55 protein-coding genes and 1 tRNA gene (2 of these 56 cut by a window edge) are annotated in these 56,100 nt (G+C 63.2%); 29 read left to right on the forward strand and 27 right to left on the reverse strand.

Going from position 1 to position 56,100, the window contains the following annotated elements:
• A protein-coding gene (gene dapD / locus EJ079_RS05945) for a 2,3,4,5-tetrahydropyridine-2,6-dicarboxylate N-succinyltransferase (protein WP_127269742.1) crosses the window boundary here: on the reverse strand, nt 1–736 show its 5' portion. Its footprint begins 119 nt before the window's first position; only the first 736 of its 855 coding nucleotides appear in the window; its start codon is at nt 734–736; its stop codon lies beyond the left edge, outside the window.
• A 227-nt stretch (nt 737–963) separates the two neighbouring features.
• On the opposite strand from dapD, the gene EJ079_RS05950 reads away from it, so the two are divergent.
• Complete coding sequence (locus EJ079_RS05950; RefSeq protein WP_023810769.1) at nt 964–1,809, forward strand: LOG family protein; 846 nt, start codon at nt 964–966, stop codon at nt 1,807–1,809.
• An 89-nt stretch (nt 1,810–1,898) separates the two neighbouring features.
• Here EJ079_RS05950 and EJ079_RS05955 read toward each other — a convergent pair whose 3' ends face one another.
• On the reverse strand, nt 1,899–2,615 hold the full coding sequence (locus EJ079_RS05955) for a pyrimidine 5'-nucleotidase (protein ID WP_127808367.1): 717 nt from the start codon (nt 2,613–2,615) through the stop codon (nt 1,899–1,901).
• A 160-nt stretch (nt 2,616–2,775) separates the two neighbouring features.
• Here EJ079_RS05955 and EJ079_RS05960 point away from each other — a divergent pair, with 160 nt between their 5' ends.
• The 3 genes from EJ079_RS05960 to EJ079_RS05970 all read left to right on the forward strand — a co-directional run bounded on the left by EJ079_RS05960 (nt 2,776) and on the right by EJ079_RS05970 (nt 5,344).
• On the forward strand, nt 2,776–3,537 hold the full coding sequence (locus EJ079_RS05960; RefSeq protein WP_127808368.1) for a GGDEF domain-containing protein: 762 nt from the start codon (nt 2,776–2,778) through the stop codon (nt 3,535–3,537).
• Between the two features lie 194 nt (nt 3,538–3,731).
• A complete protein-coding gene (locus tag EJ079_RS05965) occupies nt 3,732–3,908 on the forward strand; it encodes a hypothetical protein (RefSeq protein ID WP_081738956.1) in 177 nt (58 codons plus the stop codon).
• Entirely contained in the window at nt 3,905–5,344 is a 1,440-nt protein-coding gene (locus EJ079_RS05970; protein ID WP_127808369.1) for a GMC family oxidoreductase, read from the forward strand. Before EJ079_RS05965 ends, EJ079_RS05970 begins: the two co-directional genes overlap by 4 nt.
• Nucleotides 5,345–5,354: 10 nt before the next feature.
• Here EJ079_RS05970 and phhA read toward each other — a convergent pair whose 3' ends face one another.
• A complete protein-coding gene (phhA, locus tag EJ079_RS05975) occupies nt 5,355–6,191 on the reverse strand; it encodes a phenylalanine 4-monooxygenase (RefSeq protein WP_127808370.1) in 837 nt (278 codons plus the stop codon).
• A gap of 139 nt (nt 6,192–6,330) precedes the next feature.
• On the opposite strand from phhA, the gene EJ079_RS05980 reads away from it, so the two are divergent.
• Both EJ079_RS05980 and bchE read left to right on the forward strand, forming a co-directional pair.
• Nucleotides 6,331–6,807: an Lrp/AsnC family transcriptional regulator gene (locus tag EJ079_RS05980; RefSeq protein WP_127808371.1), complete on the forward strand. Its 477-nt coding sequence runs from the start codon at nt 6,331–6,333 to the stop codon at nt 6,805–6,807.
• 116 nt (nt 6,808–6,923) lie between these two features.
• Entirely contained in the window at nt 6,924–8,471 is a 1,548-nt protein-coding gene (gene bchE / locus EJ079_RS05985) for a magnesium-protoporphyrin IX monomethyl ester anaerobic oxidative cyclase (protein ID WP_127808372.1), read from the forward strand.
• A 162-nt stretch (nt 8,472–8,633) separates the two neighbouring features.
• Here bchE and argB read toward each other — a convergent pair whose 3' ends face one another.
• On the reverse strand, nt 8,634–9,527 hold the full coding sequence (gene argB / locus EJ079_RS05990; protein WP_013528489.1) for an acetylglutamate kinase: 894 nt from the start codon (nt 9,525–9,527) through the stop codon (nt 8,634–8,636).
• A 159-nt stretch (nt 9,528–9,686) separates the two neighbouring features.
• Entirely contained in the window at nt 9,687–11,186 is a 1,500-nt protein-coding gene (locus EJ079_RS05995) for an amidase (protein WP_127808373.1), read from the reverse strand.
• 153 nt (nt 11,187–11,339) lie between these two features.
• Between EJ079_RS05995 and EJ079_RS06000 the strand changes: the two genes are divergently transcribed.
• The 4 genes from EJ079_RS06000 (at nt 11,340) to msrB (ending at nt 14,102) form a co-directional block, all read left to right on the forward strand.
• Complete coding sequence (locus tag EJ079_RS06000; RefSeq protein ID WP_127267227.1) at nt 11,340–11,879, forward strand: sigma-70 family RNA polymerase sigma factor; 540 nt, start codon at nt 11,340–11,342, stop codon at nt 11,877–11,879.
• Nucleotides 11,876–12,604 (forward strand): anti-sigma factor, encoded by a 729-nt coding sequence (locus tag EJ079_RS06005; RefSeq protein WP_127808374.1) that lies wholly within the window; start codon nt 11,876–11,878, stop codon nt 12,602–12,604. Before EJ079_RS06000 ends, EJ079_RS06005 begins: the two co-directional genes overlap by 4 nt.
• Before the next feature lie 224 nt (nt 12,605–12,828).
• On the forward strand, nt 12,829–13,386 hold the full coding sequence (locus tag EJ079_RS06010; protein ID WP_027040113.1) for a fasciclin domain-containing protein: 558 nt from the start codon (nt 12,829–12,831) through the stop codon (nt 13,384–13,386).
• 212 nt (nt 13,387–13,598) lie between these two features.
• Complete coding sequence (msrB, locus tag EJ079_RS06015) at nt 13,599–14,102, forward strand: peptide-methionine (R)-S-oxide reductase MsrB (RefSeq protein ID WP_127808375.1); 504 nt, start codon at nt 13,599–13,601, stop codon at nt 14,100–14,102.
• A 200-nt stretch (nt 14,103–14,302) separates the two neighbouring features.
• On the opposite strand, the gene EJ079_RS06020 is transcribed toward msrB, so the two are convergent.
• Entirely contained in the window at nt 14,303–15,901 is a 1,599-nt protein-coding gene (locus tag EJ079_RS06020) for a DHA2 family efflux MFS transporter permease subunit (RefSeq protein WP_127808376.1), read from the reverse strand.
• A gap of 22 nt (nt 15,902–15,923) precedes the next feature.
• On the reverse strand, nt 15,924–17,123 hold the full coding sequence (locus EJ079_RS06025; RefSeq protein ID WP_127808377.1) for an HlyD family secretion protein: 1,200 nt from the start codon (nt 17,121–17,123) through the stop codon (nt 15,924–15,926).
• A gap of 132 nt (nt 17,124–17,255) precedes the next feature.
• Here EJ079_RS06025 and EJ079_RS06030 point away from each other — a divergent pair, with 132 nt between their 5' ends.
• Nucleotides 17,256–17,990 carry a TetR/AcrR family transcriptional regulator gene (locus EJ079_RS06030; RefSeq protein ID WP_127380942.1) on the forward strand — a complete coding sequence of 245 codons (735 nt, stop codon included), beginning with the start codon at nt 17,256–17,258 and terminating at the stop codon, nt 17,988–17,990.
• 23 nt (nt 17,991–18,013) lie between these two features.
• Here the strand turns inward: EJ079_RS06030 and yihA are convergent, their stop codons facing one another.
• The 3 genes from yihA to EJ079_RS06045 all read right to left on the reverse strand — a co-directional run bounded on the left by yihA (nt 18,014) and on the right by EJ079_RS06045 (nt 19,747).
• Nucleotides 18,014–18,673, reverse strand: a complete 660-nt coding sequence (gene yihA / locus EJ079_RS06035) for a ribosome biogenesis GTP-binding protein YihA/YsxC (protein ID WP_024502094.1) — start codon at nt 18,671–18,673, stop codon at nt 18,014–18,016.
• Entirely contained in the window at nt 18,670–19,308 is a 639-nt protein-coding gene (locus EJ079_RS06040) for a CatB-related O-acetyltransferase (RefSeq protein WP_164873738.1), read from the reverse strand. Before EJ079_RS06040 ends, yihA begins: the two co-directional genes overlap by 4 nt.
• Nucleotides 19,309–19,432: 124 nt before the next feature.
• Entirely contained in the window at nt 19,433–19,747 is a 315-nt protein-coding gene (locus EJ079_RS06045) for a hypothetical protein (protein WP_127318876.1), read from the reverse strand.
• 179 nt (nt 19,748–19,926) lie between these two features.
• On the opposite strand from EJ079_RS06045, the gene EJ079_RS06050 reads away from it, so the two are divergent.
• Genes EJ079_RS06050 through EJ079_RS06060 form a run of 3 tightly spaced genes read left to right on the forward strand, consistent with a single transcriptional unit; the run spans nt 19,927 to nt 23,214 of the window.
• On the forward strand, nt 19,927–20,391 hold the full coding sequence (locus EJ079_RS06050; protein ID WP_127808379.1) for a MarR family transcriptional regulator: 465 nt from the start codon (nt 19,927–19,929) through the stop codon (nt 20,389–20,391).
• Nucleotides 20,384–21,676: an HlyD family secretion protein gene (locus EJ079_RS06055; protein ID WP_127808380.1), complete on the forward strand. Its 1,293-nt coding sequence runs from the start codon at nt 20,384–20,386 to the stop codon at nt 21,674–21,676. The genes EJ079_RS06050 and EJ079_RS06055 overlap by 8 nt, the downstream gene beginning before the upstream one ends.
• Nucleotides 21,673–23,214, forward strand: a complete 1,542-nt coding sequence (locus EJ079_RS06060; RefSeq protein ID WP_127808381.1) for a DHA2 family efflux MFS transporter permease subunit — start codon at nt 21,673–21,675, stop codon at nt 23,212–23,214. Before EJ079_RS06055 ends, EJ079_RS06060 begins: the two co-directional genes overlap by 4 nt.
• A gap of 108 nt (nt 23,215–23,322) precedes the next feature.
• Here EJ079_RS06060 and EJ079_RS06065 read toward each other — a convergent pair whose 3' ends face one another.
• The 5 genes from EJ079_RS06065 to rpmH form a co-directional block, all read right to left on the reverse strand.
• The gene (locus EJ079_RS06065) at nt 23,323–23,880 is read right to left on the reverse strand and encodes a hypothetical protein (RefSeq protein ID WP_127271419.1); all 558 of its coding nucleotides are present in this window, start codon (nt 23,878–23,880) and stop codon (nt 23,323–23,325) included.
• Between the two features lie 366 nt (nt 23,881–24,246).
• Entirely contained in the window at nt 24,247–24,807 is a 561-nt protein-coding gene (locus EJ079_RS06070; protein ID WP_127271417.1) for a fasciclin domain-containing protein, read from the reverse strand.
• Nucleotides 24,808–24,984: 177 nt separating this feature from the next.
• On the reverse strand, nt 24,985–26,796 hold the full coding sequence (gene yidC, locus EJ079_RS06075; RefSeq protein WP_127808382.1) for a membrane protein insertase YidC: 1,812 nt from the start codon (nt 26,794–26,796) through the stop codon (nt 24,985–24,987).
• A 14-nt stretch (nt 26,797–26,810) separates the two neighbouring features.
• Nucleotides 26,811–27,164: a ribonuclease P protein component gene (gene rnpA / locus EJ079_RS06080; protein WP_027040126.1), complete on the reverse strand. Its 354-nt coding sequence runs from the start codon at nt 27,162–27,164 to the stop codon at nt 26,811–26,813.
• A gap of 16 nt (nt 27,165–27,180) precedes the next feature.
• Nucleotides 27,181–27,315, reverse strand: coding sequence for a 50S ribosomal protein L34 (gene rpmH, locus EJ079_RS06085; RefSeq protein WP_008833937.1), 135 nt, complete (start codon nt 27,313–27,315; stop codon nt 27,181–27,183).
• 278 nt (nt 27,316–27,593) lie between these two features.
• On the opposite strand from rpmH, the gene EJ079_RS06095 reads away from it, so the two are divergent.
• Together EJ079_RS06095 and EJ079_RS06100 are read left to right on the forward strand one after the other, a co-directional pair.
• Complete coding sequence (locus EJ079_RS06095; RefSeq protein ID WP_127397631.1) at nt 27,594–29,096, forward strand: HAMP domain-containing sensor histidine kinase; 1,503 nt, start codon at nt 27,594–27,596, stop codon at nt 29,094–29,096.
• A 251-nt stretch (nt 29,097–29,347) separates the two neighbouring features.
• Nucleotides 29,348–29,424 (forward strand) — tRNA-Arg (locus EJ079_RS06100).
• A 381-nt stretch (nt 29,425–29,805) separates the two neighbouring features.
• Here the strand turns inward: EJ079_RS06100 and EJ079_RS06105 are convergent.
• Together EJ079_RS06105 and EJ079_RS06110 are read right to left on the reverse strand one after the other, a co-directional pair.
• A complete protein-coding gene (locus EJ079_RS06105) occupies nt 29,806–30,546 on the reverse strand; it encodes a hypothetical protein (RefSeq protein WP_174800304.1) in 741 nt (246 codons plus the stop codon).
• A 142-nt stretch (nt 30,547–30,688) separates the two neighbouring features.
• Nucleotides 30,689–30,955, reverse strand: coding sequence for a hypothetical protein (locus EJ079_RS06110; protein ID WP_127808383.1), 267 nt, complete (start codon nt 30,953–30,955; stop codon nt 30,689–30,691).
• 261 nt (nt 30,956–31,216) lie between these two features.
• Between EJ079_RS06110 and EJ079_RS06115 the strand changes: the two genes are divergently transcribed.
• From EJ079_RS06115 to EJ079_RS06130, 4 genes are all read left to right on the forward strand, one after another.
• A complete protein-coding gene (locus tag EJ079_RS06115) occupies nt 31,217–32,632 on the forward strand; it encodes a LuxR C-terminal-related transcriptional regulator (protein ID WP_127808384.1) in 1,416 nt (471 codons plus the stop codon).
• A gap of 292 nt (nt 32,633–32,924) precedes the next feature.
• The gene (locus EJ079_RS06120; protein ID WP_245481818.1) at nt 32,925–33,689 is read left to right on the forward strand and encodes an SDR family NAD(P)-dependent oxidoreductase; all 765 of its coding nucleotides are present in this window, start codon (nt 32,925–32,927) and stop codon (nt 33,687–33,689) included.
• Nucleotides 33,690–33,885: 196 nt separating this feature from the next.
• Nucleotides 33,886–35,394 carry a multicopper oxidase family protein gene (locus EJ079_RS06125; protein WP_127808385.1) on the forward strand — a complete coding sequence of 503 codons (1,509 nt, stop codon included), beginning with the start codon at nt 33,886–33,888 and terminating at the stop codon, nt 35,392–35,394.
• Nucleotides 35,395–35,420: 26 nt separating this feature from the next.
• Nucleotides 35,421–35,957, forward strand: coding sequence for a cytochrome c (locus EJ079_RS06130; RefSeq protein WP_245481819.1), 537 nt, complete (start codon nt 35,421–35,423; stop codon nt 35,955–35,957).
• 71 nt (nt 35,958–36,028) lie between these two features.
• Here EJ079_RS06130 and EJ079_RS06135 read toward each other — a convergent pair whose 3' ends face one another.
• Nucleotides 36,029–36,730: a GntR family transcriptional regulator gene (locus EJ079_RS06135; protein WP_127268040.1), complete on the reverse strand. Its 702-nt coding sequence runs from the start codon at nt 36,728–36,730 to the stop codon at nt 36,029–36,031.
• 238 nt (nt 36,731–36,968) lie between these two features.
• On the opposite strand from EJ079_RS06135, the gene EJ079_RS06140 reads away from it, so the two are divergent.
• The 9 genes from EJ079_RS06140 (at nt 36,969) to EJ079_RS06180 (ending at nt 45,945) form a co-directional block, all read left to right on the forward strand.
• Nucleotides 36,969–38,009 (forward strand): ABC transporter substrate-binding protein, encoded by a 1,041-nt coding sequence (locus EJ079_RS06140; protein ID WP_127328099.1) that lies wholly within the window; start codon nt 36,969–36,971, stop codon nt 38,007–38,009.
• Nucleotides 38,010–38,088: 79 nt separating this feature from the next.
• Entirely contained in the window at nt 38,089–39,174 is a 1,086-nt protein-coding gene (locus tag EJ079_RS06145) for an ABC transporter ATP-binding protein (RefSeq protein ID WP_127808386.1), read from the forward strand.
• Nucleotides 39,171–40,097 (forward strand): ABC transporter permease, encoded by a 927-nt coding sequence (locus tag EJ079_RS06150; protein WP_127808387.1) that lies wholly within the window; start codon nt 39,171–39,173, stop codon nt 40,095–40,097. The genes EJ079_RS06145 and EJ079_RS06150 overlap by 4 nt, the downstream gene beginning before the upstream one ends.
• A complete protein-coding gene (locus EJ079_RS06155) occupies nt 40,094–40,894 on the forward strand; it encodes an ABC transporter permease (protein WP_127328093.1) in 801 nt (266 codons plus the stop codon). Before EJ079_RS06150 ends, EJ079_RS06155 begins: the two co-directional genes overlap by 4 nt.
• A 47-nt stretch (nt 40,895–40,941) precedes the next feature.
• Complete coding sequence (gene ggt / locus EJ079_RS06160; protein ID WP_127396946.1) at nt 40,942–42,528, forward strand: gamma-glutamyltransferase; 1,587 nt, start codon at nt 40,942–40,944, stop codon at nt 42,526–42,528.
• A 90-nt stretch (nt 42,529–42,618) separates the two neighbouring features.
• Nucleotides 42,619–44,145 carry an acyl--CoA ligase gene (locus EJ079_RS06165; RefSeq protein ID WP_127808388.1) on the forward strand — a complete coding sequence of 509 codons (1,527 nt, stop codon included), beginning with the start codon at nt 42,619–42,621 and terminating at the stop codon, nt 44,143–44,145.
• A 2-nt stretch (nt 44,146–44,147) separates the two neighbouring features.
• Nucleotides 44,148–45,128, forward strand: coding sequence for a 2-dehydropantoate 2-reductase (locus EJ079_RS06170; RefSeq protein ID WP_127808389.1), 981 nt, complete (start codon nt 44,148–44,150; stop codon nt 45,126–45,128).
• A gap of 95 nt (nt 45,129–45,223) precedes the next feature.
• Nucleotides 45,224–45,607: a VOC family protein gene (locus tag EJ079_RS06175; protein ID WP_127328086.1), complete on the forward strand. Its 384-nt coding sequence runs from the start codon at nt 45,224–45,226 to the stop codon at nt 45,605–45,607.
• Between the two features lie 104 nt (nt 45,608–45,711).
• Nucleotides 45,712–45,945, forward strand: a complete 234-nt coding sequence (locus tag EJ079_RS06180; protein ID WP_127267610.1) for a hypothetical protein — start codon at nt 45,712–45,714, stop codon at nt 45,943–45,945.
• Nucleotides 45,946–46,030: 85 nt separating this feature from the next.
• Here the strand turns inward: EJ079_RS06180 and EJ079_RS06185 are convergent, their stop codons facing one another.
• The 9 genes from EJ079_RS06185 to EJ079_RS06230 form a co-directional block, all read right to left on the reverse strand.
• A complete protein-coding gene (locus EJ079_RS06185) occupies nt 46,031–47,089 on the reverse strand; it encodes an aminopeptidase (RefSeq protein ID WP_127811286.1) in 1,059 nt (352 codons plus the stop codon).
• Nucleotides 47,090–47,266: 177 nt separating this feature from the next.
• Complete coding sequence (locus tag EJ079_RS06190) at nt 47,267–48,238, reverse strand: branched-chain amino acid ABC transporter permease (RefSeq protein ID WP_127808390.1); 972 nt, start codon at nt 48,236–48,238, stop codon at nt 47,267–47,269.
• Between the two features lie 22 nt (nt 48,239–48,260).
• Nucleotides 48,261–49,148 carry a branched-chain amino acid ABC transporter permease gene (locus tag EJ079_RS06195; protein ID WP_127808391.1) on the reverse strand — a complete coding sequence of 296 codons (888 nt, stop codon included), beginning with the start codon at nt 49,146–49,148 and terminating at the stop codon, nt 48,261–48,263.
• 7 nt (nt 49,149–49,155) lie between these two features.
• Nucleotides 49,156–49,866 carry an ABC transporter ATP-binding protein gene (locus tag EJ079_RS06200; RefSeq protein ID WP_127808392.1) on the reverse strand — a complete coding sequence of 237 codons (711 nt, stop codon included), beginning with the start codon at nt 49,864–49,866 and terminating at the stop codon, nt 49,156–49,158.
• Nucleotides 49,859–50,638: an ABC transporter ATP-binding protein gene (locus EJ079_RS06205; RefSeq protein WP_127267607.1), complete on the reverse strand. Its 780-nt coding sequence runs from the start codon at nt 50,636–50,638 to the stop codon at nt 49,859–49,861. The genes EJ079_RS06200 and EJ079_RS06205 overlap by 8 nt, the downstream gene beginning before the upstream one ends.
• A 12-nt stretch (nt 50,639–50,650) precedes the next feature.
• The gene (locus EJ079_RS06210; RefSeq protein WP_027040146.1) at nt 50,651–51,859 is read right to left on the reverse strand and encodes an ABC transporter substrate-binding protein; all 1,209 of its coding nucleotides are present in this window, start codon (nt 51,857–51,859) and stop codon (nt 50,651–50,653) included.
• A 205-nt stretch (nt 51,860–52,064) separates the two neighbouring features.
• Nucleotides 52,065–53,828, reverse strand: a complete 1,764-nt coding sequence (locus EJ079_RS06215) for an ABC transporter ATP-binding protein (protein WP_127808393.1) — start codon at nt 53,826–53,828, stop codon at nt 52,065–52,067.
• A 211-nt stretch (nt 53,829–54,039) separates the two neighbouring features.
• Nucleotides 54,040–54,984 (reverse strand): acetamidase/formamidase family protein, encoded by a 945-nt coding sequence (locus EJ079_RS06225; RefSeq protein WP_127808394.1) that lies wholly within the window; start codon nt 54,982–54,984, stop codon nt 54,040–54,042.
• A protein-coding gene (locus tag EJ079_RS06230) for an ABC transporter substrate-binding protein (protein WP_127395846.1) crosses the window boundary here: on the reverse strand, nt 54,974–56,100 show its 3' portion. Its footprint extends 517 nt past the window's final position; only the last 1,127 of its 1,644 coding nucleotides appear in the window; its start codon lies off the right edge, out of view; its stop codon occupies nt 54,974–54,976. The genes EJ079_RS06225 and EJ079_RS06230 overlap by 11 nt, the downstream gene beginning before the upstream one ends.

Below are 56,100 nucleotides of genomic sequence, written 5' to 3' on the forward strand. Positions count from 1 at the left end.
GCATCGTTCCGGCGACGACGACGGAATTCGGCGGCACTTCGCCATAGAAGATCTCGCCGGTGGCGCGGTCGACGATCTTGGTCGACTGGCCGATGAAGACGCCCATGCCGAGCACCGAGCCTTCGCGCACGATGCAGCCCTCGACCACCTCCGAACGCGCGCCGATAAAACAATTGTCCTCGATGATGGTCGGGCCGGCCTGCATCGGCTCCAGCACGCCGCCGATGCCGACGCCGCCGGACAGATGCACGTTCTTACCGATCTGGGCGCAGGAGCCGACCGAGGCCCAGGTGTCGACCATGGTGCCGCTGTCGACATACGCGCCGACATTGACGAAGGACGGCATCAGCACGGCGCCCGGTGCGACATAGGCCGAACGGCGCACGACCGACGACGGCACGGCTCGGAAGCCCGCCTTTTCGAAATCGACGGCACTCCAGCCGTCGAACTTCGACGGCACCTTGTCCCACCACACCGCCTCGCCGGGTCCCCCCTTGATGATCTCCATCGGGTTGAGCCGGAACGACAACAGCACGGCCTTCTTCAGCCACTGGTTGACATGCCACTTGCCGTCGGCCTGCCGCTCGGCGACGCGGACGGCGCCGCGGTCGAGCAGATCGAGCGCCGACTGGATGGCGTCGCGCGTTTCGCCGCGCGTTGCTGTCGAAATCGCGTCGCGTTCCTCGAAGGCCTTCTCGATGGTCTTTTCGAGGCTCGCCAGATCGGGCTTCGACATGAATTCGCTCCATTACCAAGCTGTTAAGGGGCAACGCCTTAACCTGTTTTGAAAGTCGCGCGGACCCCTTGGCAGGCTTTGCCTGCCTGGATCTTCGCATGTAGCAGGTTCTTGTCACAAAACCGCGGGACACTTTTGCGGAACCTGCTTATGTGAAGCCTTGGTGAGGGTCAATCGCGGCTGCGTCATGGGGCGGCGCAAGTGAAGAATTTGGACGGGTAGAGCATATGACACCTATGGAAAAGGCGGGCTGGACGCCACTGCCGCATTCGGACGAGGATCTGGAGCGGTCGAAGAGTGTGCCGGATACGCCGCAGACGCGTGCCGAAACCTACCGGCTCGCCTGGAACGATCCCGACTTCATGACGCGGCGCGAGTTGCGCGCGGTCCGGCTGCAGCTTGAATTGCTGAAACCGGAAATGATCCTGGCCGAACGCGGCATCCGTTCGACGGTGATCCTGTTCGGCGGCGCGCGCCTGCCGGAACCCGGCGGCGAGGCCTGGGCGGCCAAGAACGAGACGCAGAAGAAGAACCTCGAGGAGAACAGCAAATACTACGAGGAAGCGCGCAAATTCGCCCGCCTCTGCTCGCAGCAGTCGGCTACCTCCTATTACCGCGAATATGTCGTGGTGACCGGTGGCGGGCCCGGCGTGATGGAAGCGGGAAACCGCGGCGCCGACGATGTCGGCGCGCCGTCGATCGGCCTCAACATCGTCCTGCCGCACGAGCAGGCGCCGAACATCTATGTGACGCCGGAGCTCTGCTTCAACTTCCATTATTTTGCTATCCGCAAGATGCATTTCGTCATGCGCGCCAAGGCGGTCGCGGTGTTTCCGGGCGGCTTCGGCACGATGGATGAATTCTTCGAGACGCTGACCCTGATCCAGACAGGGCGCATGGAGCGCGTGCCGGTGATCCTGTTCGGCAAATCCTTCTGGAAGCGGGCGATCAATCTCGATTTTCTCGCCGAGCAGGGCACGATCAGCCCCGGCGATCAGGACATCATCGACTTCGTCGACACCGCCGACGAAGCCTGGGGGATCATCAGCCGGTTCTACAAGTTAGGGGAGTAGGGGAGTGGGGAATTGAAGAACTGGGGAACTGGGGGAATTGATCCGTAGAGACCGTCCTTCATTCTTCAATTCTTCAATTCTTCAATTCTTCAATTCCCCTCTTCCTCCCCCTCCACAATCGCCGTCAGAAACCCCGCCAGATCGTCGGTGACGAAATCGACATCATCCTCATTGGCCGGGTCGCGCTCCCAGATCTCGGAAAAGGTCGGCTCGAAATTGCGCGGCACGATAAGCACCGTGGTCATGCCGAGCGACTTCGGCACCGACAGGTTACGGGCAAGGTCTTCGAACATCACCGCATTGTGGCCGGTGACGGCGTGGAGTTCGGCGAACTTCTCGTAGGTCTGGCGCGCCGGCTTGGGATTGAGCCCGGCGGCGACGATGTCGAAGATGTCGTCGAAATGGTCGAGGATGCCGAGTTGGCGCGCGGTGCGCTCGGCGTGCCTGCGGTCGCCATTGGTGAAGATGAACTTGCGGCCCGGAAGCTGGCGGATGGCGGTGCCGAGAACGGGGTCTGGCACCAGCCATGAATAGTCGATGTCGTGGACCTTCTCGAGGAAATCATCGGGGTCGATGCCATGACGTGTCATCAGGCCGTTCAGCGTCGTGCCATATTCGCGGTAGAGTTCCTTCTGCAACTTGCGCGCATCGTCGCGCGGCAATGCCAGCAGCTCGCCGACATAGGCGGTCATCTTGACGTCGATCTGCGAGAACAGATTCGAATGATGCGGATAGAGCGTGTTGTCGAGATCGAAAACCCAGTCGGTGACATGGGCGAAGCGGGCGGGGTCAGGGAGCGTGGTCATGGGCTCCTTATGGCATGAAACGCGCATTCCGGAAGCGACTTTATCCACAACTTCTGCTCGTTGAGGTTGCGTAAATCGCCTCACGATTCAAATTTTAGGCATCTGGGAAAGGTGGCCTTTAGGGCTTGCTGGCAGAGAGGCAGTCTTGTGGGAGCAAGCGATGAACAGCATAATTCTGAGATCCGCCGCCGTTGCTTTCGCCTCAGTCGCGGCCTCTCTCCTGCTGACCCTGATCATCGTTCCGGCCATGGGATTTCCGGTCAACCGCACGATCTGGCTGACCTCCACCCTCTGTCCGCTGGTGCTGGCGTGGGCTGCCAGCGCAAGCACTTTCTGGCAAAGCGACAGGCTGAAAAACGCGCATCGCGATCTCGCCCGAGCCCATGCCCAGCTCGCCGCCGCGCATCGCCGCCTGGCGGAAAAGGCGAGCCGCGACGACATGACCGGCATGCTCAACCGGGAAAGTTTCTTTGCCGCGCTCGACGGTTCGCGCCGCAAGTCCGATCGCGGCGCGCTGCTGATCATCGATGCCGACCACTTCAAGACCATCAACGACAATTTTGGCCACCTGACAGGTGATGACGCGCTGCTTTTGATCGCCAGCGCGATCCAGCGCGGCGTGCGCAGCGGCGATGTGCTCGGCCGCATCGGCGGCGAGGAGTTCGGCGCCTTCCTGACCGGCGCCACCGAGCAGGAGGCCAAGCGCGTCGCCGAGCGCATTCGCCGCGAAGTGGAGCTGATCCGCTTCCGGCCCGTCGACGAGCGGACCATTCCGCTCACGGTCAGCATCGGCGGTACTGTCTGCGGCGAGGAAGCCAGTGTGTCGGAGCTGATGCGCGCCGCCGACCGGCGCCTCTACCAGGCAAAGCACCAGGGCCGTAACCTGACGATCATCGACACCGGCATTTCCGAGGCGGCGTGATCCGATCTGCCGCAACCGGCCTGTTAAGAAAATTCTAACCCTGTTTGCACTCGGTTGTACCGCTTAGCCGGGTTTTCACTGCTTTGCGGCCAGACTTGGCACGATACTGGCTTCCACGGTGATGCATGTGTCGTTCCGGGAATTGCCGTTCTGGGAACGCCATGCAGTGCCGAAGCCCAGCCGAGAGACCAGCCATGAGTTTCATCATCAAGAGAATGTCACGCCGCGCGCTCGTGCAGGCGTTGATCGCATTGCCTGCCCTGTCTTTGTTCCGCAAGCTGCCTGATGCCGATGCCGCCGGTCCAAAGCCCGACCCGAACGAGATCGTCGAGGTCAATGGCTGGATCCTCAAACGGAGCGACCTGGCATGATCTTCGACAGCTACGAGGCGTATCGCGCCGCGAACTTCACTCCAAAAGTCTGCATTCTCGGCTCCGGCCCGGCCGGTATGACCATTGCGCGCAAGCTTGGTGCGGCCGGCATTCCGGTGGTGGTGATGGAGGCCGGTCCGCGCGAATTCAGCGACGAGTCGCAGGACTTTTACCGTGGCAGCACGGTCGGGGATTTTTATTTCGATCTCGACATAACCCGGCTGCGGTTGATGGGCGGCAGTTCCAACCACTGGGCCGGCTGGTGCCGCGTGCTCGACAAGCAGGATTTCGAGCCGAAGGCCTGGGTACCCGATACGGGCTGGCCGATCCGCCGCACCGACATCGAACCCTATCTGCCGGAAGTGCGCGACATTCTCGACCTTCCGGCCCTCCGGCCCGATATGCCGATCTCGGACGACATTCGCTGGGTGCAGCTGATCAAGAGCCCGGCCGTGCGCTTCGCCGAGAAGTTCGGCGATGAACTCGACAAGGCCAAGAACATCGCGGTGGTGCTCAACACTTGTGCCACCGAACTTTCCGGCGACGGCAAACGTGTGACGGGCGCCAGACTGTGGTCGAACGGGCAGGATGCCGGCTCCTTCAGTGCCGACTATTTCATCGTCTGCACCGGCGGGCTGGAGAATTCGCGGCTGCTTCTGTGGTCGAACCAGCGTTCGAACGGCGGCGTCGTGCCGAATGCGACGGCGCTTGGCCGCTACTGGATGGAGCATCCGACCTTCGAGGGCGGCAACGCGATCCTGGCCGACTACAACGCGTTCGAGGTCGACGCCGTCAATGAGGCCTTCTTCTCGCCGACCCTTGCCGCCATGGAGCGGCTGCAGATCATGAATTTCGGCATCCGGCTGATCGAGACGCCGTATCCCGGCGTCAAGAGCCTTATCGCCGACCTCGCCTGCACGGCACCCGACATGGCCGAGTGGATGTCCTCCAAGCTCAGTCAGAGACTGCGCTGCGCCGCCCAGCTCTACGTCGCCTGGGAACAGGCGCCGCTGGCCTCCAACCAGATCGAGTTGTCGAAGACCGATGTCGACCATGCCGGCGTGCCACGCATCGAATTGCACTGGAAGAAATCGGAAATGGAGCGCCGCACCCTGCTCGAAGGGCTCAGACTGTTCGGCAAGACGCTGATCGAGAAGAATCTCGGCCGCGTGCGTATTGCCGACTGGATCAGCAATGGTCAGGATTATCCGACCAACGACGAGACGGCGGGCCATCATCACATGGGCGGCACGCGCATGGGCACCGACGTCAGCAAGAGCGTGGTCGACGCCAACTGCAAGGTGCACGGCATGGACAATCTCTATGTCGGCGGCTCCTCGGTGTTCTGCACGTCGGGCCAATGCAACCCGACGACGACGATCACCGCGCTGGCCTGCCGGCTGGGCGACCATCTGAGCAAGGTGGTCACCGCCTGACGGTTCTGCGCTATAACGTCGCCGGATCGAGGGCCGGCTGGTCCTTGCGGCGGGCGACGATCGCCGCGAAATCGGCGGTCTGGAAGGCATCGCGCAAGGCGTCGAAGGACGGCAGCACGAAATAGGCGCGCTGGAACTTGTCGATCTCGTAGCCGGTGCGCATCACCGTTTCCAGGTCGAAGGGCACGTGGTGGGCGTCCTTGCCTTCGACCGCGAACTGCAGCTCGGTAAACGACGACATCAGGCCGGCGCCAAAGGCCTTTAGCGGCTGGCCGGCCTCCTGCATCAAGCCGTATTCGGCCGTGTACCAGTAGAGCCTGGAAATCATCTCGTCGCCGCCCAGCGCGATGATGTCGCCGGCCTTCTCGCCATACATCTGCATGAAGTCGGCGAACACCGGTTGCGACAGCGCCGGCACGTGGCCGAAGAAATCATGGAACATGTCGGGCTCGACAATGTAGTCGAGCTCCTGCCTGGTCCGCAGCCAGTTGGTGACCGGGAAGCGGCGATCGGCGAGATGATCGAAAAACGGGGCCGCGGGAATGAGACCGGGCACCGCGACGATCTCCCAGCCGGTCAATTTGCGCAGCTTGGCGCTGACCTCGTCGAAATCGGGAATACGGTCGAGCAGGCCAAGTTTTTTGACGCCGTCGAGATAGGAATGGTGGGCGAGCCTGCGCGTCAATTTGGTCTGGCGGTCGCACAGCGTGCGCCACACCGCCTGCTCTTCTTCGCTGTAATCGTAACCCTGGGACACGGTGAAATCGGCGCGGCAGACCGAATAGTCACCGCGCAATCCTTGCGCCGCGCAGTCGCGGGCATATTCGGCAACGCTCATCGTCGTCATGGTTTTCCTCCTCGCAAATCATGAATGGCTGACGTGCCGAAAGGCTAACCGGATTTGCCGAGGCAAATCGGTTTTGATGATGGCTCGAACGGAATATTTGGGATAACATCCACTCACAAAACCCTCTATCGGAGTGAAAATGCCTCAATTCGACGATTTCGAGATCAAGATGCTCGATGTCCTGCAGCGCGACGGGCGCAAGCCGGTTTCCGAACTGGCGCAAGAGATCGGCCTGTCGACGACGCCGTGCGCGCGGCGCTTCGAGGCGCTGCAGGAGGCCGGCATCATCAAGGGATTTGCCGCGGTGATCAGCCGCCGCGCGGTCGGCCTGATGGTCGAGGTGTTCATCCAGGTGCGCCTGGTCAGCCACAGCGACGGCTCGCCCGAAAGCTTCATCGCCGCCGTGCAGCGCATGAACGAGGTGTCCTCGTGCTGGACGATGACTGGCGACCATGACTTTCTACTGCATGTCATGGTGCCGTCGGTCGACGAACTCAACGCCTTCGTTATGCACCGGCTGATGCGGCTCGACGGCGTGCGCGACGTCCACACGCAGTTGGTGCTGCAGAACATCAAGGGGCCGGGCCATGTGCCGCTCGGGCATCTCAGGCGATGACAATGCCTCTCTTCGCACTCCTTGGGGAAAAGCTGCACGCAAACTGCTGAAACGGGCCAATCGCGTGTCCACATCGCCGGCCAGCTTGCGCGGACCAACTGCCCAAGAGGTCCGCCATGAAAATCGTCCTGATCAATCCGCCGCACACCGCCATCGGCAGCCGCGTGCCTGACGATCATTTGCCGCCGCTCGGTCTGCTGGCGATCGGCGGACCGCTGATCGATGCCGGCCATCAGGTGCGGCTCGTCGACGCCGAGTTTGGGCCGATGCCGCTCGATGACGTCGTACGCAACGCACTGGAGGACCACCCCGACTTCGTCCTGATCGGCCATTCCGGCTCGACCTCGGCGCACCCGACCGCCTTGCTGATCGCTGAGCAGATCAAGCAGCGGGAGCCGGCGACCATCATCGTCTATGGCGGCGTTTTCTCGACCTATCATTGGCGCGACATCCTGGCCGCTACCGATGCTTTCGACTTCATCGTGCGCGGCGAGGGCGAGGCGACCGTCGTGGCGCTGGTCGAGGCGCTGGAAATGCGCCAGCCGCCGGCGAGCGTGGCCGGCATTGCCTGTCGCGACGATCTCGGCCGTCCCGTCGCCACACAGGCCGCCATGACCATTGCCGACCTCGACGCCTACCGCGTCGGCTGGGAGTTGATTGAGCACTCGCGGTACAGTTACTGGGGCGGCAAGCGGGCCGTGGTCATGCAGTTTTCGCGCGGCTGTCCGCATCTGTGCAACTATTGCGGCCAGCGCGGCTTCTGGACCCGCTGGCGGCATCGCGACCCGGTGAAATTCGCCAGGGAGATCGCCTGGCTGCACCGCGAGCACGGCGTCGAGCTGATCAATCTCGCCGACGAGAATCCGACGGTCTCGAAGAAGGCCTGGCGTGCCTTCCTCGACGCCCTTATCGCCGAGAACGTGCCGGTGCTGATCGTCGGTTCGACCCGTGCCGACGACATCGTGCGCGATGCCGACACCCTGCATCTCTACCGCAAGGCCGGCGTCATCCGCTGGCTGCTCGGCATGGAAAACACCGACGAGCAGACGCTTCAATTGATCCGCAAGGGCGGCAGCACATCATCCGACCGCGAGGCGATAAGGCTGCTGCGCCTCAACGGCATCCTGTCGATGGCGACCTGGGTGGCCGGCTTCGAGGACGAAGGGTTCCGCGATCTGTGGCGCGGCTTTCGCCAGCTCATCGCCTACGACCCCGACCAGATCCAGGCGCTCTATGTGACGCCGCATCGCTGGACGCCGTTCTTCCGCATCGCGCGGGATCGCAAGGTGATCCAGCAGGATGCGCGCCTGTGGGACTACAAGCACCAGGTGCTGCAGATGACGCGGCTGAAACCCTGGATGCTGTTCTTCAGTGTCAAGCTGATCGAGCTGGCTGTGCAGTCGCGGCCGAAGGCGCTGGCCCGCATCCTGTTCCACAAGGATCCCGAGCAGCGCCATTCGATGCGCTGGTACACGCAGATGGGCCGCCGCGTGTGGTTCCGCGAGGTCTGGGGCTTTCTGATCCGCGACATCAGGGTGAAAGACGGCCCGACGCTGGCCGAATTCTGGGGCGCGCCGCAGGACGCCGAGGAGGAATCGATGTCCGTTCGACGCCCGGTACGCAAGCTGGCACCGCCCGAGGTCACGATTTTGCCGAGTGCCTGACTGTTGCTGTGCCCTGGTTAAGGGGTGTTGAGATTCAGGTCAGGCCGAGCCGAAAACGGTGGCTTTCGAGAACCGGAGCGCAGCGGACGTTCGGGTCCGTGAGCACCGGAAGCGGAGAAAGTCGCCGTTTGCAGGCCGGCATCACCTGAATATCAATGCCCATCAAGGCACGATCAGCGTGCCGGCACCGTGCTCGGTGAACAGTTCCAACAGCACCGCATGCGGCGTCTTGCCGTTGAGGATGACGACGCCTTCGACACCGCGTTCGATCGCTTCGATGCAGGTCTCGACCTTGGGGATCATGCCGCCCGAGACCGTGCCGTCCTTGATCAGCGCCTTGGCCTCGGCCACGGTCAGTTCGTCGATCAGCTTCTTGTTCTTGTCGAGCACACCAGGCACGTCGGTGAGGAACAGCAGGCGCGTCGCCTGGCAGGCGCCGGCAATGGCGCCGGCGAAGGTGTCGGCATTGATGTTGTAGGTGTGGCCGTCGCGGCCTGGCGCCACCGGCGCCAGCACCGGGATCATTTCGGAGCGTGCCAGAAGATCGAGCAAGGTGCGGTCGACCTCGACCGGCTCGCCGACGAAGCCGAGATCGAGCACGCGCTCGATGTTGGAGTCCGGATCGATCATGGTCTTGCGGGCCTTTTCGGCGAACACCATGTTGCCGTCCTTGCCGCACAGGCCGATCGCCCATTCGCCCTCGGCGTTGATCAGCGCGACGATCTCCTTGTTGATCGAACCGGCCAGCACCATTTCGACGATCTCGACCGTCTTCTGGTCGGTGACGCGCAGGCCGCCCTCGAACTTGGATTCGATGCCCATCTTGGCCAGCATGGCGCCGATCTGCGGGCCACCGCCATGGACGACGATCGGGTTGACGCCGGACTGCTTGAGCAGCGCGATGTCGCGCGCGAAGGCCTTGCCGAGCTCGATGTCGCCCATGGCATGGCCGCCATATTTCACCACGACCGTCTTGTGCTCGTAGCGCTGCATGTAGGGCAGCGCCCGCGACAACAGGGCTGCCTGCATTTCGGCGGTGGCGGTTATTTCCGTCATCGGCTTGGTTCCCGGCTTTTTATTTTAAGCACGTCGTTGTCCCAAAACCCCTGGACCCTTTTGGACGACATGCATCAGGTAAGGACGGCGGCGTCTTAGCGGGAATTGGCGCCGCCCGCAAATGGCTTTGCTGCCATATTCAAGCGCTTCACGACCTCGTCATCGTGTCGGCACCATCAGCGGCGCCCTGCGGTCCAGCCAACCCGAGATCTTCTCCATCTGCGCGGCGAGCGACAAAAGCGTCTCCTCGTCGCCCGGACGGCCGGCCGCCTGGACGCCGAGCGGCAGGCCGGCGTCAGTGACATGGACCGGCAGCGCGATCGACGGCTGGCCGCTGACATTCTGGATCGCCGGCCAATGGGTGAACCAGAGGCTCTTATCCATCAGCTGGCCGAAGAACGGCTTCAGCTTCAGCAAGGGAGTGAGGTGAAGCTTGTCGAGCAGGTTTTCGATGAACTCGTCGGCGCCTTTCGGATCCATGGCGCCGCAGGCGAGCGGCGGGTGGGCAATGACCGGCATCAGCACGGCGTCGTACTGCACGGTCTCCGAAATCAGCTGCCGCGAGGCGGCATGCAGCCGCTGCAGGTCGGCATAGGTCTCGCCGGCCGACACCATTTCGCCGAAGCGGGCGAGCACCCGCGTCGCCCGCTCGATGTCGCCGGTAACGGAACGGCCGACACGCAGCGCTTCGGCCCGCATCGTGCCGGCGACTGCGGAGGCAACCGTCCTGCAGAAATCGGCGAAGAACTCGCGGCCGATAAAGGGTAGGTCGATCTCCTTGACCGTGTGGCCGCCCTCGCGGGCAAGCGCCATCGCCGTGTCGAGCGCCTTGAGCGTCTCGTCCGAGATCGGCAGGCCAAGCGGGGATTTGCGGTACACGGCCAGGCTGAGCTTGCCGGGATCGCGTGCGGCAGCGGCCGCGAACGTGCCCTTCGGCGGCGGCGCGGCATAGGGCGACAGAGGATCGGACCCATGGGTGAGGTCGAGCAGCAGCGCGCAATCACGCACCGAACGGGTGAGCGCATGGTCGACGACCATGCCGTACCAGCTTTCGCTCACCAGCGGCGTCAGCGGGGTGCGGCCGCGCGACGTCTTCAGGCCGACAAGCCCGGTGCAGGCGGCAGGCACGCGGATCGAGCCGCCGCCATCGGAGGCATGCGCCACCGGCACGACGCCAGCTGCGACCAAGGCTGCCGAACCGCCCGAAGAGCCGCCGCTGGTATGGCCGGTGTTCCACGGATTGCGGGTGATGCCAAAGGCCCTGGATTCGGTCATCAATCGAAGCCCGTGCTCCGGCGATGTCGAGGTGACGATCGGGATAAGCCCGGCGGCGAGATAGCGGTCGGTCAGCACCGAATTGACATCGGCCAGCCATGCCGGAATGCGGCTGCCGCCATGCGTCGGCACGCCCCTGATGGCGATGCCGAGATCCTTGATGGCGAAGGGAACGCCGGCCAGCGGCAGCGAGCGGTCGACGGTCTTCGCACGGGCGCGGGCGGCATCGTAGAGCGGTTCGGCCGTGGCATTGATGTCGGGACGGGTGGCCTCGGCGCGGGCGATCGCGGCGTCGGTCAGCTCGACGGCCGAAACCTCGCCCTTGCGGACCAGATCGGCGAGGCCCGCGGCATCTTCTTCCCAAAGGATCCGTTCGACCGACATGCGCGCTCCCCCCATCACTGAGGGCAAGCTAGCCAGTGGCGATTCCATTGGCAATCGGTCGACGGACCCGGGCTGGCGACACATAAAAGCCTAGGCGTGCACAAGGTTATTTCCGCCGTTGCAAATACATTGCAATCGCCTAACTTGCCGCAGATGACGCCGCAGGACATCACCAAGCTGATCGTCCGGACTTCGATGAAGGATCGGGCCGCGTTCGATCTGCTTTACCGGCAGACCAGCGCGAAACTTTTTGGCGTCTGTCTTCGTGTATTGAACGACCGGGGAGATGCGGAAGAAGCGCTACAGGAAGTCTTCGTCAAGATATGGACGAAGGCGGATCGTTTTGCCGTCTCCGATCTAAGCCCGATCTCCTGGCTGGTTGCAATTGCGCGCAATCATGCGATCGATCGCATACGAGCGCGGCGCAGGCCTGCCGCCGACATCGATGCCGCGCTCGACGTGGCCGATCCGGCGCCGGGGCCTGAAGCGATGGCGGTGGCGGGCGACGAATCCGAACGTATCCACCATTGTCTCGATGAGTTGGAGAAGGACCGGGCAGCCGCCGTCCGGGGCGCCTATCTCAAGGGCGAGAGCTATGCCGAACTGGCGGAGCGCCATGGCGTGCCGCTGAACACGATGCGGACATGGCTGCGCCGCAGCCTGTTGAAACTCAGAGAATGTCTGGAAAGATGACGCTGGCAGAAGACACCGGACCGGAACGTGGAGGCGACGACCTGCTCGCCGCCGAATACGTTCTCGGCGTGCTCGATGCCGACGAACGCCAGATCGTCGCCCGCCGCATCGATGCGGATACGGTTTTTGCTCGTCTTGTCGAGGGATGGGAGGTCCGTCTCTCACCGCTGGCCGCCGCCTACCCGGAAATCGAGCCGCCGGTTTCGGTGAAGACCGCGGTCGACCGCCGGCTGTTCGCGAACGCTGCCGCCGTGACCACGCCCGCCGAATCGCGCGGCGGCCTGTGGTCCAGCCTCGCTTTCTGGCGCGGCCTTGCCGCGGCTGCGGTTGCGGCACTGGCGATTTACATTGCCGTGCCAGTCCTCAACCGGCCGGTCGAGGAGCCGCAGGCGCGCCTCGTCGCTTCGCTGGCCGCCGAAGGCAGCGACGTCAGATATCTTGCCGTCTACGACGCCGCGCATCACGAAGTCGGCCTGTCGCATGTCTCCGGTGAGCGTGCTTCCGGCAAGGACTTCGAGCTGTGGATGATCGAGGGCAAGAACCCGCCGGTCTCGATGGGCGTCATTCCGACCGGTGCTACGGCACATATCGTCGTCTCACCGGCGGCCCAGCAGAAGCTTGCCCAGGGCGCGGTGCTTGCCGTCAGCCTCGAGCCGTCAGGCGGTTCGCCGACCGGACAGCCGACCGGACCGGTGGTCGCCGCCGGCGACCTGAAGAGCATCTGACCGGCTCTTGGCGTCGCCAGACTCAAAATAGAGTACCTGAAGTGTATCTCCCACCTTCCACGTCCGTAGACAGCATGGTAGCCGGCAAGCCGTTGCGTGGCAAAATCTCTTCGGCATCCCGGGCAAAATAAAAAATAAGAATATTTCTGAAACTCCCGCACTTCTGTTCCGTATCTCCTCGCGTCCCCAAAAATGGGAAGAGAAAACCCGAGGAGTTTGACATCATGCGCAGATACGCCACCCTTTTGCTCGCCGGTACGATCGCCGTTTCGGCCCTTGCCACCGCCGCCTATGCCGAAAACCCGATGGTTGGCGGCGCCGCGATGTATGCTAACAAAAACATCGTCGAGAACGCCGTGAACTCGAAGGACCACACCACGCTGGTCGCCGCCGTGAAGGCCGCCGGCCTTGTCGAAACGCTGCAGGGCGCCGGTCCGTTCACCGTGTTCGCTCCGACCAACGAAGCCTTCGCGGCTCTTCCGGCCGGGACGGTCGAGACGCTGCTCAAGCCTGAAAACAAGGACAAGCTCACCAAGATCCTGACCTGCCATGTCATCGGCGCCAAGGCGATGGGGGCGGATGTCGCCGCGATGGCCAAGGCTGACGGCGGCGCCCACAAGGTCAAGACGGTCGGCGGCTGCGAGCTGTCGCTCAAGGCCGACGGCGGCAAGGTCACCGTCACCGACGAGAACGGCAATGTCGCCAATGTGACGATCGCCGATGTCGAACAGTCCAATGGCGTCATCCACGTCATCGACAAGGTTCTTTTGCCGAAGATGTAACAAGGGGATTGCTGCCGGCGAACTGGCAGCAAGGGCCCTCCGTCGATTGCACGATCCCGCTCCCGTGATCCGCAATTGACCCGCGCACTCCGCGCCGCCCATATTCGGATGTGGGAGGGCGCGGAGTGTTCGTTCGAGGGGGCTACCGTCACCGGCTTTTGATTTCCGCGCGGCGGTATAGTTTGGCAAAAGGACATCAGGAGGAACCGGTCATGAACCGTCGCGACTTTCTTTTGAGCGGTGCCGCCGCCATCGGCGTCGTCGGGGCCGCAGCAACGATGCTGCGCATGGGCGATCCGCAGGCAGCACAGGCCGCCGAAAAATTCGAAGTCACCAAGACCGACGCCGAGTGGAAAGCCATCCTGTCGCCGGCCGCCTTCGACGTGCTGCGCAAGGAAGGCACGGAGTATCCCGGCACCAGCCCGCTGCTCAACGAACACCGTAAGGGCATCTTCGCCTGTGCCGGCTGCGACCTGCCGGTCTATTCGTCGGAGACGAAATTCGATTCCGGCACCGGGTGGCCGAGCTTCTGGCAAGAGATCCCCAAGGCTATCGGCACGACCGTGGACCGCTCGCTCGGCATGACGCGCACCGAGGCGCATTGCCGCCGCTGCGGCGGCCATCTCGGCCACGTCTTCGACGACGGTCCGGCGCCGACCGGCCTGCGCCACTGCATCAACGGCGTCGCGCTGACCTTCGAGCCCACCACAGCCTGACAAATTCCAACTGGATATGAAAAACTCCGGGCTTGCGGCCCGGAGTTTTTTGCGCGGTCAGAGCTTTTTCGGGCGTGGACTGGAGGAGCTTCCCGAAACAGCTGCCCACGTATCTCTGTCTTGTCGCAATTCCTAAGGGAAAGCGCTGCGCGCTTTTCCCGGGAAAACCGCCTTACACTTTTCCTGGAATTGCTCCGGTATCAGTGGCCGCCGCCACCACCTCCACCCGCCGCCGCGGCCGGCTTGCGGATCAACATGGTGAACAGGCCAAGCGTCGCAAACAGCACCGTCAGCATGAAGAACACATCCATGAAGGACAGCAGCGCCGCCTGCTGCTGGACCATGCCCGACAGCTTGGAGATGGCGGCACTTGTCGCGTCCAGGCCGGGGGTTTGCTCGAAATTGAGCGTCATGTTCTGCAGCTTGGTCTGCGCGGCTTCACTGCCCCATTGCACATGCTCGGAGAGCCTTGCGTAGTGGAAGGCATTGCGGTCGATCAGCACGGTGTTGATCAGTGCGAGGCCAACCGCACCGCCAAGGTTGCGGGTGAGATTGAACAGGCCGGACGCATTCTTCAGCCGCTCGGGCGGCAAGGTGCCGAGCGCGATGTTGTTGATCGGCACCATGCACAGCATCATCGAACAGCCGCGCAGGATCTGCGGGATGAGCAACTCGTAGAAATCCCAGTCGGCGGTCAGATGCGTCATCCACCAGGTGCCGGTGGCGAAGCCGAAGAAGCCGATCATCATCATCAGCCGCGGGTCCATCTTGTTCGACAGGATGCCCGAGATCGGCGCGGTGAAGAACATGGCCAGGCCGCTGACGAACAGCGCCTCGCCGATCATCATCGAATCGTAGCCACGGATGCGCCCGAGATACACCGGGTAGAGATAGGTCAGGCCGTAAAGGCCGATGCCGATGACGAAGGAGAACAGCGAGCCGAAGGCGAAGTTGATGTTGGTGAAGGCCTTCAGGTCGACGATCGGCTCCTCGGCGGTGAACACCCGCCAGAAGAACAGCACCGCGCCGATGGTCATGACGATGGCGCAGATGAAGACGCCCTGGTCCTGCAGCCAGTCATTGTTGGGGCCTTCCTCGAGCACATATTCCATGCAGCCCAGGAAAGCCGCCATGCCGGCGAGGCCCCACCAGTCGAACTTGCTGAACAGCTTGAGGTTGGGCTTGTCGAAGTCGATCAGCGTCCAGGCCGCCGCTGTCACCAGGATGCCGGGCACGACATTGACCAGGAACAGCCAGTGCCAGGACATGGCATGGCTGATATAGCCGCCGACAGTCGGGCCGATGGTCGGCGCCAACGTCGCCACCAGGCCGATCATCGGCGAGACGAAGGCGCGGCGCGAGGGCGGGAAGATGGTGAAGGCAGCGGCGAAGACGCTCGGTATCATGCCGCCGCCGATGAAGCCCTGGACGGCGCGGTAGACAATCATCTGGTCGATGTTGGTGGCAGTCGCCGCCAGCGCACTGGCCGCGGTGAAGCCCGCCGCCGAGATCGTGAACAGCACGCGCGTCGACAGCATCCGGCTGAGGAAGCCCGACAGCGGGATCATCACCACTTCGGCGATCAGATAGGCGGTCTGCACCCACGGGATTTCGTCGGAGCTGGCGCTCAGGCCGGCCTGGATTTCCGACAGCGAGGCGGAGACGATCTGAATGTCCAGGATGGCCATGAACATGCCGAACACCATCGCCAGGAAAGCGATGACGCGCCGCGTCGAAATGGTGTCAGGCACAGCCGGCCTCGCCGGCGGTGCTCCTGCTGTCAGGGTTGCGGTTGCCATGGCATTGCTCCCCGGCAGCCGCTCAGTTCGACGCTGCCGCTGATGCCGACCCGGATGGGGCGGTACGGCTGTCGACGGCGACGATGACGCTCAGGCCGGCGCGCAGTTTGCCGCTCTTCAGGACATCTGCCGGCACATCGATACGGACCGGAACGCGCTGCACGACCTTGGTGAAGTTGCCGGTGGCGTTTTCGGGCGGCAGCAGCGAGAACACGGCACCCGAAGCCGGCGCCAGCGACGAGACGGTTCCCTCGAAGTCCTGGCCGTCGGTCGCATCGACCGAGATCTTCACCTTCTCTCCGGGCACCAGCCGGGCAAGCTGCGTCTCCTTGAAGTTGGCGACGATGTAGAGCTTGTCCATCGGCACGATGACGGCGAGCTTCTGGCCGGGGCTGACAAGGTCGCCCTGTTCGACCGAGCGGTTGCCGACGATGCCGTCATAAGGCGCCTTGAGCACGGTGAAGGAAAGATCGCGCAGCGCCTTGTCATGGCTGAGCTGCAGGGACGCCAGCGTGCTCGCCGATTCCGCGCGTTGCGCCTGCAGCACGCCGATATTGGCCTGCGCGGCGGCGATCGTCGCGTCGGCGCCGACAAGGGCGGCATCGGCCTGCTGGACCGCCGTCTGGGCGTCGTCCAGCTGCGCCTGCGTGCCGACATGGGTCTTGAGCAGTTGCGAGGCGCGCGCCGCGACCTTGGCCGCATTGTCGGCGGCGGCCTGATCGGCGACCTTCTGCGCCTGCGCCTGCTGCAGCGAGGCGCGCGCTGCTTCAGTCTGGGCGTCGATACGGTCGAGCGTCTTGCTCAAGGTGGCGATCTGCGCCTCGGCCTGGGCGACGGCAATCTTGTAATCGCCGTCATCGACGACGAGCAGCGGATCGCCGGCCTTGACCTGCTGGTTCTCGCTGACCTTGACCTGATCGACATAGCCGGAAATCTTGGGCGAGATGAACGCCATGTCGGCCTGGACATAGGCATCGTCCGTGGAGATCATGAAGCGGCCCGTTGTCCAGTAGTCATAACCATACCAGGCGCCGGCGCCCAGCAAAGCGGCGCCGATGACCGGCAGCAGGAAGGAACGCACCGAACGCTTCTTCTTGGCCGGAGCCTCTGCCGGTGGCGACGAGACAGGCTGGACAGGCACTTCCGGGGCTTCCGTCGCCGGCGCAACCTTGGCGTTGGGAAAGGGACGGACTTCGGCAGTGGTCGGCGCGTTCGAGGACATGACATCTCTCTAAAGTTATAATATAATACTGAACCGTTCGGTTCGATCCGGCCGTTGACATAGCGCGTAAAGAGGACCATATCAAGGGCAATCGAACCGCTTGGTTCGAATTATTTTCGAGGTGTGACTTTCATGGCCGAGACCCCGCCCAATGTTGAAAACGAGTCGTGCGACGACCTGTTGGAAAGCTTGCGTCGTGGCCGCCCGGCCGCGGGGCAGGATCCGGTCAAGCGCAGCCAGATCATCGACGGCGCCCGTCGTGTCTTCATCGACAAGGGCTTCGAAGCCGCCTCGATGAACGACATCACCCGCGAGGCCGGTGTCTCCAAGGGTACGATCTACGTCTATTTCGCCAACAAGGAAGAGCTGTTCGAAGCGCTGATCGAGGAAGAGCGCGGCACCATCTTCAAGAACATGTATGACGTGCTGGACAATGCCGACAACCTGCGCGAGACGCTGGTGAAGTTCGGCAAGGTGCTGGCCCTCAAGATCACGTCGGCCAAGGTGATCCAGGCGCAGCGCACGGTGATCGGTGCATCCGACCGGATACCCGACATGGGCGCGCGGTTTTACGAGCGCGGTCCCAAGCGTGGCCACGACAAGGTCGCGGCCTTTCTCAATGCCGCCATCGAGCGCGACCTGCTGCGCATCGACGATGTCGATCTTGCCGCCTATCAGTTCACCGAACTGTGCCTGGCCGGTCTGTTCCGCCAGTGCATCTTCGCCTACCGCACCAAAGCCCCGAGCCAGGACGAGATCGACCGCATCGTCAGGTCAGGCGTCAGCATGTTCCTCAAGGCATACGGCACCGAAAGGCTTGTGGCGGAAGAAGGCCACCAGACGATTGCTATCGAGGCCAAGCCGTAGGCCATGCTCTAAGCTGTGGATGCTTAGCCGCCATTGGCGGCAAGCACGATGGCCGCCTGCAATTCCTGGAGGCCCTCGGCTTTTTCCGAAGACGTCGCCAGAACGAACGGGAACGCCGCCGGCCGCTTCTTGATCTTTGCCAGCGTCTCCTCGATCAGCCTCGGCACGCCGGCAGTCTTGATCTTGTCGGTCTTGGTCAGCACGATCTGGTAGGACACCGCCGCCTTGTCGAGCAGCGACAGCACTTCGTCGTCCTTGGCCTTGATGCCGTGGCGGGCGTCGATCAGCACATAGACGCGCTTCAGCGTGACGCGGCCCTTGAGATAGTCGAAGACCAGCTTGGTCCACTCGTCGACCTTCTCCTTCGGCGCGGTGGCATAGCCATAGCCGGGCATGTCGACCAGCGCCAAGGGCGGCAGGTCGGCGCCCTCACCCGAAAATCCGTCCGGCACGAAATAGTTGAGCTCCTGCGTGCGCCCCGGCGTGTTGGAGGTGCGCGCCAGCCCCTTCTGGTTGACCAGCGCGTTGATCAGCGACGACTTGCCGACATTCGAGCGGCCGGCAAAGGCGATTTCCGGCGGCCCTTCAGGCGGCAGGAATTTCATGGCCGGCACGCCGCGGATGAAGATCCACCCTCGCGTAAACAGTTCGGTGCCGATTATGCTGCTGTTCAGAGCGTTCAAGCTGCTGCCTCCAGAAGAGAGATATCGGCGCCCCGGATAGCATCGAGGTTGCGACTGACCTTGTCCACCGGCCAGTCCCACCACGCCACCGCCAGCAGCCGCCTGATTGTCCGGTCGTCGAAACGCATCTTCACCACCTTGGCCGCATTGCCGGCGACGATCGCATAGGGCGGCACGTCGTGCGTCACCACCGATTTCGCGGCGATGATGGCGCCGTGGCCGATTTCCACCCCGGGCAAGATCACCGCCTCCATGCCGATCCAGACGTCGCTGCCGACAATGGTGTCGCCGCGCACTTCCTTCGACCACGTCGCCGGGTCAAAACCCTTTTCCCAGCCATGGCCAAAGATATTGAACGGATAGGTCGAAAAGCCGGACATAGCATGGTTGGCGCCGTTCATCATGAAGCGCGCGCCCTCGGCGATGGCGCAGAACCGACCGATGATCAGCTTGTCGCCGATGAAGGGATAGTGGTGCAGGACGCATTTTTCGGCGAATTTGTCGGGGCCGTCCGGATCGTCATAGTAGGTGAAGTCGCCGATCTCGATGTTCGGCGCATTCACCAGCCCCTTGAGGAAGCCGACGCGGGTATGCATCGGGATCGGGTGCTTGATGTCTGGGTTGGGTCCGTCCATGTCGAAATCCGTCAGAGAAATGGCAGCCAGGCACATCCGAAACTCGAATGCGCCCGTTCAAAATAGCGTGATCCGCCCTATAGCACCAATCGGGCGACGAGCGAGCTTTCCTTGACGGCCTTGCTCATTTGCCGCCGCGACAGATCACGATCGGATCGGACATTGCGCTGTCGAAACCGCTGCCCTGATAGACGGTGACGTTCGCCGCGCCGGGCGGCAGCATGAAGCTGCCTTCGACGATTTTCTGGTCTCCGGCCGGCATGTGGAGAGCCCAGCTATAGGTGCAAAACTGAGGCGGCGCCTGGGGTTCGACGTGGCTGCAGTTCAATTGCGCGCCACCCAGCATCGCGGCGCCGCCGCAGCTGACGGCGTCCTTTGCGAGCGCAAGGCCCGGCCATCCCGCGATGGCCGCCACGGTCACGATCTTCAGCCAATTCATCGTCCTATCCTTGCCCGGCAACAGCCTGCTACCTGAGCCTTTTTATGGTGTCGCAGCACATGCGTCATTTTTTCCAGGCGGGCTTAGTCCGTCTTGCGCACCGCGTCCAGCGGGATTATGTGCATGATGATAATAAGCATGCTCACTAAAAGTTGCGCCTTAGAACCTCAGTACCTTCCATGCCATCGTCACCCAACATCAGCTTCGTGCTGCACGATGTCGCGCGCCTGCTTCGAAAGCGGTTCGAGCAGAGGTCGTGGGCATCGGGGCTGACCCGCGCCCAGTGGCAGGTGCTCGCCTATCTCTGCCTGCATGAGGGCATCCACCAGAACAAACTGGCCGATCTTATCGAGATCACGCCGATCACGCTCGCCCGGCTGCTCGATAAGATGGAGGCACGCGGCTTCATCGAGCGCCGGCCCAATCCCGCTGACCGCCGGGCATGGCTGCTCTACCTGAAGCCGCAAGCTTATCCGCTCATTGAAGCCATGCGCACCAATGGGCAGAAGACGCGGGACGAGGCCTTTGTCGGTCTTTCCGCGGATGCCCAGCTGCATCTGCTGCAAACCCTATCCCTCATCAAATCCAATCTGCTCGCGGCTTGCACCCAGCCTGCCGCCGACCGGGAGAAAACACATGGCTGAATCAACCTCACCAAAGAAGCCTGTCGAAGAAGACGGATCCTCCGCCGGCCGGGCGCACGACCAGATCATCCGACTGGACAGCGAACGCGAACAAAGGCGAGCCGGCACCCTCATCGGCAATGACGAACTCGAAGCACCGGTCGCCCTGGAGCCGGCCGCGCTCGAGGCGCCGTCCAAGGAGCCACGGCAGGCCGGGGTTGCGGTGGCGCCGCCGGCGCCGGTCAAGCCCAAGCGCGGCCGGGCACGGCCGATCCTGTTTGCCCTGCTTCCGGTCGCGCTGGTCGTCGGCGGCTATTACTACGTCATCGGCGGCCAGGTCATGACGACCGACAACGCCTACATCCAGGCGCAGTCGCTCGGCGTTTCCACCGATGTCTCCGGCACTGTGTCCGAGATCGACGTGCACGAGAACGAGGCGGTGAAGAAGGACCAGGTGCTTTTCCGGCTGCGGCCGGCCTCTTTCGAAACCGCTCTTGCCGCCGCCCAGGCGCAGCTCGGCACTGTGCGCAACCAGGTGCTGACCTTGCAGGCGAGCTACCAGCAGTCGCAGGCGCTGATCGAGCAGGCGCAGGCCGACATCCCCTATTACGAGGCCGCTTTCCAGCGCCAGCAGGATCTGCTCAAGACCTCCACCTCCTCCAAGGCGACCTTCGACAGCGCCCAGCACGACCTCGTCGCCGCCCGCCAGAAAGTGTCCGTTGCCCAGGCGCAGGCACAGGCGACGCTTGCCCAGCTTGGCGGCGACGCCAGCCAGCCGGTGGAGAAGAATCCGTTCTACCTCCAGGCGCAGTCGGCGGTGGACGACGCCCAGCGCAATCTTGCCGATTCCATCGTCAAGGCGCCGTTCGACGGCATAGTCACCAATGTCGACGCGCTTCAGGTCGGCAAGTACCTGCCGGCTTCGCAGCCGGCCTTCAGCCTGATTTCGGCGACCGATCTGTGGATCGCGGCGGAGCCGAAGGAAACCGAACTGACTTATGTGCGGCCGGGACAGACGGCGACGATCAGCGTCGACAGCTATCCCGGCACCGTCTGGCACGGCACGGTCGCCTCGATCAGCCCGGCGTCGTCGTCGAGCTTCTCCTTGCTTCCGGCGCAGAACACCACCGGCAACTGGGTCAAGGTCGTGCAACGCATTCCGATGCGCGTGACGGTCGACGATCTCCAGGGCAAGCCGCCGTTGCGTGGCGGGATGAGCGTCGTGGTCGGCATCGACACCGGTCATGCGCGCGGCTTGCCGGACTTCGTGACGGACCTCCTCGGCCGGTTCGGACAAAAGTCATGAGCAGCGCGTCCGCGACAGGTGGCGTGGTCGCCAACCGCGGCGCCATCACCGCCTGCGTGATCCTGGCCGTGATCATGCAGGCGCTGGACACGACCATCGCCAATGTGGCGCTGCCCTATATCCAGGGCAGCGTTTCGGCGAGCGCCGACCAGATAAACTGGGTGCTGACGTCCTATATCGTCGCGGCGGCCGTCATGACTCCGCCTTCGGGCTATCTTGCCAATCGTTTCGGCCGCAAGCGCATCCTTTTGATATCCATCACCGGCTTCGTCGTCGCGTCGGTGCTGTGCGGCTTCGCGCAGTCGCTGCCGCAGATCGTCGGCTTCCGCCTGCTGCAAGGTCTGTTCGGCGCGGCCCTGGTGCCGCTGGCGCAGAGCATCCTGCTCGACATCTACAGCGTCGAGGAGCGCGGCTCGGCGATGGCGTTGTTCGGCGTTTCGGTGATGGTCGGGCCGGTGCTCGGGCCGGTCATCGGCGGCTGGCTCACCGAAAACGTCAGCTGGCGTTGGGTGTTCTACATCAATGTCCCGATCGGGGCCCTGGCTTTCGCCGGCGTCTCGATGTTCGTCCAGGAAACCAAGACGGACCTCAAGGCCAGGCTGGACTGGCTGGGCTTCGGCATGCTCAGCGTCACCATCGCATCGCTGCAGATGTTCCTCGATCGCGGCGAGCAGCTCAACTGGTTCTCGTCGTCCGAGATCATCGTCGAGGCGCTGATCTGCGCGTCGGCCTTCTACATCTTCCTCGTCCACACCTTCACCGCCAAAAACACCTTCGTGAACCCGCGGCTGTTCCTCGACAGGAATTTCGCCGTCGGCATGATCTTCATCTTCATCATCGGCATCACCTATCTGGCCTCGCTGGCCCTGATGACGCCGTATCTGCAGACGCTGATGGGCTATCCGGTGGTGACGGCCGGCATCGTCATGGGGCCGCGCGGTCTCGGCACCATGGCTTGCATGTTCCTGGTCGGCAGGCTGATCGGCAAGGTGGACACGCGCTGGCTGCTGTTGACCGGCCTGCTGGTCACCGCCTGGGCGATGTACGACATGACCGGCTGGACCCCTGATGTATCGCAATGGACGATCATCAGCACCGGCTTCATCCAGGGCGCGGGACTGGGCTTCCTGTTCGTGCCGCTGACCACCATCACCTTCGCCACGCTGGCGCCGGAGCGGCGCGCGGAAGGCACAGGCCTTTACAATCTGTCGCGGAACATCGGCTCCAGCGTCGGCATATCCGTCGTCACCGCGCTGTTGACGGAGAACGTGCAGATCAACCACGCCAACATCGCCACCTATGTGACGCCCTACAACCAGGCTTTCAGCAATCCGGCCATCTTCCAGGCGATGGATCCCTACAGCGCCGCGGGCCGCGCCGCGCTCGACGGCGTGGTGACGCTGCAGGCGACAATCATCAGTTATATGAACGACTTCAAGCTGATGATGATCCTGTCGCTTGCCGCCATTCCGCTGGTTCTGTTGCTGCGCAAGCCGGCCACTCCGGCCAAGATCGACCACAGCGCCGTGATGGAGTGATGTTTTGGTCGAGGGCCTTTTGTTGAAGCAAGTTTCGAATGCGTCACTGTCGACAAAATGGAAATACAACGTATGGCGACGTCGTCGGCTGTCCCGTTGCACGTGATGCTAGGTTGCCCAAGTATCCAGCTGATTGAGGACGGCAATCGCCGGATACGATTTCCTGCCGGGATAACTTTGGCGGTAGTAGGCATTCCAATAGCTTGTCGCCTTAGCGCGTATTGCACGCATTACCTGCCGGTTCTGCCGGACGAAACTGGCGTAAGCTGTCTGATCGAAATACGGCATCGCCAAATGGATATCGTCGAGAATTTCGACGACGTACTCGCCTAAGAGAAGAACGATGAATGGAATCGTCCAAGGCTCGTTCAGCGGAAGGATAATTTTGGCTGATTTTTGCCTCAGATAACCGTCTGTCGAACGTGTCAGCAAGCACTGCGACCCCGGCGAAAAGCTAGCGAAATCGACAGCTACGGTCGGCAGAAAATGCAACCGATAGGGAATGTAGATGCTGATCCCATCAGATGTGAGATGCCTCGAGGTTGTTCGGTAAGTGTCGTCGACGATGGGAGTCAATTCCTCAGCAGCTATATCGCCAAGCGCTCCAACTCCGAAAGCTGACTTTGCGGCATTTGGGAAAGGCTTGCGTTGGGTAAACCAATCCACGTCGTGTTCCTAACAAGGCTACGAAATCGATATGCAGTCAGTATGTCACATCTGCGGGCGCTAGGTGAGCGTTGTCTCTCTACCCCTCAACCGCGTTGGCAGTCGCATCGCGACGCCACATTCCGGTGCGCGGCGGTCCGTGCCAGCTTACGGCTAGCCGGCATCTCGGCTACCCGCTCCGTTCAGGTATTTGTTCTCTACGGTCTTCGGTCCATGAACCAAAAGAAACCGGGGTCCTGTGAGGGACAGGACCCCGGCCGATGCCGATACGACTTCCCAAGAAACATGGCACCTCGTCATGAGGTGGGGATGGCAGGCCCGAGAAAGCCCCGACGGACCTGCCTTGCTCCCCTTTGCCGAAAGCCGTTACTTCGGCAACAGCACCTTGTTGACGACATGGATGACGCCGTTCGACTGGTTGACGTCGGCGATCGTCACTCGCGCCTCGCCGCCTGACTCATCCATGATGTAGAGCTTGCCCTTCTTGACTTCAGCGGTCAGCGTGTCACCGGAGACGGTTTTCATCTCGTACTTGCCGCCCATCGCTTTGGCCTTCTTCATCATTTCGGCGCCCGAAATCTTGCCTGCCACGACATGCGCGGTCAGCACCTTGGTGAGCTTGCCCTTGTTCTCCGGCTTCAGCAGCGTGTCGACGGTGCCCTTGGGCAGTTTCGCAAACGCCGCGTTAGTCGGGGCGAAGACTGTGAACGGGCCAGCGCCCTGCAGCGTGTCGACCAGGCCGGCGGCCTTGACCGCGGCGACCAGCGTCGTGTGGTCCTTCGAATTGACGGCGTTCTCGACGATGTTCTTGGTGGTGTACATCGGCGCGCCGCCGACATTCGGGTTTTTGGCATAGGCGGGCGCGGCAATCGCCACGCCGGCGACGAACGCGGAAAGGGCGATGGTCCTGAATGACGGCAAACGCATGTGGTCTTCCTCCGGGTGAGGGCTGATCGGAATTGATAGCCTTTGGAAACGCACAGGCAGTCACGCCGCCGACGGGGCGCAAGTTTCGCCGATCACGGGAACGTGATGCCGGAGCTGCTTAAACGAAAAGCCCCGCGCGAGGCGGGGCTTTGAAGGCTGGAGAAAGCGCTGCGTCTTCTATTCGGCCGGCGACGGTTTCTTTCGGAACAGCGCGACCAGATTGTCCCACAGCTCGATCTTGGCGCCCTGGCGCTTCATGATGATGCCCTGCTGGAGGATCGACAGCGTGTTGTTCCAGGCCCAGTAGATGACCAGGCCGGCCGGGAAACCCGCCATCATGAAGGTGAAGATGACAGGCATCCAGGTGAAGATCGCCGCCTGCGTCGGATCCGGCGGCGTCGGGTTCATGCGCATCTGCAGGAACATGGTGACGCCCATGATCAGCGGCCAGACGCCGATCATCAGCATGTGCGGCAGGGTGACCGGGATCAGGCCGAACAGGTTGAACAGCGACGTCGGATCGGGCGCGGCCAGATCCTGGATCCAGCCGAAGAACGGCGCGTGCCGCATCTCGATGGTGATGTAGAGCACCTTGTAGAGCGAGAAGAAGACCGGGATCTGCAGCGCCACCGGCCAGCAGCCGGCAAGCGGGTTGATCTTCTCGGTCTTGTACAGCTCCATCATCGCCTGCTGCTGCTTCATCTTGTCGTCCGCGTATTTCTCGCGGATCTCGAGCATTTTCGGCTGCACCTTCTTCATGTTCGCCATCGACGCGTAGGACTTGTTGGCGAGCGGATAGAAGATGGCCTTGACGATGACGGTGGTGGCGAGGATGGCCAGGCCGAAATTGCCGAAGAATTTGTAGAGCGTGTCGATCAGCCAGAACATCGGCTTGGTGATGAAGTGGAACCAGCCCCAGTCGATCAGCAGATCGAACCGCTTGATATGACGATCTTCCGCATAGGCGTTGATCTTGCCGACTTCCTTGGCGCCGGCGAAGATTTCGCTCTCCACCGTCGCCGACTGACCGGCATCGACGGTGATCGGATCGGTGAGGAAATCGGACTGATAGCGATGGCGGCCGTCCTCGAAATAGGCGTAGCGCGGCTGGAACGGCTGCTTCTCGGTCGGCACCAGCGTCACCGCCCAGTATTTGTCGGTGATGCCGAGCCATCCGTCGGTCGACTTGCCCGGCGTGAACTGCTTGTCCTTCTCGATGGACGCGTATTTGTGCTCCTGCAGGCCTTCGGTGCCGGTGAAACCGATCAGGCCCTCATGCAGCACATAGGTGCTGGCAACGAGCGGCTTGTCGAAGCGGGTGACGCGGCCGTAATTGGACAGCGATACGGCGGCCGTGCCCGCATTCTGCACTGTGTCGGACACCGTGAACATGTAGTTGGTGTCGACGGAAAAGGTGCGCTTGAAGGTAAGGCCCTTGTCGTTCGAATAGGTCAGCGTGACCGGGGTCGTCGGCGTCAGCGTCGCATTGCCGTCGACGGCCCACACAGTCTCGGGACCGGGCACCGCGCCAGTCTTGTCGTTGCCGACGAAGCCGATCTCGGCATAGTAGCCATTGGGCAGTGCCGCCGGGTTGAGCAGGCTGATCTCGGGCGAATTCTTGTCGACCGTCTCGGTGTAGTGCTTGAGCTTGAGGTCGTCGAGACGGGCGCCGGTCAGGTTGATCGAACCCTCGAGGCTCGGCGTGTCGATCCTGGCGCGGGTCGTCGTGGCGAGTGCCTGTTCGCGGCCGGCCGGCGTCACGGCGTCTGTTCCCGGTGCGTTGGGAATGGCGCCAGGGGCGTCGGGCGTTCCGGTGTCGGTACCGGGATTGGTGCCGGCGGCCTTCTTCTGCTCCTCGACGCGCTGCTGTTCGACGCGGGCGGCCTCGCGTTGCGCTTCGCTGCGCGGCAACACGTAAAAATATTGCCATACCGCCAGGATCAGCACCGACAGCGCGATGGTGATGAAGAAGTTCCGGTTGTTTTCCATCGAAAGCCCTTGGCCTATCGTGTTCCGCGCAGTCGGCGGGAAAGTTCGGCCTTCAACTGGCCGAACGGAGTGGTAAGCACGTCTTCGCGCCCGACGATGACATAGTCATTGCCAGGCGCCATGTCACTTGCCGCATGCGTGCGGACGGCTTCTCGCAACCGCCGCCGGACACGGTTGCGGACAACCGCATTGCCGACCTTCTTGGTGACGGTGTAGCCGACGCGCGGCGACAGGCCGTCGCCGCGGTCGAGAACTTCAACGAGAAAAAGCCGCCCGCGTCGCTTTTCACCACGACGGACGGCCAGGAATTCCGCGCGCTTCAGAAGCCGCTTGGGATTTGGTCCCACTGGCTTGCCGGTTGCGGGCAACGATCTCGTCTTCCGTTCAGGCGCTGAGCCGCTTGCGACCGCGGTTGCGGCGAGCTGCGACGACGCCGCGACCACCCTTGGTGGCCATGCGGGCACGAAAGCCGTGCCGACGTTTGCGGACGAGTTTAGACGGTTGGTAGGTACGCTTCATTTGTTTTAATACCGCGGGGTGCGGCCCTTCTTGATTCTGTCACTGTGTAACAGGAGCTTTGCCGGGCCGGCTTTGGCGCGATCGAAACCGCGCCGGGACGAATGGCCCGAGCGTGTGCGGGCTTATAGAAAGAAGGCTTTTGGAAGTCAATCCGGAGTCGTCGGGCGCAATCCGGCTCCGTTCAGGCCGGTTTATGTTTGCGACCAAGGATGAAATTGGCAAAAAAGCCGTAATCGCCTAATCTGCGTTGATCAAGTGATCGTGAAGACATTAGCCGCATGAGCGAAACCATACAGGCACAGGAAGGGATCGGCACGGCGGCGTCCACCGAGGCGCCAGCCGCCGTGCGCACGGTTCCGCTGTCGCGCGGCCTGTCGACCAAGCTGCTGCTGCTGACCATCGTCTTCGTGCTTTTGGCCGAAGTGCTGATCTTCCTGCCCTGGATCGCGAGCTACCGGCTGAACTGGCTGAAGGAGCGGCTGAGCACGGCGGCGGCGGTGTCGATCGTGCTGGTGCAAGGTGAATCCACCTCGCTGTCGCGCACGGCCCAGAACGACGTGCTGATGGCGATCGGCGCCAAGGCGATCGCGGTGCGCGACGGTGGCGTCTCGCGGCTGCTGGTGGTGGCCGAAATGCCGCCGAAGGTCGACGAGCACATCGATATCGCCTCGATCGGCATGATCAAGGGCATGACCGGTGCGCTCGACACGCTGTTTTTCGGCGGCGACCGGATGCTGCGCGTCTTCGGTCCGGTCGGCGACTCCGACAAGGAGTTCGAACTGATCATGCCCGACAACAGCCTGCGCAATGCGATGCTGCGCTATTCGCGCAACGTCGCCTTCGTCTCGCTGCTGATCTCGCTGTTCACCGCCATGCTGGTCTACGCCGCCATCGACCTGATCATGATCGGGCCGATCCGGACGATGACGCGCTCGATGCTGTCCTTCTCCGAGGCCCCCGACGATCCCGGACGGATCATCCATCCGGCTGCCCGCGCCGACGAGATCGGCGTTGCCGAGCGCGAGCTGTCGCAAATGCAGGAGCGGCTGCAAAAAATGCTCTCCGAGCAGAAGCATCTTGCCGACCTCGGCCTCGCGGTCTCCAAGATCAACCATGACATGCGCAACATCCTGGCCTCGGCGCAGCTGATGTCGGACCGCCTGCGCCAGGTCAAGGATCCGACCGTGCAGGCCTTCGCGCCGAAACTGCTGCGCGCACTCGACCGTGCCGTGTCCTATTCCGAAGGCGTGCTTCACTACGGCCGCACCCAGGAGCCGCCGCCCGCGCGCCGCCGGCTCCGGCTGCGGCAGCTGGTCGAGGATGTGCAAGGCCTGCTCGACATCGAGCAAGGCATCGAGTTCGTCAATTCGGTCGAGCCGGCCTTCGAGGTCGATGCCGATTCCGACCAGCTGTTCAGGGTGCTCACCAATCTGTGCCGAAATTCCGTGCAGGCGATGGCGGCCGACAGCGAAAACGCCCTGGTGCGCCGCCTGGCGGTTTCGGCCGTGCGTCTGGGCAGCGTCAGCCGCATCGCCGTCAGCGACACCGGACCCGGCCTGCCGCCCAAGGCGCGGGAAAACCTGTTCGCGGCGTTTCGCGGCTCGGCGCGCAGCGGCGGCACCGGCCTTGGCCTAGCGATCGCGCACGAACTGATCCGCGCGCATGGCGGCACGGTGGAACTGGTCGAGAGCATTGGCGGGCGCACCACATTCGCCGTCACCATCCCCGACCAGCCGGTCCGGCTCGACCAGGCCCGCAACAGCCTGCGCCGCCCCGCCTGACGGTTTAGAGCGCTGGGTCGCCCGGCCCTCTTGTCTTCTGGCCCGATTCTTCCAATGAGCAGGAACCGGCTCGACTTCGGACCGTTGCCAGGTGCCGGAATCTCCAGCGTTCATCGCCGGCCAAGGCACTTGTGACAAAACTTTTGCCGGATCGGCTTGCTTTTCCGAAATTCAGTCGCTAGGGAACACGTCTCGTCGCGACCGGTCGTTTACGATCGGATTGCGGGGTCATGGAAAGCATGGCCTGTTGCGCGCCCGTAGCTCAGCTGGATAGAGCACCAGACTACGAATCTGGGGGTCAGGAGTTCGAATCTCTTCGGGCGCGCCATTCCATCCAGCTGAAATTGCTTCCTTTCAGGCCTCGCCAATCAACCGCATCGGCATGATCGGGCTGGCGGTCAGCGCTGTCGCTGGGTACACGCATGAGGCACCGGTGTTGATGTTGCCGGCTCCCAACGCAAAACCTAGGGAATGACTGTCCGAAAAAGGCCGTTTTCAACTGCCGCCGATTCCTCGCGTTCTCATACATGCTGATCGGCGGGATGAGGCGCGCTCTCGCTCCGGCCCTCGCCCGCACCTCGAATTTGGTGCGCTTCAACTCCGGAAGAGTCTTCTGATGCTGCAGATGATCCAGCACGGTCTTCTGCGCGACGTTGCCAAACCCCCAAAGGCGCCTGCAAGCAGGGGCCTCTGTCTTCGACATGGGCCGTCACGTTCGATCTCGGTTGCCGGCGGACGATGCCGGCGCGCTCCCGGCTCGCACCTCCTGGAGCAGCAGCAACAGGTCTGCCTTGGCCCAAAGCAGATAGCAGACAAGCAATGTCAGCGGCGCTGCGACGAGCGTCCAGGAAGCGCCCGACCATACCAGTTGCAGGGCACCGCCGCTCCCCACCGCGGCCGAGACCAGCGCCGGCAGACGGCTGGCCAGAACGGCACTCCGGAACGGATTGGGCCAGTTGGCTGGCCAGCCGGGCAACGGCTTGCCGTCCTCGAAGGCGCTGCCGAACTTGCCGAGCGCATGCAGCAAGCCCGAGGTCGCCGCAAGCACAGGTTCGCCGAACAGGAACAGGGCGATGCCGAGTCCGATCGCCCCGACCCCTGACGTCATGTCGCCAAGGCGGTTTAGGGACACGTCTGGGGACGGCTTCCTGGCCCATGCGCGGCAGTAGATCTCGCCGCTCCAGAAGAAGACCAGCGTGGCCAAGGTGAGCGACAGGGCAGCGATGCTGCCAACGAAATAATCGAGGAGCGCGGCATGGCCACTCACGGCGGAACCCGGCGGCACGTCAACGATCTGGACCATGACGCCCGTCGCCAGCCCGAGCCCATTGCCGAGATTGTAATATCCTCCGGGACCTACCATGCGTGAACGGATTGCCGCGGCGAAACGCGACAGGCCTGAAGTGTCGCCCGGCTCTCCGGCGGCATCGGGAAGGTCATGCATGATCATTGATAACGAACCCCGCGATCAGGCAGCGCACGCAGAAGACGTGCTGGATCATCTCGATCCGAGCAGCAGACAGTTGGCCCGCACCTTCGACATATCGATGTTTCGACAAAAGCTGGTGTATGTGGCGCGCGGTGAGACCAGCTTAGATCAGGCCGCGGTCTATCGGGCTTGGTTCGGTGATCGGCTCGGTCGTCATCGTGCTCTCGTCGTCTCCCGCCCTGTTCAGATTGGCGCAGTGCGGGTGAGCGTTGGCGGGGACAATCTCATAACCGGCTGCGATCAACTGGAGACTCATCTCCTCGAAGTGACGCTTCGAGCCGCTGACGATCGATTCAGGCGTGTAGTTCCAGCCGTTGCTGGCAGCATTGGCCAAGATGCTGGCATAGGCATGCATGCTGGCGATTTTCACGTTTGATTCCAGCAACTGTCGGCACCCGCTTGCGAAAGAAGGTGACGGTTGGGCGGAATAGCCCAAGGCCGTGCATGCCAGCACTATGGATACAGGACGCATGGAACCCCCTTAGCCGATTGTTTGTTGCCGTTAGGGAAGCTTGCGCCGTGCGAGCCTGCGGCGGAATCGGGCAGATGCGGTATTCGGCCTAGTGCATTTGTAGCATTCTTCTGTAGCATTCTTCGGCTACGGAGGGGTTTCCAAGGACGGGGGTCCACAATGGTGCTCGGCGCTTCGAAAGCTCAAACGCTTGTCGCTTTGTCGGGTCGTGAGCGCGAGGTCGCGGAAAAATTCGCCGCCGGCCTGACCTATCGGGAGATCGGCAAGGCGCTTTTCATTGCTCCGGCCACTGTTCGCACTCACCTTGCGACCATCTACGGAAAACTTGGGGTGCGGACCAAGATCGGGCTCGCGGCGTACTTTGCCGGCGCTTCCGGCGCCCGGCCAGGCGGGCTGTCACCCCATCAAAGCGAAAAACCGCGGCTGGCGGTGATGCCGGTCAAGGGTCAGTTCGGCAAAACAAGGACCGATGCGGATGCATTGACGCGCGCGTTGACCGCAGAGCTCGGACGCTTCTCCCAGATCGGAATCGTCGCAGCGGCCACAATGTTCGCGCTCGCGAAGCGGCATCTCACTGTCAAGGAAATCGGCAGGACCACGGGAGCCAACTATGTCCTGGAGGTCGCGGTCCATAGCCAAGACAAAGCCATGCACGCCTTCGCGCATCTCGTGGACGCCGAGGAGGAAGTCGAGGTCTGGAGCGCAAGATATGATCTCGCCCAGACGTCATCGCATGACGAATTGACAGGCGTGATCAGCGGAAATCTCTTCCAGGTGTTGATGAAGCACGCGGCAGGCCCGCCCGCCCTCGAGGAAGCAATTCAGCACCACAAGCTCTATCTGAAGGCGTTTTACCACGTCGAACGGCCGACGGCGAAAGGCATGGTCGTAGCGCGGCGTCTCTGTGAAAGGCTCCTCGCCGCCGAGCCAGAGCATGCATTGATAAGGGAGACTCTTGCCTGGGTCGATTTCCACTCCTGCTTCAACGGATGGTCCATTGAACCCATCGAGGCCTTTCGCCGGGCTGGTGATGAGGCTCGGGCCGGACTTTGTGGCCATGACCGGGAAGCATCTCTGCACAGTGCTCTCGGATTGGCCGAGACTTATCTCGGAAACTTGCAGACGGGCCTTGGCTGCCTGTGGCGGGCCATCGCACTCAATCCGAACGATGCAGAGTGTCGTACCTGGCTGGGAATTGGGCTAACTTACGCCGGAGATCTCGAAGGTGCACAGGCAGCTTTCGCGCGGGCCGACCTTCTCAGTCCGAATTATCATCCGATCTTTCTGTTCAGGGGCGATGCCGAATACGCCGGCGGGAACTATAACGCCGCGACTGCCTCGTTTGATCGATTTCTGATGGTCCTGCCTGAATACCACTGGGCACGGCTCCTGCGGGCTGCATCATACATGGGGATGGGCGATCTCGAGTCTGCGCGGAAGGACGTGTCGTTCGTCTCGCGCGAGTCGCCCAGGTTGACCGGCGAGTATGTCGATCGATTGCAGCAAGCGCGCGGTCCGGAGTTTAGAAATAACCTGTGGTCACGCCTCAGCGCAGCAGGACTGCCATGGAAGTGACCTATCGAGGATGACATTGGGCGCATAGGGTCCGGTTGCGTGTCAACTTGCGTCATGGCGGGCTCCAACCCGAACGGCGGGAACGAGTGACGGCCTGCGACTGCACGGCGGTGGCAGGATGGCTGGTCAACACCGGCCACGCAATGGACTAAGCATTCGGGCGGCGCCTACGCGGGTCACCAGGACGAAGCTCGGCAAAGCGGCGCAGAATGCTGCAGAGCAAATCTTCGCAGCGCCGTCGTCCAATCTGCGTGGTAAGACCGCGACAAGGCGGAAACCAGCGGAGCCTGATTTGACCATTCCCCATACCCGCATCAAACGCGCACTTATCACCGGCGCGGGCGCGGCCGACGGCATCGGCTTTGCCATTGCCCGGCAGCTCGGCTATGCCGACCATGCCGTTTTTCTCACCGGTGCCAGTGCGCGTGTGCTCGATCGCGCCGTTGGGCTCCGTGCAGAAGGCATCGATGCCAAGGCCGTGGTCGCCGATCTCACCATGGCAGCTGATGTCGCGCGGCTGCGGGCTGAAGTCGGCGCCGTCGACATCCTGGTCAACAATGCCGGCATGGGCTCGCTGGCATCGCCATCGGTCGACAAGGCGTTTCTCGCCATGACCGAGGCCGACTGGGATCAGGGGATCGACGTTAGCTTGAAGACGGCATTCCTCGTCACGAAGGCCTTTCTGCCGGCGATGGTCGAAGCGGGCTACGGGCGCATCGTCAATGTGGCGTCGGTCACCGGCCCGCTGGTATCTTTTGAAGGCACGGCCGCTTATTCCGCCGCCAAGGCCGGCATGGTCGGCCTGACGCGGACACTGGCGCTCGAAGTGGCCAAAAGCGGCATCACAGCCAATGCCGTGGCTCCCGGCTGGATCGAAACGGGCTCGTCGAGCGAGATGGAGCGGCAAGCCGCCCTACATACGCCGCCAGCGCGGGCCGGGCGGCCGGATGAGGTGGCCGCCGCGGTGGTATTCCTGGCCTCGGAAGGCGCCAGCTATGTCAATGGCGCGCTGCTGGTGGTCGACGGCGGCAACAGCCTTCAGGAGCGCAAGGGCTGAGAACTCTGCGACTTCGCCGGAACGACCGGTGTTCATGATCGGACAGCGGGTCCGTGCTCTCACTACATCGTGCGCCAGGGCAGCTTCTATCGTCACCGTCGACTGCTCGATCTCACTTGACCTTCCAGCTGCTGGAACCCTTAGGGTCACGCGAGGTCTTCCGGCGGGCCTTTCATCGAGAGCAAGGAGTGGAGAAATGCATCGACGCGGATTTCTGACGGCAAGCCTGGCGACGGTTCTGGCGAGCCCGCGTGCGCTGGCGCAGACGAAGATGGACGATATGTCGATGCCCGGCATGGGCGGCCATGCCGGGCACGACATGGCCGCGATGGTGCAAGACGCGGTCACCCTGCCCGAAGGCCAGGCGTTGCGCGCCCTGCAAGTGCTTGCCAACGAAGCCGACCGGCCGGGCCTGCTCAGGGCGAGGCTGACCGCGGAACCGGCCATTGCGAGGTTCGCCGAGGGGCGCGACACACCGATCCTCGCCTATAATGGCATCACCCCGGGGCCGCTGATCGAGGCCTTCGAAGGCGACCGCGTCGAGATCACATTTGTCAACCGCATCGATAACGAGGTGAGCACCATCCACTGGCACGGCATGCCGGTGCCCGCCGACCAGGACGGCAGTCCGATGGATCCGGTTGCGGCGGGCACCGAGCGCGTTTATGCCTTCGAGCTGCCGGAAGGCTCCGCAGGCTCCTATTGGTACCACCCGCACCCGCACGGCAAGACGGCAGAGCAGGTCTATCGGGGTCTTGCCGGCGCCTTCGTCGTCAAGGCCAAGGCCGATCCCATCCCGGCCGAATATGGCGACACGGTGCTGGTGTTCACCGACCTCAGACTTGCCGCCGATGGCTCGATACCGAGCAACAGCATGAGCGATCTGATGAACGGCCGCATTGGCGACCACGTGCTGGTCAATGGCCAGAAGAATCCCAGGCTCTCGGTGGCAAAGGGCGCCAAGCGACGCCTGCGCCTCTACAACGCCACCAACGCACGGTTCCTGAAGCTTGCCTTCGACGGCGCGACGATAACAGTCATCGGAACGGATGGCGGGCTGCTCGCGGCGCCGGTGGCGGCGGACGAGATCCTGCTCAGCCCGGGCGAACGCCTCGAGTTGGTCGCATCCTTCGACAGGCCCGGCCCCATCACCCTCGATACGCTCGGCTACGACCGTGGCTGGATGGGTCCCGGCCGCCCGGCCGATGCGGGGCTGACGCTGCTGACGGTCGATGTCTCGGAGAGCGAAGCCGAGGCGGTGCCGCAGCTGCCGGCGCGGCTGCGGTCGATCGCACCGTTCGCTGACCCTGTCCTCACCCGGCGGCTCGTTTTAACGGAGACCATGGCGATGAAACCCACCGGCATGGAGATGGGTTTCCTGATCAACGGCAAGGCCTTCGACATGGAACGCGTCGACTTCGTCGCCAGGGCCGGCGAGATCGAGCTCTGGGAGATAGTCAACGAGGCCGACATGGACCATCCCTTTCACGTCCACGGTACTCAATTCCAGGTCGTCGAACATGAGCGCGACGGCGCGGTGTCCAAGCCGCCCTATCTCGCATGGAAGGACACGGTGAACGTCGCCCGCGGCGAGACGGTGCGGCTCCTGCTGCGCCAGGATAGGCCGGGGCAGCGCATGTATCACTGCCACATCCTCGAGCACGAGCAGCTCGGCATGATGGGCGTGCTCGATGTCATGGCATGAAGTTCGGCATCGCGTTCGGAGCGGTGGTGCTGGCGCTGGCCGGTTCGCTGAGCCTCTCCTCGCCGCAGGCGGTCGCCTCCAGTGATGAGATCGTGGCCGCACGCCAGGCCTCGATGAAGGTTATGGCGGCGGCAGCGAAAACCATCGCCGAGATGTTCGGCGGCAAGCGCGCCTACGACGCCGCCAGCTTCAAGGCGGCGGCGGAGGCGCTCAGCGCCCGTACCGGACCCGCCCTGATGGCTGAATTCCCGGCGGGCACGCTGGGCGCGCCGTCGGGCGCCAAAGCGGAAATCGATCAGGCGCGGCCGGAGTTCGAGGCGCTCGCCAGTCACATTGGCGAACTCGCCGATGCATTGGCAGCCAAGGCCGAAACCGCGCCTGCCCGGATCACCTCGGACATGCGCATGGGCGCGATGACGTCAATGGACGGGGGCAGTCTGCTCGGCAAGCGGCTGAAGACAACGGAGGCGGATCCGGCCGGATTGCCGGCGGAGCATCTTCTGCACCTTATCCTCCAGGATTGCTCAAGCTGCCATTCCAAGTTTCGGCAAAAGGTGAAGTGAGAACCGGCGATCACACCGCCATTTGTTGCCCTCTTGTGCAGCGATGCGGAATGCCAGGAAGGCCACCTGTATCAAGACGCCTTCGCCAGAAAATTCCGATAATCCGACTTGGCCTGCAGCAGGCGCAGCACATTGTCTCGCGAGCCGCGCACATGGGCGCGTGCCAGCGTGCCGGCTCGGGCGGCGTCGCCGGCGCAGATGGCATCGACGATCTCGGCGTGCTCGTCGCGGGCGATCTTCCATTCGTCCAGCCACAACAGTTCGGTCCAGACGTAGTGCTGGCACTTGTCGAGAATGCCGCACAGCATGTTGTGCAGCATCACGTTGCCGCTGATTTCGGCGATGACGCGGTGCAGGTCGATGCCGACTTCCAGTTCCTGGAATTTTTCCCGGTTCGTGCGTTCCGGAATGGCTGCCAGCCGTTCGCATTCGGCCAGCATGGCGCGCAGCCGCGCCTTGTCCTGTTCCGTCGCCGCCGTTGCCGCAAGTTCCGTCGCATGGCCGTCGAGCAGTTCGCGGATCTCGAAGGCCTCGCGGAACATGTTGATGTCGAACTCGGTGACGACATAGCCCTGGCGCGGCCGGCCGGTGACCAGCCCGTCACGCTCGAGGCGATTGAAAGCCTCGCGCACCGGGGTTCGGCTGACCGTCAGCTTCGCCGCGATGTCGTTTTCGGTGACGCGGGAGCCCGGCGGGATCTGGCCGGTCACGATCATCGCCTTCAGCGCGGAGTAGACCGAGTCGCGCAGCGTATTTTTGGTTTCCTTGGCCAAGCTTCCCTTCCCACTTCTCCGGCCTTTCAGCCGGAACACGCATAGCTGTAGCCGCAGTCGGCGCAATTTGCCACGCCTCCGGCGAAGCCGTCCCTCACCAACCTGGTCCGGCACGAAGCGTACATTTCGAGCGCGCCGGCGGTGTTGACAACATCGATCGCTAGGCTACACTCAAAATTGTATACAAAATAGCATGCCAAATCAAAAACAATGGGAACACCGGTTGGAGAGCCGAAAAATGAACAGAACCAGAAACGTTAGCATCGTTGCGATGGCGGGCCTCATGGCTTCGTTCGCAGCCCCCGCCATGGCGGGCGACACTATCACCGTCGCCTCATGGGGCGGCACCTACCAGGAGGCGCAGACCAAGGCGTTTTTCAAGCCGACCGCCGACGCGCTCGGCATCACCATCAAGGAAGACACCACCAACGGCCTCGACGACGTCCGGCTGCAGGTGACCGGCAATGCGGTGAAGTGGGACATCACCGAACTTGGCGCCGACGAATGTGCGCGCGGCTCGAAGGAAGGGCTGTTCGAGAAGCTCGACTACGGCATCATCGACAAGAGCGGCATCAACCCGAAGCTTGTCCACGACGACTGGGTCGGCATTTCCTACACCTCGGTCGTGCTGATCTACCGGACCGACGTCTTCGGCGACAAAGGCCCGAAGACCTGGGCCGATTTCTGGAACGTGGAAAAGTTTCCGGGACGGCGCGCGCTGAGCGGCAGCCAGGCGACGGAAACGCTGAGCGTTGCCGCACTGGCCGAGGGCATTCCGATCGACAAGGTCTATCCGGTCGATATCGACGGCGCGTTGAAGTCCGTCGACAAGATCCGCGGCAATGTCGACGCTTGGTGGACCTCCGGCGCCCAGGCCATGCAGCTGGTTAAGGACGGCGAAGTCGACATGGCGAGCATCTGGAACGGCCGCGCCGGCACCTTGAAAAAGGAAGGCGCGCCGATCAGCTTTTCCTTCGACCAGGGCGTGCTGACCGCCGACTGCATGGTCATCCCCAAGGGCTCCAAGAACAAGGAAGCGGCCATGAAGGCGCTGGCGATGTTCGTCAGCCCGCAATTGCAGGCCAATCTGCCGCTCTATGTCGACAATGGCCCGGTCAACGAGAAGGCTTTCGAGACTGGCAAGATCCCGCAGGACAGGATCAAGGACATCAATTCGGCGCCCGAAAACGTCAAGAAGCAGGTGTTGCAGGATGCAGAATTCTGGCGCGACAACCTGGTCGAGGCGACGGAAAAGTTCAACAATCTGATCCAGCAATAGGCTGCGGCCGCAATCCAAACCACGGCAGGGCGACGCCTCGCCCTGCTTTCGCCGCCTCAGCCCCTGGGAGAGAAAAATCTTGTCCATTGCGCCATCCGCGTTGCCGATCGGCATGCGCGGGATCGAGAAACGATTTGGCAGCGTGCCTGTGCTGCGCGACCTCAACCTCGATGTCGAGGCTGGTGAATTCCTGACGCTGCTGGGGCCTTCCGGTTCCGGCAAGACGACGCTGCTGATGATCCTGGCCGGTTTCGTGCGGGCCAATGCCGGCTCGATCAGGGTCGGCGGCGACGAGATCATCACCACGCCGCCGCACAAGCGCAACATCGGCATGGTGTTCCAGAACTACGCGCTGTTTCCGCATATGAACGTCTTTCACAACATCGCCTTTCCGCTGAAGCAACGCGGCGTCGCCGCCGCCGAGACGGCCGAGCGTGTCGAGAAGGCACTCGATCTGGTGAAATTGCAGGGACTGGGCGAGCGCCGGGTCGACCAACTCTCCGGCGGCCAGCGCCAGCGCGTGGCGCTGGCGCGCGCCATCGTCTTCGAGCCGCGCATCGTTCTTATGGACGAACCCTTGTCGGCGCTCGACAAGGGCCTGCGCGAGCACATGCAGATCGAGCTGCGCGCCCTGCATCGGCGGCTCGGCATGACCACCGTCTATGTCACGCACGACCAGCGCGAAGCCATCACCATGTCGGACCGCATTGCTGTCATGAACGGCGGACGCATCGAACAGCTCGACAAGCCCGAAAGCCTCTACGCCAGGCCGCAAACGCAATTTGTAGCAGGCTTCATCGGCGAATCGAATTTCATTCCGGTCGAGTGCCGCAACGGCTCCGTCTGGTACGAGGACCGAAGAATCCATACGGCGGCGGCGACGCCGGCGGCAGGCCAGTACCTGATGGTGGTGCGGCCGGAAAAGCTGCGGCTCTTGGCAACCGCCGAACCGACAAGCGGCGTCAACGTGCTCAACGCGACGCTCAGTGACATCATCTATCAGGGCGACAGCTTCGTCTGCTATGCCGTGCTGCGCGACGGCCGGCAGCTGACTTTGCGCGACTATTGCCGCAGCGATGTGCTGGCGAAAATGCCGGCGCCCGGCCAGCCAGTCTCGTTCGGTCTCGATGCGCAGGACACAATCCTGGTAGCGGCAGACCGATGAGCGCGCAGACCGCCGTCATGCAGGAGAATGCCGGCCGCGCGGGCCCGGATTTGAACACGCAGGCGCTGCGCACGGACGCGCGGCGCGAGTCGTTGCGGCTGCTGGCGCTGCTGTCGCCGAGCCTGTTGCTGGTCTTCGCCATCATCATCGTGCCCATCGGCTGGCTGTTCTGGCTGTCGCTGTTCGACGAAGCGGGCGGCTTCAGCGCCGCCAATTATGCGCGATTCTTCGAGCAGGCCTCCTACATCAAGACCTTTGTCACCACCTTCAAGGTCGCCTTCATCGTCACCGGCGCCTGCGTGCTGCTTGGCTATCCCCTGGCCTACATGCTGTCGCAACTGCCGCGCCGCGCAGCGTCGATCTGCCTGATCTTCGTCATCCTGCCGTTCTGGACATCGGTCCTGGTGCGCACCTATGCCTGGGTGGTGATCCTGCAGCGCAAGGGCCTGATCAACAGCTGGCTGATCGACCTCGGTGTGATCAGCCAGCCGCTATCGCTCGCCAACAATTTTTCGGGCGTCGTCATCGGCATGACGCATATCCTGCTGCCGTTCCTGGTGCTGCCGCTTTACGCCTCGATGAAGACAATCGACACCGACTGCCTGCGCGCCGGCATGAACCTCGGCGCCGGCCCGGCCGCCACCTTCCGGCAGATCTTCTTTCCGCTGTCGCTGCCCGGCCTCGCCTCGGGCGTGGTCATCGTCTTCGTGCTGTGCCTGGGCTTCTTCGTCACGCCTGCGCTGATGGGCGGCGGCAAGGTCATCATGTGGGCGATGCGCATGGAACAGACCACCAGCCTCTATTCCAACTGGGGCGCGGGTGCAGCACTCGGCGTGGTGCTGCTGGTGGTCACGCTGGCGCTTCTCGGCCTGTTCCAGTGGCTGCTCGGCGCGCGCGCCACAGGTGTGTGGAGTTCGCGATGAGCGAGGATTTTGGCCTGCCTATCTCGCACCGGCAACGGCTGTGGCTCTATTGCCTCGGCGGCCTCGTGCTTCTGTTCCTGATCGCGCCGTCGATCATCATCGTCATCATGTCGTTTTCGGACTCGACGCTGCTGCAATTCCCGCCGCAGCAATGGTCGCTGCGCTGGTACCAGACCTATTTCGGGTCGCTGGAATGGCGTGACGCCACGATCGTCTCGGTCAAGGTGGCTGTCATGACGGTGCTGGTGGCGACACCGCTCGGGACCGCGGCCGCCTATGCCATCAACCGGGGCACGCTGCGCTTCAATGGCACCATCAACGCGCTGCTGACGGCGTCGCTGATCGTCCCGGTGATCCTGATCGGCATCGGCACCTTCTTCCTCTATGCGCGCATCGGGCTCAACAACACGCTGACCGGCCTGGTCATCGCGCACACGGTGCAGGCGCTGCCGCTGGTGGTGCTGACCGTGCTTTCCGGGCTGCGCTCCTACGACATGAACCAGGAGCGGGTGGCGCGCAGCCTCGGCGCCGGCCGCGTCGCCGCCTTCTGGCAGGTGACGATGCCGCAGATCCGCTTCTCGATCGTCTCGGGCGCGCTGTTTGCCTTCATCACCTCCTTTGACGAAGTGGTGGTTTCGCTGTTCATATCGGGCGGCGAGACCACGACATTGACGCGCCGCATGTTCAATGCGCTGCGCGATCAGATCGACCCGACGATCGCCGCCATCTCGACCTGCCTGATCGTGCTCTCGGTCGTGCTGTTGTCGGTTGCGCAGATCTTCGGCCGGCGGCATTGATTCACCAGACGAATTCGCAGAAGTGACCCATGGGATATCCAGACAGAATGCGTGATTTCCAGTTTCCCGGCCGCTCGCCGGTTCGTGCCACCGAGGCGGTTGCCGCGACCTCGCATCCGCTTGCAACCCTTGCGGCCATCGACATGCTGCGCTCAGGCGGCAATGCCATGGATGCCGCGGTCTGCGCCGCCGCCGTGCAGGGCGTGGTCGAGCCGCAATCGACAGGCATCGGCGGCGACTGCTTCGTGCTCTATTCTCCCGGGGGACAAGGCAATGTGCTGGCCTTCAATGGGTCCGGCCGCGCGCCTGCCAGGGCGACAGTCGACTGGTACCGCGAGAAAGGCTTCGACCGCATCCCGTTGCAGGGGCCGCATGCGGTCACTGTGCCGGGTGCCGTCGACGCCTGGAGCCGCCTGCTCGAAGACCATGGCCGCAAGGGCCTTGCCGAGACGCTGGCGCCGGCCATCCACTATGCCGAGAACGGCTATGTCGTGCACGACCGCGTCGCCTTCGACTGGGCCGAGCCGGAAACCGACCTGTCGGCCGACGAGCATGCCGCCCGTATCTTCCTGCCCGGCGGCAAGGCGCCGAAGGCGGGTGACGTCCACCGGCAGCCGGAACTGGCGGAGACCTTGCGCATCATCGCCAAACACGGCCGGTCCGGTTTCTACGAGGGCGCGGTCGCCGACGATATGGTGAGCCGGCTCAACGAATTGGGCGGACTTCATACGGCCGAGGATTTCGCCGCTACCAGAGGCGACTATGTGGCGCCGGTCAGCACCTCCTATGGCGGCCATGACATCCACCAGATGCCGCCGAACAATCAGGGGCTGACGGCGCTTTTGATGCTCAATTTGCTGTCGGGCTTCGAGCTCGGCGGGCTCGACCCCAATGGCGCCGAGCGCCTGCATCTGGAGATCGAGGCCGGGCGCCTGGCCTATCGCGACCGCGACCGCTATGTCGGCGACCAGGACCATGTCCCAGTGCCCGTGAAGCAGCTCCTGTCCGGCGCCTATGCCGACCGGCTGCGCGCCGAGATCGACCGCGACCGCGCCATGACGCATCTGCCGCGCGTGGAGCTGCCCGGCAGTGACACGGTCTACATCTCCATCGTCGACCGCGACCGCAACGCGGTCTCCTTCATCAACTCGACCTATTATTCGTTCGGCAGCGGCGTCGTCGGCCCGAAGACCGGTGTCGTGCTGCAGAACCGTGGTTCCAGCTTCCGCCTCGACCCGGCGCATCCGAACGCGATCGCACCGGGCAAGCGGCCGATGCACACGATCATGCCGGGCATGGCGACGAAGAACGGCCGCGTGGTGATGCCGTTCGGGGTCATGGGCGGCGGCTATCAGCCGTTCGGCCATGTCCATCTGCTGACCAACATGATCGACTTCGGCATGGACCCGCAGCAGGCGCTGGATGCGCCGAGGGTGTTTTACAATGATGACACCGTGGAGGCCGAGCGTGGCGTTCCCACCGAGGCGATCGAGGGCCTGCGCCGGCGCGGCCACCGCATCGCCGAACCGCATCACCCGCTGGGCGGCGGGCAGGTGGTGCTGATCGACTGGGAGAAGGGGACGCTGACCGGCGCTTCCGATTCGCGCAAGGATGGTTTGGCGCTTGGCTACTGAGGCGATCCGTTGTCCAATGGCGTATCCGTATCGAGGCAAGCCCGTCAGAAGGGCTCCCGCCAGTAGTCGTTCGAAATCCAGCCGGTGATCATGACCCAAACTGAAACCCACGCAGATCTCTCCCGCCGTCTCGCCGCCGGCGCCGACGATGCGCCCGCCATCCTGGCACCCGACAGGGCGACGCTCAGCCATGGCGGATTGCGCAGCCTGATCGCCGATACTGCAAAACAGCTGCATGCGCGCGGCATCGGCCGGGGCGACAGGGTGGCGATCGTGCTGCCGAACGGGCCTGAGATGGCCACCGCCTTCGTCGCCGTCGCGGCCGCCGCCTCGACGGCACCGCTCAACCCCGCCTACCGGGCCGACGAGCTGGATTTCTACCTGACCGACATCGGCGCCAAGGCGATCCTTGTCGGGGAGGGCGAGACCGGACCGGCTGTGACGGTGGCCGAACGCCTCGGCATCGGCGTGCTGCGGCTTATCGTGCAGCCCGGCACACCCGCCGGCAGCTTCATGATCGAGGGCGCAGCGATCGGACCGCAGGCCGCGCCCGACATGGCGCAAGACAGCGAAATTGCGCTGCTGCTGCATACCTCCGGCACGACATCGCGTCCAAAACTGGTGCCGCTCAGCCATGCAAACATCGCGGCCTCGGCTGCCCATATCGGCGGCACGCTTGGCCTGACGGCAGATGACCGTTGCCTCAACATCATGCCGCTGTTCCACATCCACGGCCTGATCGCGGCCGTGCTGTCGTCGCTGGCTGCCGGTGGCAGCATCTACTGCACGCCGGGTTTCAACGCGCTGCGCTTCTTCCAGTGGCTGAGCGAGGCGCAGCCGAGCTGGTACACGGCGGTGCCGACCATGCATCAGGCGATCCTGCCCCGCGCGGCACGCAACACCGAGGCGCTGGCGGCGGCGCGTCTGCGCTTCATCCGCTCATCCTCGGCGTCGCTGCCGGCGCAGGTGATGACTGAGCTGGAGGCGACCTTCGGCTGCCCGGTGATCGAATCCTACGGGATGACCGAGGCCGCCCACCAGATGGCATCGAACCGGCTGCCGCCGGGCCAGCGCAAGCCCGGCAGCGTCGGCGCCTCCGCCGGTCCGGCCGTGGCTGTCATGGCGCCCGACGGGCGGCTGCTCGCAGCCGGCGAGACCGGCGAGATCGTCATTCGCGGACCCAACGTCACGACGGGCTACGAAAAGAACCCGGATGCCAATGCCACGGCTTTCGCGCATGGCTGGTTCCACACTGGCGACCAGGGCGTGCTCGACGAAGACGGCTATCTCAGGGTCACCGGTCGGCTCAAGGAGATCATCAACCGCGGTGGCGAAAAGATCTCGCCGCTCGAGGTCGACGACGTGCTGATGGACCATCCGGCGGTGGCGCAGGTCGTCACCTTCGCCATGCCGCATGACAAGCTTGGCGAGGAGGTGGCCGCGGCGGTTGTGCTGCGCGAAGGCATCAGTGCCACCGAGGGCGACATCCGCACCTATGCCGCGACACGGCTTGCCGATTTCAAGGTGCCGCGCAAGATCCTGATCCTGGACGAGATCCCCAAGGGTGCGACCGGCAAATTGCAGCGCATCGGCCTTGCTGCCAAACTCGGGCTTTGACGATGAAGATCACCATCTTCGGCGCCGGTGCGATTGGCGGCTATCTTGCGGCCAAGCTCGCCATCACTGGGCGGACCGATCTTTCGATCGTCGCGCGCGGCGCCCATCTGGAAGCCATCAAGGCGGACGGCCTGCGCCTGATCGAGGATGGCCAGGAGATTTCGGTCCCCGTCCGGGCCGCCGCCAAAGCCAACGAGCTTGGCGCCCAGGATTACGTCGTGCTGGCGCTGAAGGCCCATTCTCTCTCCCCAGCCCTTGACCAGATCGCGCCGCTGCTTGGGGACCACACATCAGTCGTCACCATGCAGAACGGCGTGCCCTGGTGGTATTTCCACGGCGTCGGCGGGCCGCTCGAAGGCACCAGGCTGAACGCGGTCGACCCCGGCGGCGCGATCTGGCAGCGGATCGGACCGGACCGCGTCATCGGCTCGGTCGTCTATCCCGCGGTCGAGGTCGATGCGCCGGGCCTCATCCGCCATGTCGAGGGCAAACGTTTCTCGCTCGGCGAACCCTCCGGCGAGCGCAGCGAACGGGTCACGCTTCTGGCCGAGGAGATGGTCAAGGCCGGCCTGCAAGCGCCGGTGCGCGAGGACATCCGTAGCGAAATCTGGGTAAAACTGTGGGGCAACCTCTCCTTCAACCCGATCTCGGCGCTGACCGGCAGCACGCTGGCCGCGATCGTTGCCGACGATGGCACCCGCACGCTGGCCCGCACCATGATGCTGGAGGCGCAGGCGATCGGCGAAAGCCTCGGCGTGCGTTTTCCCATAGCGGTCGACCGGCGCATCAAGGGCGCCGGCGATGTCGGCGAACACAAGACCTCGATGCTGCAGGACCTGGAGCGCGGCAGGCCGATGGAGATCGACGCGCTGGTGAGCGCGGTGCAGGAACTTGGCCGGCTCACGGACAAGCCGACCCCGACCATCGATGCCGTGCTGGCGCTGGTGCGGCGGCTGGCGGTGGAACGCGGGTGTTATGGGTGAGATGGAAGGACAGGGCAAATCAGAGCCGTGGCGCGCGACGATCCAGGCCTTGAAGCGTCTTGGCCTCATATCCCGGCTTGACCAAGGTTAGCAGCATGCTGAACGCCATTCACCACGTCGCGCTCATCTGCACCGACTACGACCAGTCGCGACGGTTCTACGTCGAACTCCTCGGCCTCGATCTGATCCGGGAGGTTTATCGGGAGGAGCGGCAATCATGGAAGGCGGATCTGCGGATCGGGTCGGCCCAACTGGAATTGTTCTCCTTCCCTGCACCAGCGATGCGGCCATCCCACCCAGAGGCTACAGGCCTGAGACATCTGGCATTCGCCGTGGCTAATCTTGAGCCCGTAATTATCCGCCTGGAAGCCGCAGGCGTTGCCGTCGAGCCAATCCGGATCGACCCATACACAGACCAACGGTTTACCTTTTTCAGGGACCCGGATGGATTGCCGCTGGAACTCTACGAAGCACCATAAGGAACGGTTCGCTTTCACGACGGGCGCTGTGTACTGACGGTCTCGGTATCGGCGGACCGCGAATCTGTGCTAAGCGCCGCCCAACCAACCAAAGGACGACACCAATGAGCGAACTGACCGTGGCCGAGGCGACCGAGAGCATCTATGCCTCGCTCCGGGCGGACAATGCCGACATCGACACACATATCGCGGCGCTTAAGGCGGCGCTGACGCGAGAGGGGATCAAACAGGCGGTGTTCGATCCGGCCAAGCTGGCGCAGAACAACCGCTCGGGCCGCAAGTTGATGCAGGCTTATTTTCGGCAGCGCGGCGTGAGCGTGAAGTTCTCGGACCAGTAGAACCGCGCGGGCGATCTCAATCGCGCGATTTGGTTGGTTTCGGACGCAAGTTCCCCGACGCTTCGGGCCATCCCTTTTGACCGGCTCAATAACAGCGATCTGCCGCCGCAAGTGCATCGACGCGGTGAGCTTGGTCCAGTGCGCCAATCCGTCGGACTGACGCATAGAACCTGACATAGTCGCCCGAACACAAGTCGAACAGGCGCAGAAACGCGGTCACCCGATCGCTATAAACGGACGTCGCGGCGAGCTTTGCGTTGTTGATCGGGGAAGCGAACCAGGCGTCGTATCCCCGGTATCGGCCCCAGCGCCTGTCGCGCATGTGTCGGTAGCGCATCCGCAGCCGTTCAATCGCGGCCGTCTTCGCGGCCAGTTTTTGCTCCGAGGTGCCGGCGTTGGAATAGACTTGCGCCAACTCGTCCCGGGTCCGCGACACCAGCGCAAGAAATTCAGCTTTTCGCTTCCGGGCGGCTTCGTAACGGCGCAACGCGGCGGCATCGCCAGTCGCGCGCAGCCATTTTTTCACGCCGGTTGTTTCGACGGCGACAGCGAACGCCTCGTTGAATGCGGAATCGTCGTGCACGTAGACGCGCTGGTGGGCCAGTTCATGGAACACCAGCGCTGCGAGATTGGTTTCATCCTGGCCGAACATCGTGCTGAGCAGCGGGTCGCTCGACCAGCCAAGCGTGGAATATGCCGTGATGCCCGTCACATAGACGTCCATGCCCTGTCCTTGAAGTTCGACAGCGGTTTCAGTCGCGGACTTCCTGGAGAAATACCCCCGGTAGGGAACACAGCCGAAAACAGGGAAACACCATGTTCGCGGCGTCAGCGAAAATGCCGGCGCGGCGAAGACGGCCCATGTCACCGAGTCCCGACCAATGTCGACATAGCTGCGGTAGCTGTTGTTGTCAGGCAGCGCCAGTTCATCCGTTGCGAACTGTCGTATAGCGCTCGCCGATGCCATTCGCGCGCGCAATGCCTTCGGCGTCGACGGATCCTCGATCAGTTTTCCGACATCCTGGCGCGCCGTCATGATCCGCACATGGCCCTGCACGGATTGCGCGTAGTAGGAAATACTGGTGCAACCGGTCACGCCGGACGCCACGATTACAACGACAAGCAATCGAAAGAATGCGCGCATCACGATTTGCCCAAAGCAGTGCTCACCCGTTCCGATGGAGTCGCAATTGCCCCAGGTCGCAAGCAGTCGCATCGATTTGATCGAGGTCTATAGCTTTCTGAAGTATCCGGACAGGTGCTCATTGGGGAGACGCATGCGTCATCACGCGCAAGCCGCGTCCCATCAACCTGCAGCTGATCAGTCCTTTCCCGCCCGCTTGAAAATCCGCGCGTAAAATTCGCCGACGATGCCGCGCCGGAAGACGAGCACGCACACCATGAAGATCAGGCCAGTGGCGATGGTCACCGGAAAGCCGGAAGTGGCAAGCGTGTTTTCCAGGCCGATGACAAGGCTGGCGCCGATGATCGGCCCGACCATGGTGCCGATGCCGCCCAGAAGCGTCATCAGGATCACCTCGCCCGACATCTGCCAGGTGACGTCGGTGAGCGTGGCGAACTGGAAAACCATCGCCTTGAGCGAGCCGGCCAGCCCGGCCAGCGCCGCCGACATGACGAAAGCGCCGAGCTTGTAGTTGGCGACGGAATAGCCCAGCGAAATGGCGCGATTCTCGTTTTCGCGGATCGAGCGCAGGATCATGCCGAACGGCGAATTGACGATGCGCCAGATGGCGAAGACGCCGACGAGGAACACCGCCAGCACGAAATAATACATGTTCAGCGAGACGTTCAGGTCGAGGACGCCCAGCAGCATGCCGCGCGGCACACCTTGGATGCCATCCTCGCCTTGCGTGAACGGCGCCTGCACGCAGAAGAAGAAGAACATCTGCGACAGCGCCAGCGTGATCATGGCGAAATAGATGCCTTGCCGGCGAATGGCGAAAAAGCCCATGACAAGGCCGAGCAAGGCCGCACCCGCCATGCCGAGCAGAATGCCGGCTTCCGGCGGCCAGCCCCAGACCTTGACGGCATGCGCCGTGAAGTAGGCGGCGCCGCCGAAAAAGGTGGCGTGGCCGAACGACAGCAGCCCGGTGTAGCCAAGCAGGAGATTGAACGCACAGGCAAACAGCGCAAAGCACAGCATCTTCATCAGGAAGATCGGATAGACCAGGAAAGGCGCCACCAGCAGCGCCAGGATGCCGAGCCCGACCAGCGTCCATTCAAGCCGCGCCGAGGTTTTGGCCGATGTCTCGCGAAGCGTCAGTTCCGACATGTCAGATGTCCCTTCCGACATGTCAGGCGTCCCTTCCGAACAGGCCGGCCGGCCGGACCAGAAGCACGATGGCCATGATGACGAAGACCACGAGGTTGGAGGCCTCAGGATAGAAGACCTTGGTCAGGCCTTCGGCAAGGCCGAGCATGTAGCCGGTGACGATGGCGCCAAGGATCGATCCCATGCCGCCGATCACGACGACGGCGAAGACGACGATGATGAGATCCGACCCCATAAGCGGGCTCACCTGATAGATCGGCGCTGCCAGAATTCCGGCAAGCCCAGCCAGCGCGGAGCCCAGACCGTAGGTCAGGGTCAGCAGCAACGGCACGTTGACGCCGAAAGCCTGGACGAGGCGGGGATTCTCCGTCGCGGCGCGCAGGTAGGAACCGAGCCTGGTCTTCTCGATCAGCACCCAGGTTCCGAAGCAGACGATCAGCGAGGCGACGACGACCCAGCCGCGATAATTGGGCAGGAACATGAAGCCGAGATTGGTGCCTCCCGAAAGCAGCGGCGGGACGGCGTAGGGGTTTCCCGAGACGCCGTAATAGTAGCGGAAGATGCCTTCGAGCACGAGCGCGAGGCCGAAGGTGAAGAGCAGCCCGTAGAGCGGGTCGAGATCGTACAGCCGCGACAGCGCCAGGCGCTCGACCACGATGCCGAAGACACCGACGATCAGCGGCGCAAGGATCAGCGCCGGCCAGTAGCCGATGCCGAGATGGGTGAGCAGCAGATAGCCGACGAAGGCGCCGAGCATATATTGGGCGCCATGGGCGAAATTGATGACCCGCAGCAGGCCGAATATGACGGCCAGGCCCAGGCTCAGCATGGCGTAGAACGAGCCGTTGATCAGGCCGACCAGCAACTGGCCGAGGAAGGCCTGAACCGGGATTCCGAAGATCATCGTCATGGCGCCATCATACACCCAGGACTTCGTGGAGCTGCGTCATGCGGTCCGGCAACTCGCCGACCGGGAACCCCGCCACCACCTTGCCGTGCTCCATCAGATAGAAACGATCGGCGACACGGCTGGCGAAGCGGAAGTTCTGCTCGACCAGCAGGATCGTCATGCCGCGCTTTTTCAACGTCGCCAGCAACGCGCCGATGCGCTGCACGATGACGGGAGCGAGCCCCTCCGTCGGCTCGTCGAGAAGCAGCATTTTCACACCCGTTCTCAACATGCGCGCGATCGCCAGCATCTGCTGTTCGCCGCCCGACAGCCTGGTGCCGGGACTGTTGCGCCGCTCCTTCAGATTGGGGAACAGATCGAATATCTCCTCGACGCTCATGCCGCCCTCGGCCACGACCGGCGGCAGAACCAGGTTCTCGTCGACGGTCAGCGTGGCGAAAATACCGCGCTCCTCCGGCACGAAGCCGATGCCCTGATGCGCAGTGCGGTGCAGCGGCAGCCGCATCAGATCCTGGCCGTCGAAGGCGATCCCGCCGGTTCGCTTGCGGATCAGCCCAATGATGGCGCGCAGCGTCGTCGTCTTGCCGACGCCATTGCGGCCGAGCAGTGTGACCGTCTCGCCGGAATACACTTCCAGATCGACGCCGTGCAGCGCATGGCCCTCGCCATACCAGGCGTTGAGGCCGCTGACGGCAAGCAGAGGTGCGGTACTAGTCATCGGCGGTGCCCATATAGGCGATCTTGACGCGCTCGTCGCGGCTGACCGTGGCGTAGTCGCCGGCGGCCAGCACCTCGCCGCGCTGCATGACCGTTATCCAGTCGCAAAGGTCGGCCACGACAGTCAGATTGTGCTCGACCATCAGCACGGCGCGATCCTTGGCCACCGAACGGATAAGGTCGGAAACCGTGGCCACGTCCTCGTGCCCCATGCCGGCCATCGGCTCGTCCAGCAGCAGCACTTTCGGATCGAGCGCCAGGGTCGTGGCGATCTCGAGCACGCGTTTCCTGCCATAGGAAAGGTCGCCGGCGAGCCTGTTCCTGGCGTCGTCGAGACCGACCGAGCGCAGCAATTCCTCGGCACGCGGCGTCAGCCGGTCGAGCGCCGCCAGCGAGCGCCAGAACTGAACGCTGAGCCCGCCCGGCCGCTGCAGGGCGACGCGGACATTGTCGAGCACGCTGAGGTGCGGAAAAATCGCCGATATCTGGAACGAGCGCACCAGGCCCATCCGCGCGACCCTGGCCGGCGACGTGCGGGTGATGTCATGGCCAAGCAGCTCGATCCTGCCGCTGGTCGGCGCCAGGAACTTGGTGAGCAGGTTGAAGACAGTCGTCTTGCCGGCGCCGTTGGGTCCGATCAGGGCATGGATGTTGCCATGGCGAACATCCAGATCGACGTTTTTCACGGCGATGAAGCCGGCAAAGTCACGCCGCAACCCGCGGGCGGAAAGCACCACAGGCGGCTCGTTCGCGCTCAGGTCAGTCGGCGCCATCGGCCGCGCCGATCACTGGCCGGCCGTCGGACAGCCGCTTTCCTTTTCGCTCAGGAAGGCCTCGTTGCCAGGAATGGTGGCGAGATATTTGTAGTAGTCCCACTCCTTGGTGCTCTCGGCTGGCGACTTGACCTGATAGAGGTACATGTCGTGGACCATGTTGCCGTCCGCCTGCACTTTGCCGTTGGTTATCGCGGCGTCGTCCACAGGCATCGAATGCAGTTGCTTGGCGACGGCTTCGGTCTCGTCCGTGCCGGCCTTGTCGATCGCTTTCAGGTACTGCGTCACCGCCGAATAGGTCGAGGCCTGGATCATGTTCGGCATGCGGTTGGTGCGCTTGAAAAAGCGCTGCCCGAATTCGCGGCTCTTGTCGTCGCGATCCCAATAATAGCCTTCGGTCAGCACAACGCCCTGCGCCGCTTGAAGGCCAAGCCCATGCACCTCGGCCAGCGTGAACAGGAGTGCGGCAAGACGCTGACCGCCCTGCACGATGCCGAATTCGGCCGCCTGCTTGATCGAGTTGGAGGTATCGAGGCCGGCATTGGCCAGGCCGATGACCTTGGCGCCCGACGATTGCGCCTGCAGCAGGAAGGACGAATAATCGGTCGATCCCAGGGGATAACGCACCTCGCCCAGCACCTTGCCGCCATGGCTCTCGACGAACTTGGTGGTCTGATCCTTCAGCGAATAGCCGAATGCATAGTCGACGGTGACGAAGAACCAGCTGTCGCCGCCCTGCTGCACGAGAGAGCCGCCTGTCCCAACCGCTTGCGAATGAGTGTCATAGGCCCAGTGGAAGCCATAGGGCGAACATTGTTTGCCGGTCAGCTCCGTGGTTGCCGCGCCGGTGACGATGTCGATCTTCTTCTTTTCCTTGGAGATCCCCTGGACGGCGAGCGCCACCGAAGAGGTGGTCAGTTCCATGATGGCATCGACCTGTTCGGTGTCGTACCACTGCCGCGCGATGTTGGAGGCGATATCGGGCTTATTCTGGTGATCGGCGCTGATGATTTCTATCGGCGCTCCCTGCACCTTGCCGCCGAAATCCTCGACCGCCATCTTGGCCGCCTCGACCGACCACTTGCCGCCGAAATCGGCGTAGACGCCCGATTGGTCGTTGAGAATGCCGATTTTGACCTTGCCGTCGGAAATTTCAGCGGCCGAGGCAGGGATCGCGGATGCGGCGAGAAGTGCCGCGGAAACGAAAAGGCTTACCTTCATGGTTGACTTCCTCCCATAGCGATGAATCCGACCGACCCTCCTACGATCGATCATCGCAATGGTATTGAACATGAGGAAGATAGGGACAGAGGGCAAGAGGCCGTTAGGGATTTCGTGCTCGAAGCGATACGGTTTGGCGGCGGAACGCGAGCCTTGAGCGCGAGATAGAGACACAAACACGTGAACCGCCGGCGGCAGTGCAGGCTCAGCCCTCGGCGGCGACGAGGTGGCCGTTGCCGACATCCCTCAGCGCCAGTTTCAACGGCGCCTCGCCGATCCTGCGGGTGGCGCTCGGGATCTCCTGGTCGAGGCGGGCGAAGCGGCTTCTTCGCTTGGCTGGATCGGGCACCGGCACGGCTTCGATGAGGCGTCTGGTGTAGGGGTGGCGCGGGTTGGAAAAGACCTGGTCGCGCGTGCCCATCTCGACGATCTGGCCGAGATACATGACGGCGACGCGGTCGGAGATGTTCTCGACCACAGCCATGTCGTGCGAGATGAAGAGATAGGCGACGCCGAATTCGCGCTGTAATTCCTTCAACAGATCGAGCACGCGCGCCTGCACCGAAACGTCGAGCGCCGAGACGCTTTCGTCGGCGATGATCAGCTTCGGCCGCAGCGCAAGAGCGCGTGCAATACAGACGCGCTGGCGCTGGCCGCCGGAGAATTCATGCGGATAGAGCTCCATCTGATCGGCCGACAGGCCGACGCGCTCGAACAGCGCCGCGACACGGTCACTGCGCTCTTGCTTCGAGGCGATGCCATGGATCAGCAGCGGCTCGGCGACGAGTTCGCCGACGCGCATGCGCGGGTCGAGCGAGGCGTAGGGATCCTGAAAAATCATCTGCACGTCGCGGCGCACCGCCTTACGCTCGTCGCGACCAAGGCCGGACAGATTGCGCCCGCCAACCGCGATATCGCCGCTGTAGGGCACCAGTCCGGCCAGCGCCTTGGCGGTGGTCGACTTGCCACAGCCGGATTCGCCGACCAGCGCCAGCGTCTCGTTGGGCGCGATCGAGAAGCTGACGCCTTCGACGGCGTGGACGCGACGGGTGACCCGGCCGAAGAAGCCGCCATGCAGGTCGAAGCGGACATGCAGGTCGGTGACTTCGGCGACATTGGCCGGCAGCGCCGTCTCGACATCCCTGGATTTTTGGCGGCCGACGCCGCTGCCGATGCGCGGCACTGCGGCCAGCAGCTCGCGCGTGTAGTCGGCTTGCGGCCTGGCAAAAATGTCAGCGGTTCTTCCCTCTTCGACCATGCGGCCATGCCGCATGATGATGACGCGGTCGGCCATTTCGGCGACGACGCCCATGTCGTGGGTGATCAGGATGACGCTGGTGCCGTGCTGGCGCTGCAGGTCGCGCAGCAGCTCCAGCACCTCGCCTTGCACGGTGACGTCGAGGGCCGTCGTCGGCTCGTCGGCAATCAGCACGTCCGGCTCGAGCGCCAGTGCCATGGCGATCATCACCCTCTGGCGCATGCCGCCGGAGAGCTCGTGCGGAAACTGCTTCAGCCGGCTTTCGGCTTCCGAAATGCGCACCGCCTTCAACGCCTCGATGGCGCGCTGACGAGCTTCGCCCTGCGACAGGCTGGTGTGTGCCTCGATGGATTCGGTGAGCTGCCGGCCGATCGACAGCACCGGGTTGAGCGAGGTCATCGGCTCCTGGAAGATCATGGCGATGCGGTCGCCGCGAATGCGCCGCATCCGGCGCTCGTCGAGAGTCGTCAGATCTGTATCGCCCAGATGGATTTTCCCAGACGATATGCGCGCCGCCGGCTGCGGCAGCAATTGCATGATGGCCAGTGCGGTCATCGATTTGCCGGAGCCGGATTCACCGGCAATGCAGAGCGTCTCGCCACGCGCCAGCGTCAGCGACAGGTCGGAGACGACCTCGCGCTCGCCGTCCTCGCCGCGCACGCTGACGCAGAGGTTGGCGATGTCGAGGATGGGTTCGGGGGTTGAGGTCATTGCAAAGGCAAAGTTCTGAGAGGTTTATTCCGGCACGCCCCCCTCTGTCCTGCCGGACATCTCCCCCTCAAGGGGGGAGATTGGCCGTCACGTGGGCCGGCGCTCCCCCTTGCAACATTAGAGATTGGCGAAAGCCGAAGTGACATCTGATCTCCCCCCTTGAGGGGGAGATGTCCGGCAGGACAGAGGGGGGTGCAGCGCCGACTTGACATCATTCAAACACGCAGCGCGGAAAATAGAACGACACCACCCAGTTCGGCATGTCGACGATCTCGCTGATCCTGAGATCGCCGCACACAGAGGCCAGCATATAGGCTTCGACCGGGTCGATCTTGTACCTCCCGGCGAGCAGGTCGACCATCTGCGCGACCGCTTCCCTGGCGCCCGCCATCAGGTCCGGGCCGATGCCGGTCGTCACCTCATAACCCTTGGCGTCGAGATGGCGCGTCACCGGGCCTGGCGTGGTGAAGCGCGGCGTCTTCAGCCTGGCATCCTTGACCAGATCGAGCTTGAGCACGACGTCCATCGGGCTTTCGATCGCCGTGCCGCAAACCTCGCCGTCGCCTTGCGCGGCATGGGTATCGCCGACCGAAAACAGTGCGCCCGCCACTTCCACCGGCAGGTACAGCGTGGTGCCGGCGGCGAGATCGCGGATGTCGAGATTGCCGCCGACGCGCCTTGGCGGCACCACCGAATGGTGGCCCTTTTCCGCCAGCGCGTTGCCGATGGTGCCGGCGAAGGGTTTCAACGGCACCCGCGCATTTTTGCCGAACAGCGCCGGCTCGAGCGAGGCAGCGTCGTATTTCCAGATGTTCAGCGCCGGCTCCTTGAAGTCGTCGGCGAGCAGCCCGAAACCGGGAATGTTGGCCGTCCAGCCGAAGCCGGACGGTTTGAACATCTCGATCGTCACCTTCAGCGCGTCACCCGGCTCGGCGCCCTCGACGAAGATCGGCCCAGTCACCGGATTGACGGTGGCGAAGTCGAGCCTGGCGACGTCGGCGACCGTGCTGTCGGCCTGCAACTGGCCGCCGGAGGAATCCAGGCACTGGAACTCGATGGTCGAGCCGGGCGCCACCCGCTCGGCCGGGGCAAACGAATTGTCCCAGCCGAAATGATGTTGGCGCCCGTGGATGGTGTAGTCGCAGTTATTGCACATCTTTTACGTACACATTGTCGTAGTTGATCGGGATATGGACCGGGTCGACATAGAGGTTGTCGGCGCCGCCCATGCGCGCCGATTTCATGGTGAAGCGCTGCTCGTTGAAGACCGGCGCCCAGGGCGCGTCTTCCATCACCTTGTCGTAGATGGCGCTCCACATCTTGTCGCGCTCGCCGGCCTTGGCCGGGTCGACCACCGAGTCGGCCTCGGCCGCCTTGGCGTCGAGATCCTTGTTGCAGTACCACGACCAGTTCCAGCCGCCCGGCACCGCGCCGGCGCAGCCGAGGATCGGGCCGTAGAAGTTCGACGGATCCGGGAAGTCGGCGATCCAGGCCATGCCGCCGGACCAGATCATCGGTGCGCCGGCCTTGTCGCCGCCGGCGGCAATGACGTTTGCCTGAGCCAGCGATTGGATGCTGGCCTTGATGCCGATCGCCGCCAGGTCCTGCTGGATCGCCTGGGCGATGCGCGGGTTGGGGTCGGTGTTCATGGCGAACAATTGCGTGTCGAAACCATCGGGATGGCCGGCCTCGGCAAGCAGCGCCTTGGCCTTGGCGACATCATAGGGATAGCCCTTGTACTCCTTGTCGTAGCCGGGCATCGACGGCGGCAGCGGCTGGTTGGCCGGCACGGCGCGGCCGTTGATGATCTGGATGATGCGCGCCTTGTTGATCGCCATGTTGACCGCCTGGCGCACCTTCACATTGTCGAACGGGGCCATGGTGGTGTTCATGGTGACATAGCCGGTGTGCAGCTGGCCGCCTTCGACGACGCGTGCCTTCTGCTCCGGATCGGCCATCACCTCCTGGAATTTTGCCGGCGGAATGCCGTCGCCGGGAACGTCGATCTCGCCCTTCTGCAGGCGCAGCAGCGCAACGATCGGCTCCTGGCCGATCTCGAAGGTGATCTTGTCCAGATGCGGCAGGCCCTTGTGCCAATAGTCCGCATTGCGCTCGAAGACGATGCGCTGGCCGAGTGTCCACTCGGCGAGCTTGAAGGCGCCGGTGCCGACCGGATGCTTGCCGAAATCGGCGCCGTATTTCTCGACCTCTTCCTTCGGCACGACATGCGAGAAGTTGATGGCCATGACATGCAGGAAAGTGGCGTCGGGCC

This window comes from Mesorhizobium sp. M7A.F.Ce.TU.012.03.2.1 (assembly GCF_004006095.1).
Taxonomy (GTDB): domain Bacteria; phylum Pseudomonadota; class Alphaproteobacteria; order Rhizobiales; family Rhizobiaceae; genus Mesorhizobium.

What these genes read in the sequence shown, in the direction of transcription:
- yidC (WP_127808382.1), bottom strand. Translation starts at nt 26,796, where the DNA reads ATGGAAAACAACCGGAACTTCTTCATCACCATCGCGCTGTCGGTGCTG.
- EJ079_RS06170 (WP_127808389.1), top strand. Translation starts at nt 44,148, where the DNA reads ATGAAGATCACCATCTTCGGCGCCGGTGCGATTGGCGGCTATCTTGCG.
- rpmH (WP_008833937.1), bottom strand. Translation starts at nt 27,315, where the DNA reads ATGAAGCGTACCTACCAACCGTCTAAACTCGTCCGCAAACGTCGGCAC.
- EJ079_RS06210 (WP_027040146.1), bottom strand. Translation starts at nt 51,859, where the DNA reads ATGAAGGTAAGCCTTTTCGTTTCCGCGGCACTTCTCGCCGCATCCGCG.
- EJ079_RS06190 (WP_127808390.1), bottom strand. Translation starts at nt 48,238, where the DNA reads ATGTCGGAACTGACGCTTCGCGAGACATCGGCCAAAACCTCGGCGCGG.
- argB (WP_013528489.1), bottom strand. Translation starts at nt 9,527, where the DNA reads ATGACGGAAATAACCGCCACCGCCGAAATGCAGGCAGCCCTGTTGTCG.
- EJ079_RS06020 (WP_127808376.1), bottom strand. Translation starts at nt 15,901, where the DNA reads ATGGCAACCGCAACCCTGACAGCAGGAGCACCGCCGGCGAGGCCGGCT.
- EJ079_RS06005 (WP_127808374.1), top strand. Translation starts at nt 11,876, where the DNA reads ATGACGCTGGCAGAAGACACCGGACCGGAACGTGGAGGCGACGACCTG.
- bchE (WP_127808372.1), top strand. Translation starts at nt 6,924, where the DNA reads ATGAAAATCGTCCTGATCAATCCGCCGCACACCGCCATCGGCAGCCGC.
- EJ079_RS06040 (WP_164873738.1), bottom strand. Translation starts at nt 19,308, where the DNA reads ATGGACGGACCCAACCCAGACATCAAGCACCCGATCCCGATGCATACC.
- EJ079_RS05965 (WP_081738956.1), top strand. Translation starts at nt 3,732, where the DNA reads ATGAGTTTCATCATCAAGAGAATGTCACGCCGCGCGCTCGTGCAGGCG.
- EJ079_RS06095 (WP_127397631.1), top strand. Translation starts at nt 27,594, where the DNA reads ATGAGCGAAACCATACAGGCACAGGAAGGGATCGGCACGGCGGCGTCC.
- EJ079_RS06225 (WP_127808394.1), bottom strand. Translation starts at nt 54,984, where the DNA reads ATGTGCAATAACTGCGACTACACCATCCACGGGCGCCAACATCATTTC.
- EJ079_RS06215 (WP_127808393.1), bottom strand. Translation starts at nt 53,828, where the DNA reads ATGACCTCAACCCCCGAACCCATCCTCGACATCGCCAACCTCTGCGTC.
- EJ079_RS06155 (WP_127328093.1), top strand. Translation starts at nt 40,094, where the DNA reads ATGAGCGAGGATTTTGGCCTGCCTATCTCGCACCGGCAACGGCTGTGG.
- EJ079_RS06180 (WP_127267610.1), top strand. Translation starts at nt 45,712, where the DNA reads ATGAGCGAACTGACCGTGGCCGAGGCGACCGAGAGCATCTATGCCTCG.
- EJ079_RS06045 (WP_127318876.1), bottom strand. Translation starts at nt 19,747, where the DNA reads ATGAATTGGCTGAAGATCGTGACCGTGGCGGCCATCGCGGGATGGCCG.
- EJ079_RS06125 (WP_127808385.1), top strand. Translation starts at nt 33,886, where the DNA reads ATGCATCGACGCGGATTTCTGACGGCAAGCCTGGCGACGGTTCTGGCG.
- EJ079_RS06050 (WP_127808379.1), top strand. Translation starts at nt 19,927, where the DNA reads ATGCCATCGTCACCCAACATCAGCTTCGTGCTGCACGATGTCGCGCGC.
- EJ079_RS06010 (WP_027040113.1), top strand. Translation starts at nt 12,829, where the DNA reads ATGCGCAGATACGCCACCCTTTTGCTCGCCGGTACGATCGCCGTTTCG.
- EJ079_RS05950 (WP_023810769.1), top strand. Translation starts at nt 964, where the DNA reads ATGACACCTATGGAAAAGGCGGGCTGGACGCCACTGCCGCATTCGGAC.
- EJ079_RS06205 (WP_127267607.1), bottom strand. Translation starts at nt 50,638, where the DNA reads ATGGCGCCGACTGACCTGAGCGCGAACGAGCCGCCTGTGGTGCTTTCC.
- EJ079_RS06070 (WP_127271417.1), bottom strand. Translation starts at nt 24,807, where the DNA reads ATGCGTTTGCCGTCATTCAGGACCATCGCCCTTTCCGCGTTCGTCGCC.
- EJ079_RS05955 (WP_127808367.1), bottom strand. Translation starts at nt 2,615, where the DNA reads ATGACCACGCTCCCTGACCCCGCCCGCTTCGCCCATGTCACCGACTGG.
- EJ079_RS06150 (WP_127808387.1), top strand. Translation starts at nt 39,171, where the DNA reads ATGAGCGCGCAGACCGCCGTCATGCAGGAGAATGCCGGCCGCGCGGGC.
- EJ079_RS05980 (WP_127808371.1), top strand. Translation starts at nt 6,331, where the DNA reads ATGCCTCAATTCGACGATTTCGAGATCAAGATGCTCGATGTCCTGCAG.
- ggt (WP_127396946.1), top strand. Translation starts at nt 40,942, where the DNA reads ATGCGTGATTTCCAGTTTCCCGGCCGCTCGCCGGTTCGTGCCACCGAG.
- EJ079_RS06165 (WP_127808388.1), top strand. Translation starts at nt 42,619, where the DNA reads ATGACCCAAACTGAAACCCACGCAGATCTCTCCCGCCGTCTCGCCGCC.
- EJ079_RS06030 (WP_127380942.1), top strand. Translation starts at nt 17,256, where the DNA reads ATGGCCGAGACCCCGCCCAATGTTGAAAACGAGTCGTGCGACGACCTG.
- EJ079_RS06185 (WP_127811286.1), bottom strand. Translation starts at nt 47,089, where the DNA reads ATGCGCGCATTCTTTCGATTGCTTGTCGTTGTAATCGTGGCGTCCGGC.
- EJ079_RS06200 (WP_127808392.1), bottom strand. Translation starts at nt 49,866, where the DNA reads ATGACTAGTACCGCACCTCTGCTTGCCGTCAGCGGCCTCAACGCCTGG.
- phhA (WP_127808370.1), bottom strand. Translation starts at nt 6,191, where the DNA reads ATGACGACGATGAGCGTTGCCGAATATGCCCGCGACTGCGCGGCGCAA.
- EJ079_RS06140 (WP_127328099.1), top strand. Translation starts at nt 36,969, where the DNA reads ATGAACAGAACCAGAAACGTTAGCATCGTTGCGATGGCGGGCCTCATG.
- msrB (WP_127808375.1), top strand. Translation starts at nt 13,599, where the DNA reads ATGAACCGTCGCGACTTTCTTTTGAGCGGTGCCGCCGCCATCGGCGTC.
- EJ079_RS06060 (WP_127808381.1), top strand. Translation starts at nt 21,673, where the DNA reads ATGAGCAGCGCGTCCGCGACAGGTGGCGTGGTCGCCAACCGCGGCGCC.
- EJ079_RS06195 (WP_127808391.1), bottom strand. Translation starts at nt 49,148, where the DNA reads ATGACGATGATCTTCGGAATCCCGGTTCAGGCCTTCCTCGGCCAGTTG.
- EJ079_RS05970 (WP_127808369.1), top strand. Translation starts at nt 3,905, where the DNA reads ATGATCTTCGACAGCTACGAGGCGTATCGCGCCGCGAACTTCACTCCA.
- EJ079_RS06025 (WP_127808377.1), bottom strand. Translation starts at nt 17,123, where the DNA reads ATGTCCTCGAACGCGCCGACCACTGCCGAAGTCCGTCCCTTTCCCAAC.
- EJ079_RS06115 (WP_127808384.1), top strand. Translation starts at nt 31,217, where the DNA reads ATGGTGCTCGGCGCTTCGAAAGCTCAAACGCTTGTCGCTTTGTCGGGT.
- EJ079_RS05995 (WP_127808373.1), bottom strand. Translation starts at nt 11,186, where the DNA reads ATGTCGGTCGAACGGATCCTTTGGGAAGAAGATGCCGCGGGCCTCGCC.
- EJ079_RS06175 (WP_127328086.1), top strand. Translation starts at nt 45,224, where the DNA reads ATGCTGAACGCCATTCACCACGTCGCGCTCATCTGCACCGACTACGAC.
- EJ079_RS06105 (WP_174800304.1), bottom strand. Translation starts at nt 30,546, where the DNA reads ATGATCATGCATGACCTTCCCGATGCCGCCGGAGAGCCGGGCGACACT.
- EJ079_RS05960 (WP_127808368.1), top strand. Translation starts at nt 2,776, where the DNA reads ATGAACAGCATAATTCTGAGATCCGCCGCCGTTGCTTTCGCCTCAGTC.
- EJ079_RS06055 (WP_127808380.1), top strand. Translation starts at nt 20,384, where the DNA reads ATGGCTGAATCAACCTCACCAAAGAAGCCTGTCGAAGAAGACGGATCC.
- EJ079_RS06000 (WP_127267227.1), top strand. Translation starts at nt 11,340, where the DNA reads ATGACGCCGCAGGACATCACCAAGCTGATCGTCCGGACTTCGATGAAG.